The sequence below is a fragment of the Acidimicrobiia bacterium genome (assembly GCA_040902765.1).
Taxonomy (GTDB): domain Bacteria; phylum Actinomycetota; class Acidimicrobiia; order Spongiisociales; family UBA11373; genus DATKBG01.
On the sequence record JBBDWO010000014.1, the window covers coordinates 1 to 57,223 of the forward strand.

Genomic DNA, 57,223 nt, shown 5'->3' on the forward strand with positions numbered 1-57,223 from the left:
GCCTCCCCCTCCGTCATCGGCCTTCGGCCGCTGCCACCTCCCCCTTCGGGGGAGGAGAGTCAGAAGGGCCGCCACCACCCCGCGGGCCACTGACCACTGACCACTGGTAACCGGCAACCGGCGACTAGCTTCTCCCCCATGGACCTCAAGACCCCGCTTCCCGATCTCGGACGCGTCGGGGTGTTCTCGTGGGAGACCGTCACCCGACCGGCGGCCGAGGTCAGAGCGGGTCTCCGTCGGGTCGAAGAACTTGGATACGGGGCGGTGTGGTTCCCCGAGAGCCGGGGTCGAGAGGCGCTCACTGCCGCCTCACTGGCACTTGAGGCAACCGAGACCATCGTCGTCGCCACGGGCATCGCGAGCATCTGGGCGCGTGACCCGATGGCGACCGCCTTCGGCGCGTACGGGCTAGCCGAGGCGCATCCGGGCCGTTTCGTCCTCGGCCTCGGCGTCAGCCATGCCCCCTCGGTTCAGCGACGCGGCGGCGACTACACCTCCCCGCTCCTACGCATGGAGGCGTACCTCGACTCGGTAGAAAAGGTGAGCAACCCGCTCAAGGACGGACCCACCCCGCCGGTGGTGCTCGCCGCCCTCGGCCCGAAGATGCTCGCTCTCGCCGCCGAGCGAACCGCAGGCGCCCACCCGTACTTCGCGCCCGTGGAGCACACCGCGGCGGCTCGCCGGGTCATCGAAGAGGCCTTTCTCGCCCCCGAGCAGGCGGTCGTGCTCGAGACCGATCCGGACGTCGCCAGACGCATCGCCCGAGATCACACCACGGGCTACCTCGGCCTGGACAACTACCGGAACAACCTGTTGCGACTGGGGTGGACCGAAGACCAGCTGGCCGATGGAGGCTCCGACGAGGCCGTGGACGCGATCGTGGCCTGGGGTGATGCTTCTCGCATCGCCGACCGTGTCGAGGAGCACTTCGCCGCCGGAGCCGACCACGTCTCGCTCCTCGTGCTCAACGAGAGAGACGGCTTCCCCCTGGACGATCTGGAGACCCTGGCGAGCGAGATGCTCTAGGCGCGATTCGCAATTCGCAATTCGCCCCGATGAAACCCGGTTCTGGCTGGCCACTGGTAGCCGGTAGCCGGTAGCTGCGCCCGAAGGCGCTACCGCCTCTTACGGCGCATCCCCCGGCGTGACAGGGCCACGTCGTCGCCCATGCGCATGTCGACCGCCTCCGGCTCGAACCCGGCCAGGTCGGCGAGCCGCGGATCGTTGGAGAACATCTTGACGATCTCCTGATGGAGGCCGGAGGCCCGCTGTATGCGCTTGACCTCCTCGACCTGATCCCACTCCACCAGCGTCACCACCAGGCCACTCTCGCCGGCTCGGGCAGTCCTGCCCGAGCGGTGAATGAAGCTCTTGTAGTCCTGGGGCGGGTCGTAGTGGATCACCACATCGATGTCGTCGACGTGCAGCCCGCGAGCCGCCACGTTGGTGGCCACCACCACGGGGCGCTTCCCCGAAGCGAGGTCGTCGAGGGTCCGCTCGCGCAGCGACTGGCGCAGGTCGCCGTGGATCGCCGCCGCCCGGACGCCCTCCTTCTGGAGCGCCTCGGCGACCCGGTCGGCTCCGCGCTTGGTCGACACGAAGACCAGGGAACGCGACACCGAGGCCGTGATGGCGGCGACCAACTTCGGCTTGTCCATGTGGTGCACCAGGATGAACCGGTGATCCTGGGTGTCGATGATGTCCGAGGTCTGCTCCACCTCGTACCGGACCGGATCCTCGAGGTAGCGCTGCACCAGGCTCTGTACTTCCCCGTCGAGGGTGGCCGAGAACAGCATCGTCTGGCCCACGTTCGGAGCCTCCCGCATGACGCGATGCACCTGCGGGAGGAACCCCATGTCGGCCATCTGATCGGCCTCGTCGATGACGACGGTCGCCAGATCCACGAGGTCGACCTTCTTGCGCTCGATGAGGTCGATGAGCCGCCCTGGCGTGGCGACCACGATGTCGACGCCCCTGGCGATGCGGCTGATCTGAGCCTCGATGGGGACGCCGCCGTAGACGGCCATGATGCCCAGCCCGCGGGCCGCCGCCATCGGCTCGATCTCCTCAGCCACCTGGCTGCACAGCTCACGGGTGGGGACGAGGACGAGGGCACGAGGACGCCCGCGATCAGCGGGCGCGGTGCGCTCCACGAGCGGAATGCCGAAGGCGATGGTCTTGCCGGATCCGGTCTGGGCCCGACCGCACACATCACGGCCGGCGAGTCCGTCCGGAATCGTCAGCGTTTGAATCGGAAACGGGTCGGTGATGCCGCGAGCGGTCAGCGAGGCCACGACGGCATCGGAGACTCCCAGGTCGGCGAAGGGCGAGCGGATTTCCGTATCCGCGGTGGAGGATTCCATGGTGAGGTGTGCTCTTTTCGTTCGAAATGGCCGGCCCCGGAGCGCGACTCGAACGAGAGAACGAGCGGTCGAGGCCCGGCGTCCACGCCCTGTGCGTGCAGACACCGAGAACCATGGTAACAGCCGGAGGTCGCTCCACCGCCCTGTTCGCCGCGCTCGAGGGCCAGGGCCGGCCCGAGACGCAGGCGGCGGCACGCGCCGCGCTCGAATGGGTCCGATCGGTCGGGGCTCTTCAGCTGGAGCGGGCGTGGTCACGCGGCCTGCCCATTTCGAATGAGGCGCGCGAGACGGGCTGGGCCACTTTTTACCTCTCATTCGGATCCTGCTATCTTCCGATCCTGCGACGATGACCTTGAGCACACCCATGCGGCGACACCTCGTCACAATCACCACGGTGGCGTTCGCGCTCGGGCTCTGGCCGATGGCCGGGTTCGCCGCCGAGGTCGTCCCGAACCCGTTCCCGCATCTTTCAACCGGTGCCGAGGGTCCCGATGTAGCCCGACTGCAGGAGGACCTGGCCGAGGCCGGCTTCTACAACCACGACATCGACGGGGTGTATGACGAGCGAACCGCGTCGGCCGTGGTGGCGTTTCACAAGTACCTGCGAGTGAAGCGCACCGACGAGTTCTCCACGATCGACTGGCATCTGCTCAACAACCTGCCGACCGCCGGTCTACCTGCCCGCCCTGGGGCCACCGAGTACGTGGAGGTGGACCTCTCGCGCCAGTTGCTCTTCGTGGTCCGTGACGGTGAGGTCGCAGGGATCCTCCCGGTCTCCACGGGAGGCGGACACACCTACTGGAGCGTACGCAACGGACGGCATTCGCGGGCATCCACCCCGATAGGTGACTTTGCGCTCCGCTGGCGTCAGACCGGCTGGGTCTGCGATCGGACGACCGGCTGGTGCGTCTACAAGTACTGGGCGTTCAGCGACTTCTACGGGATCCATGGGTATCGGTCGGTCCCGACGGAACCGGCATCCCACGGCTGCGTGCGGCTCAACCTGTGGGACGCCGACTGGATCGAAGACAAGCTGTCCATCGGCATGGCGGTCCACATCTGGGACCGGCTCCCCGCTCCGAAGGAACCTCCGGATGAGCCTCGGGTGTCCCGTGCGTTCGCGGACATGATCGGCTAGCCACGGGCCTGTCGGTACGCTGACCGGCGCCCATGCGCGCCGTATCGCCCCGAGCCGTTGCCTTCGCCATCGCCCTCACGCTGGGGGTGCAGGCGTGCAGCGACCAGCCGACCGTGACCACACCGGCTCGACCATCCGATACCGGCGACCCGCTCCGACCTTGCACGACGACGATCCTGCAGCCGGCGGCCGACCCCGCCACCGCACCTTCGGTCATGTCGCTCGCCTCCGGCGCGAGCGCACAGGTATCGGCGAGCATCGCCCAGGCAACGTTCCGCTGTGCCCGCGACGTGGTGGTTGCTCCCCAGGCGGACCCTGTCCTCGCCGCGCTCGGTGGGAGGCTGGCGGCTCACCTCGGCGCACCGCTCCTCCTGGTGGGCGACCGGGGCACCGGGGCCACCGAGTACGAGGTCGACCGGCTCGGTCCGGAGCGACTGTGGGAGTTCGGCATACTGGGGGTCACCGTTCCCGAATTCACCGAGACCATCACCGTGGAGGGTGATGTCGGCGCCGTGGCCGATCGGGTCAATAGAGAAATCGGGGCCGGCGGCGACCTCGTTCCGCTCCCCTCCGACCCCGCCGGGGCCGCCAGGGCGCTCGCCGAGGCGATCGGCCAGGACCGTGGCCTGGACCCGAGAGGGGAGGGCGACCCAACGGCCGAAGACGTCCTCAGCGCCGGCCCGGCGGTGTCGGGCTGGGTGTGGTTGGTGGACCACGACGACGCCGCGGTGCACATGGCGGCCATGGCGGCGGCGGCCAACACGGACGGGCTCATGGCCACGGTCGAGGGCTTCGACCTGCGGGCCAACCCCGAGGTGGGGAGGCTGCTGGGGCTCAGCACCGGGGCGATCACGGTTCACACCGTCGGCGTCACCGAGGACGCCCGGTGGCAGCTGCCGATCATCATGTCGGGCCAGGAGCTGCCCGGAGGCGGCTACCTGCTCGAAGACCGCCGTCTGGTTGCCCTGTATGGGAACCCGCTGACCAGCCAGCTCGGGATCCTCGGACGACAGAGCCTCGAAGAAACCATCGGACTGGCCCGGGAGTACGCCGCACCGTATGGGGAGGACGGGGTGATGGTGATCCCCACGTTCGAGATCATCGCCACGGTCGCTGCAGCCAACGCCGGCGCCGATGGCAACTACTCGAACGAGATGCCGATCGACTTGATCCGACCGTGGGTCGAAACGGCACGCCGCGAGGGTTTCTACGTTGTCCTCGACCTGCAGTCCGGGCGTAGCCACTTTCTCGATCAGGCCCGGCTCTACGAAGAGCTGCTTCTCGAGCCACATGTGGGTCTCGCCCTCGACCCGGAGTGGCGACTCGCCCCCGACCAGGTCCATCTCCGCCAGATCGGGCGCGTCGGGGCTGCCGAGGTCAACGAGGTCTCCGAGTGGCTCGCCGCCCTGGTGCTCGAACACGACCTGCCACAGAAGCTGTTCCTCGTGCACCAGTTCCGGTTCACCATGCTCCAGAACCGTGAACTCATCGAGGCACGCCCGGAACTGTGGACGGTGATCCAGATGGACGGTCAGGGCCTCATCTCCGACAAGTACGCCACGTGGAATACGCTCACCGATGGGTGGGAGGATCACCCCTGGGACTGGGGGTGGAAGAACTTCACCATCGAAGACAGTCCGGGACCGATCGCCCCGTCAGAGGTCCTCGAACTGGTGCCGACGCCGGTGTTGGTGAGCTACCAGTAGGCCTCGCGACGCGTCAGCCCTCCCCCTCCGTCATCGGCCTCCGGCCGAGGGGGCCTCGGCCGCCTCCGCGCGGTTCCTCCCCCCGAAGGGGGGAGTACCGCCCTGAGCGAAGCGAACGGCGGGGAGGGGGCCAGGAGTCATTGGGCCTCGCGACGCGTCAGCCCTCCCCCTCCGTCATCGGCCTCCGGCCGATGCCACCTCCCCCTTCAGGGGAGGGGACCGAAAGAGAGGCCGATCGGGGACCGCCTGCCCCTTCCCGCGGTTCCTCCCCCCGAAGGGGGGAGTACCGCCGTGAGCGAAGCGAACGGCGGGGAGGGGGGAGCCCAAGCACTACGTCGCCCCTCGCGACGCGTCAGCCCTCCGCCTCCGTCATCGGCCTCCGGCCGATGCCACCTCCCCCTTCAGGGGAGGAGACCGCAAAGAGGGGCCTATCGCCAGGGGAGCGGCTTACCGTTCCGCAGTGCCTCGATGGCCACTTCAAGCGCGTGGACAGCCACATCGACCTCGAAGATATCCCTGTTGTCGAAACGAGCCACTGCGAAGCCCAAGGCTTCCAGGTAGCGGGTGCGTTCCAACTCGTCCCGGCCATCGTGAGACCCGTCGTCGACCTCGATGACGAGCTTTGGGGCGAAGCAGGCGAAGTCGACGATCCACGGACCCATCGGTACCTGCCGCCGAAACCGGACGCCCAACTGCCCGCGTCGAATCCGGGCCCAGAGGCGAGCCTCGACATTCGTCTGCCTCCGCCGTAGAGCCCTGGCACGCTCGGCGGACATCGGATCACGTGGAGGCCGTGCCATCCGTGCAGGATGGGTGAGCGCAGATGGAGTTACCAGACCCCTCGCGACGCGTCAGCCCTCCCCCTCCGTCATCGGCCTCCGGCCGATGCCACCTCCCCCTTCAGGGGAGGGGACCGCGAGAAAGGGCCATCCCCTTCCGTCATCGGCCTGCTGCCGAGGGGGCCTCGGCCGCCTCCGCGCGGTTCCTCCCCCCGAAGGGGGGAGTACCGCCGTGAGTGAAGCGAACGGCGGGAAGGGGGGAGCCCAAGAACTACGTCACCCCTCGCGACGCGTCAGCCCTCCCCTCCGTTATCGGCCTGCGGCCGAGGGGGCCTCGGCCGCCTCAACGCGGTTCCTCCCCCCGAAGGGGGGGAGTACCGCCGTGAGCGCAGCGAACGGCGGGGAGGGGGAACCCAAGCACTACGTCACCCCTCGCGACGCGGCGGGCCGCAAAAGAGGGGCCTCCGGCGTCGCCTTCAGCCGAGGATCTCCATCGCCCGTCGGTAATGGGCGAACCCCTCGACACGCCGCATGAAGTCGGGCGACCGTCGGAAGCGCTCGGCGATTTCCTGGTGGGTCTCACCGTCGGCTCGAAGCCGGAGCACCCGTCGTTCCATGGCCCGGTTGGCCGTTCGAGGCGGCGGGCCGGTTCTCGGGATCTCCGCCCATTGGAGTACCCGCTCGAGGTGTTCGGGACTCCGCTTGAAACGCCGCGACATCTCGGCGAGGCCGACACCGGCATCGCTCAGGCTCAGCACCCGGCGTGCCAGGGGACTCAGGCGATCGCTCACGGTCGCTCCTCTCGTGGCGTACCGCTCACGATACCCGCCAGCCCCGGAAACCAAACCTCAGCCGGTGGCGCTGGGGGTGCGCAGCCTGCCGGGCCGCCGGTAGGAGCGGTCGGTGATGATCACACCGATCAAGATGAGCGCACCACCGACGACGATGCCCGCCTGGAGCCGCTCGTCGAGCAGCACGATGCCCGAGACGATGGCGAACACCGGAACCACGTATCCAGTGAGGGAGGCATAGGTTGCCGACACCCGCTGGAGCATCCAGTAGTACAGGGCGAAGGCGGCGAAGGTAGACACGAGTCCCAGGTAGGCCATCAAGCTCAGCGCCCGCAGCGTCTGCGCTTTGGGTAGTCCCTCACCGACCAGCCAGATGACGGCGATGACCATGGTGCCGCTGAGGAAGTGAATGCCGCTGGCATCGAGCGTCCGGTACTGGCCGGCGAACCGCTTGGCGTAGACCCCGCCGTAGCTGATGGCGAGCACCGAGATCAGGCCGAGGATGCCGGCGTAGACCGGACGACCGCCCTCGGCGAGGCCGCTGTCCCCCGACAGCATGAGCGCCGCTACCCCGGCGAGCGCCACCACCAGCCCGACCACCCGCACACCAGTGAGTCGCTCGCCTTTGAGGAGGAAGTGGGCCATCACCGCCGTGAGGATCGGGATGAGGGCGGTCATCAGCCCGAGGAACCCCGCCGATGCATACTGGAGGGCGATGTTGGAGAGCACGAACGGCACAGCCATGTTGGTGATGCCCATCGTGAGCCCGACCCGCAGCGCCGCCATAGATCGCGGGATGATCCCGCGGCGCTGAATGACGAGGAACACGACCACCGCCACCGTGGCGATGGCGCCCCGATACACGGCGATGGTGACCGGTGACGCACCCTCGTTGAGCGACGCCCGGGTGGCTACCCCTCCGGTACCCCATCCGAACGAGGCGATGAGGATTGCGAGCCAGATGCGGGCCATCGGCGAGACACTAGGACGGCGACACGGGTCCCCGCCGATCAGACTTCGGTGAGCCTCACCAGCGGAAGCGTCCGGCCAGCCTGTTCCTGATACTTGCCGAATGCCGGGTGGCGTTCGATGATCGGCTCCCAGCGCGACGCTCGCTCCTCACCGTCGAGCACCGTCGCCCGGGCCTCATAGAGTCGCTCCTTACGACGGACCCATACCTTCGGGTCGTCCGCCAGGTTCCGATACCACTCGGGATGATCCGGGGCGCCGCCCTTGGAGCCAATGACCAGGAGGTCGTCCCCATCGAGAAACGACGCCAACGGCACCCGGCGAACGGCGTCCGAGGTTCGTCCGATCGTGTACAGGAGGATGATCGCATCCGCCATCGGATGCTCCACGTCACTGCCGTCGCTAGCGATATACCTCAGGCTCAGCTCCCGATTGCGCTCCTGGGCATCGGTCGCCCTCGATTCGATCTCCTCCAGAAGCACGCTGGTCACCTCCGTGCGGGCCGGCACCCGATCCTAACGCCCAAGGATGGCCGACCCCGACGATGAGCCCCGTCTTCACTCGATCGGATCGAGCCGGAGGATGAGGCCGAATCGCTCGATGACATGGATCTCAGTGCCGCGACAACCGGTCGGGAGCCAGCGTGAAGCGACGCGCTCCGGAGCTGATGGCGGCCCCGATGACCAGGGCGGTACCGGCCATCCCGGCGGCACCCGAGACGAGGGCGAGGCCGTGACGGGTGGCCTGGACCGCAGTGTCGGCATCGTCCGCCCAGAAGAGCCCCACCCACGCCACGGTGGCGATCACATACGCCGTGACCGCGATGGCAGTCACCATCCACAGATAGTTCTCCAGCGAACCGCCGCCGGGTGCCGGCGGCCGACGCGACGTGTCCCTGACCACGACGAACGCGGCCACCAGGGCCGTCCAGAACCCGACGACCAGCCACGACCCGATGACATCACCGGGCCGGTGCCAGCCGGCGGCGATGGTGGCGAAACCGACGGCTAATCCCGCGCTGGCCGCGATCACGGCCAATGCGGGACGCATCCGCCGGGGGACCACCAGCATGAGGGCGATCCCCAGGGACGCGACCGCGGTGGCGTGTCCACTGGGGAACGAGTTCGGGAGCCGATACGCATCGGGGATGAGGTGGGGGCGTTCGAACACGACCAACTTGAGGAACTGGGTGGTCAGATTCGATCCGACGACGAGTACCACGACGGCGACGGCGAGCGTTGTCCGCCCTCTCAAGAAGGCGCCCGCGGCGACGACCACCAGCGCTATCGCCAGTACGGTCACCTCTATCCCACCGAGCAGCGACTCGGCGTCGGTGACCAGGCCGGGGCGAACGCCATCTCGAACCCGAAATCCGGCCTCGTCGAGCCGTTGACCGACCCCGGTTCGCACGTAGAACAGGTAGGCGGCAATGATCGCCACTCCGAAGGCGGCGGCCAGCCACCACAGGGCGCGGGGCTGCGGCGATCGGGGAGACTCGGGCGGCGGCGCTGTCACGAAACCGGACGCTACCAACTCCGCCGGGAACGGCGACGCGGCGTCAGGAGAGCCTCTCCACGAAGGCGAGCACGCGCCTCCAGGCGTCCTCCGACTCGGAAGCGAAAGCCTCCTGCTTGCGATCGAAGAAGGAGTGCGGGGCACCGTCGTACACCACCACCTCGTGGTCGACGCCGGCTCCGGTGAGCGCGACCCGGAAGCGCTCGACCTCGTCCAGGGGAATCCCTGGGTCGTCACCTGCCATGAGGGCGAGCACCGGGCACGCCATCTCGGCCACGCGATCCACCGGCGCCGCCGCTCCGGATGGGCGGATACGGCCGGGATGACCGTAGAAGCCGATCGCTCCGGCGAGACCGTGCCCGTTCGCCGCCTGCTGCCACGCGTTGCCCCCTCCGAGACAGAAGCCGACCACGAAGACCGGCCGCTCCGGGCTCCGTTCCCGCAGGCGGGCGATGGCGGCGGCCGAGTCCTGCCGGAGCCCATCGGCGGTCATCTGCTCGACGTGGGGCATGTACTCGAACCCGTCGTCGCGCGGCCCGGCGCCGGCGGTCCGGCCGAAGTAGTCGACGGCGACGGCATCCATACCGCGCTCGGCGAACCGATCGGCGAGCTCGCGATAGAAGGTGTGCAGCCCGCGCACATCGGGCAACACCAGCATGGCGGGACCGTCGGGCAGCGAGCCGAGGGACTCATGAGCGGTCACCTCGGTACCGTCGTCGGCCACCAGCGTGATGAGGCGGGACTCGATCGACGCCCCGCGAATTGGATCGATGGGGGGCCTGGAGTCGTGTTCGAAGCACATGAAGGGCACCCTACCGGCTCGACATACACAAGGCCCACGCCTCGCATTATCCTCTCCGGCGGCTGGGTCAGGTGATGTCGATGCTCTCGAATCTCGGGAACCCAACCGACAGATGCCCGTCCGAATGGAGGCGGGCCGGGTGCTCGAGAAAGGAACCCGATGAACATCTACGTAGGAAATCTGCCCTACACGACCACGTCTGACGAACTGCGCGAACTCTTTTCCCAGTATGGGCAGGTCGACTCGGCGGGAGTCATCATGGACCGCGACACCGGTCGCTCCAGGGGCTTTGGCTTCGTCGAGATGCCCGATGCCGACGGCACGAAGGCGATCGACGCGTTGAACCAGCCGGGTGCCGAGTTCGGTGGACGCAGCCTCAATGTCAACGAGGCTCGTCCCCGCGCTCGATAGTCCCGGAAACGATTGAAGGCGTGAGAGCGGCGGGCAACCGCCGCTCACTCGCGCTCAGAACACCTATGTAGCGGCCACCCTCCCGCTCTCCTCTGTTTGCGGTCCCCTCCCCTGAAGGGGGAGGGGACCGAAGAGAGGAGCCTTGGCCGTCTCCGCGCGGTTCCTCCCCCCGAAGGGGGGAGTACCGCCGTGAGCGAAGCGAACGGCGGGGAGGGGGGAGCCCGAACACTACGTGACGCCTCGCGACGCGTCGGCCCTCCCCCTCCGTCATCGGCCTCCGGCCGATGCCACCTCCCCCTTCAGGGGAGGGGACCAAAGAGAGGGGCCTCGGTCTCCGCGCGGTCCGCTCAAGAACGGGGGAGGAACCTCCCTCAACCGAGCTTGGTCGGCAGCGACTCCACGATGCGGATCTCTTTGGGGATCTCCGCGGGGTGGAGAAAGCCGGCGGCCCATGCGCGCAGGTCCTCCGGCTCGACACCGTCGGCGAGCACTTCGGCGATCACCCTGCTTCCCCACTCGTCGTCGTGCTCGCCGAACACCCTGGCGGCGGCAACGGCCGGGTGCCCTTCCAGGACGGCCTGCACGCGCTCGGGGTGCACGTTCTCGCCGCCGGTGAGGATCACCGCGTCGGCCCTGCCCCGTACGACGAGCCGGCCGCCAGGGTCCATCTCGCCCAGGTCGTTGGTGACGAACCAACCCCTCGCATCGCCGAGACCTGCGGCGACCATCTCACCGCGAACCGCGATACGGCCGTCGGACTCGATGCGGATCTCGGCGCCGCGGATCGCGGTGCCGGCGGTGCCGAGTTCGTCCTCGAGTCGATCCGGGTGGACGGTGCACACCTGCGAGGCGGTCTCAGTCATCCCGTAGGTCTGGAGGGCGACGATCCCCGAACCGATCGCCTCCCGGAGCAGGCCGGTCGACACCGGACCGCCTCCCACGAGCGCTCGTACCCCCCGGAGCGTGCCCGCACTCATGGCCCGCCGGAGCATCGTCGGTACGACCGAGGCGAACGTCACCGACGACGCCTCGGTGACGCTGGCCGCGAGCACCACCGGTGCACCCCGCTCGGCCTGGCGCCACAGGACCGACAGGCCGCCGACATGGGTGAACGGGAGCACGCCGAGCCATCGATCGTCGGCTTCGTTGCCGAGGCGATCCTTCGAACCGGCCACGGAGGCAGCGACGTTGTTGCCGGTCAAGGTCACCGGGGTCGGTGTGCCTCGCGTGCCGGACGTGAACACGACGACCGTCGCCTCGCCCCCCGGGAGGGCGTCGCGCCCCTCCCGGGGAGGGCGTCGCGAAGCCAGCTGCTCGAGCCCACCATCCGGCGGCGTCCAAAGGCCGCGCACCCCCGCCGAGCGAGCGGCGCGCCGCTGCTGCTCCACCGGCCAACGGGGCTCGATGAGTGCCGGAACTGCACCGGCACGCTGAATACCCCAGAGCGCGGCGATCGTCTCAGGGGACCTGTCGCCGGCCAGCCCCACCGGGGCATTGGCGAGGCCGCTGGCCGCGACCATGCCCGCGACGCCGTCGGCAGCTGCATCGAGCTCACCGTACGTCACGACTGTGGCGCCGACCACGATCGCGGCCGAACCCGGCCGCTTCGCGGCAGCGCTCCGGAGCCAATCCATCGCCGGGACCGTAGCGCCGCCTCGACCGGTGCCCATACGCCTCGCGTTAGCCTGCTCGCCATGGCATTCGACTGGCAGCAAGACGGTGACTACACCGACATCCGATACGAGACCCTCCCGGGGATCGCCAAGGTGACCATCGACCGGCCCGAGGTGCGCAACGCCTTCCGGCCCACCACGCTCTTCGAGATCAGCGACGCTTTCGAACGGGCGCGCGACGACCAGACTGTCGGCGTCATCATCCTCACCGGCGAGGGCACCGAGGCCTTCTGCTCGGGGGGCGACCAGAAGATCCGGGGCGATGCCGGGTACCTCGATCCCGCGGGCACCCCGCGACTCAACGTGCTCGACCTCCAGATCCAAATGCGCCGCTTGCCCAAGCCGATCATCGCCATGGTCGCTGGCTATGCCATCGGCGGCGGCCACATCCTGCACCTCGTGTGTGACCTCACCATCGCCGCCGACAACGCCCGCTTCGGTCAGACCGGGCCCAAGGTCGGCTCGTTCGACGGCGGCTACGGTGCCGGGCTGCTCGCTCGCATGGTGGGCGACAAGCGGGCACGGGAGATCTGGTACCTGTGCCGGCAGTACACCGCCGAGCAGGCGTACGAGATGGGAATGGTGAACGCGGTCGTCCCCCTCGCCGACCTCGAGCCCGAGACGGTGGCCTGGGCGAACGAGATCCTGGAGAAGTCGCCGCTGGCGATCCGCATGATGAAGGCGGCGATCAATGCGGCCGCAGACGGCCTCGCCGGCCAGCAACAGCTGGCGGGTGACGCCACCCTCCTCTTCTACATGACCGAGGAAGCGCAGGAGGGCCGGGACGCATTCAACGAAAAGCGACGACCCGACTTCGGGAAGTTCCCACGGCTCCCGTGAGCGCCTGGTTGGTTGCCGCCAGACCGGCGACGCTGCTCGCATCGGTGGCACCCGTCCTCGTCGGCACCGGCATCGCCATCGGGGACGACGCCTTCCGGCCCGTGGTGTTCGCCGTCACCCTGGCGACCGCCGTGGCCCTCAACCTTGCTGCCAATTTCGCCAACGATGCCTCTGACGCCGCTCGCGGCGCCGACTCCCCGGCCCGGATCGGGCCACCGCGTGCCGTCGCCGGCGGCCTGCTCACCGCCCCACAGGTGTGGAGAGCGACGGCGATCATGCTCGTCGCCGCCGTGGGCGGGGGCGTCTACCTCACCCTCGAGGCCGGATGGGTGGTCATCGCCATCGGCGTCGCCTCGATCGCCGCCCTCCTCACCTACACCGGTGGACCGCGGCCGTACGGCTACCGGGGGTTCGGCGAGCTCTTGGTGTTCGCCTTCTTCGGTCCCGTCGCGTTGGTGGGGAGCCGGTTCGTCCACGACGGCCAGGCGCCCGCCGCCGCCTGGATCCTGGCCGTCCCGGTCGGCCTGCTGGCGGCCGCCATCCTGACGGCGAACAACGTGCGCGACATCGACAGCGACCGGGCGGCCGACAAGCGGACGCTGGCGGTCCTCCTCGGACTCGACGCTGCCCGCCGGCTGTACGCCGCGCTGCTCATCGGAGCCTTCACGGTGATTGCCATCGGTGGCGCCGCCGGATGGACGCCGCGGCCGACCCTGATGGCCCTGACCGCGCTCCCGATGGTGCCCGCCCCGATCCGGCTCGTCTTCGGTGAGACCGCGGGTCCCCCGCTCATCGCTGCCCTCAAGGCAACCGCCCGCCTCTTGCTGATCGTCGGTGTCCTGCTCGCCGTGGGGGCGGCGATCTAGGCCGGCAGCACGAACCGCCCGAGAAGCGCCGCGGCGTAGAGGAGGGCGGCGAGCCACAGGGTCCGGTAGTGGTGGGCGAAGGCGCGGCCCGAGGCGGTGCGATTGCCGCGGTCGTTGCGGACTACGCCGATCACCCACATCACCGCATAGGCGACGAGAAGAGCGGCGAGGATGCCGCCGACCAGGTACCCGAAGTCGTAGGCGGTGTCACCGGGCATCGCCATCACCGTAGCGACCACGGGTGGCACCGATCCCACCGCTACCGTTGCGGCGGTGTCGGCCATCAACGCCACCTTCGCCACGGCACTCGTCGACGCCCTGGCCGGGCTCGGCGTCCGGCATGCCTGCATCACCCCGGGGAGTCGCAGCACGCCCCTGGCCTTCGCTCTCGCCGATCATCCCGGCATCACCGACTGGTCTCACCACGACGAGCGCTCGTCGGCCTTCTTCGGACTGGGGATCGCCCGGGCCACACGGCAGCCCGTGGTACTCGTCACCACCTCGGGCACAGCCGCCGCCGAGCTCCTCCCGGCGGTCGTCGAGGCGCGGTACGGGCGGGTACCCCTCATCGCCATCACCGCCGACCGGCCCGGCCACCTGCGCGACGCGGGTGCCCCCCAGACGATCGACCAGCGCAACCTGTTCGGCGGCATGGTCGCCGGCTCGTGGGCGGTGGACCTCTCCCCCACCGAACCGGTGCCTGACGCGGCATCGCTGGCAACGGCACTGTTCGTCGCGGCCACCGGACCTCCACCCGGCGCTGCTCACCTCAACGTCGGATTCGACGAGCCACTCCTGGGCGACCCGGATCCATCAGCCCCGGCGACCGTCGCCTACGAGACGCCCGCCGTACCCGAGCCCGATACTGACGGCATCCGTGAGGCCCTCGGCGACCGGAGGGGCATCCTCGTGATCGGACCCCAGGACTCGCCGGACGTCGTCGACGCCGCGACCGCGTTCGCCGCCGCCGCCCGCTGGCCGATCATCGCCGACCCCCTGTCCGGACTCCGAGCCGGAAGGCACGATCGGTCGTCGGTGGTCGGCCACGCCGACGTCCTCGCCGCGGCGGGCTGGGTGGGCCGGGTGGCGCCCGGAGCGATCATCCGCATCGGAGCGCTCCCCACCTCCAAACCGCTGTGGAGATGGATGGAGGACGCATCGCTCCCGCACGTGTTCATCGAACCCCATGGGTGGCGGGATCCGATCTCCGCCGCCACCGTGGCGGTCCCGTCCGACCCGGCGGCGACGCTGCTGGCCCTGACCAAGCAGATCCCACCGGCGCCGTCCGAATGGCGCGAAGCGTGGAACGCAGCCGATGCCACGGCGGGCGCCGCCATCGACACGACCCTCGGCGAGACGCCGTTCCCCAACGAGCCAGCGGTGGCGCGTGCACTCGCCACCGCTCTCCCCGACGCGGCGACCGTGTGGCTGGCATCGTCGATGCCGGTGCGTGACGCCGACTCGTTCTTCGGGAGCAGCCCCAAAGACATACGCTTCCTGGCGAACCGGGGGGTCAACGGCATCGACGGGTTCGTGTCGAGCGCTCTCGGCTCGGCCGCGGTCACCGATGGGCTCACCGTCGCCGTCAGCGGCGATTTGTCGCTCATCCACGATCTCAATGCTCTGGTGACCGCCAAACGCCTGGGGGTCCCGATCACCATCGTCGTGGTGAACAACGACGGCGGCGGCATCTTTCACTTCCTCCCACAGCGGGAGCATGCGCACTTCGAGCGCCACTTTGCCACCCCGCACGGCGTGCGCTTCGTCCCCGTGGCCGAAGCCCTTGGCATCGAAGCCCGTGAGGTCACCGAGGTCGAGGAGTTCGCCGACCTCCTCGGGGCGAACCCGGAGGGTCCCCGACTGCTCGAAGTCCGCACCGACCGTGAGGACAACGTCGCGGTGCACCAGCGGCTCCAGGAGGCTGTTCGCCACGCGGTCGCAGACGGCTGAGCGACGGTCAGACGCCGGTGAGCAGGTCCAGCATCGGTCGCAGCTTGAGGCGGGTCTCGGCGAGTTCGGCCTCGGGATCGCTGGCGGCGACGATCCCGTTGCCCGCGTAGAGGATGGCGCGGTCGCCGTCGATGAGGGCGGATCGGAGCCCGAGCGCCAGCTCTCCGTCGCCCCCGGCGTCGGCCCACCCGATGCCACCGGCATACCAGCCACGGTCGATCCCCTCGACCTTGGCGATGAACTCGGTCGCCGCCCGACGGGGTACTCCCCCCACCGCCGGCGTGGGGTGAAGGGCCGCCGCCAGCTCCAAGAGGCGCGCATCGCTCGAGGCGCTGATCGGTGTGGCCAGGTGCTGCACCGTGGCGAACCGACGGATCACGGGGCCATCCGGGGCGTCGACCTCGGAGACCAGCGGACTGAGTCGTTCGACCACGTCGTCCACCACGAGCGCGTGTTCCATCCGATCCTTGACGCTGGCCAGCAGCTCGGCGCCGATGCGGACGTCGTCCACCGGGCCGGCACCCCGGGGCGCCGAACCGGCGAGCGGCTCGACGCGCACCCGGCGACCACGACGCTCCACCAGGAGCTCGGGGCTCGCCCCGACGAAGGCGGTTGCTCCCTCCTGCCAGCCGAAGACCCGGCACGACGGGTACCGGGCCTGCAGCGATGCCACCACGTCGAACACCGGGATGGTCCGGGCCGACCGGACGACGACGGTCCGGGCGAGCACCACCTTGACGAACGCCCCCGAGGCGATCGCCGCCCGGGCGTCCCCGACCAGGCCACGCCAGTCGGTCGGCGATGGCCTCGCCTCGACGCCGAGCAACGTGTCGACAATCGTCCCCGCGCCGGGCGGCGGCTCGAGCCCGGCGAGCAGGTCGACGAGATGGCCGCCATCGGATCCGTGCCGGGGCGTGAGGGTCAGGTGGGTCTTGCCTCCCATCGCGCGAACGGCCACCTCGGGAAGCACCACGGTGGCCGGAGCGAAAGCCCCCCACTCGACCGACGCCGGCCCATCGTCGGCAAAGGAAAACCCAACCGCACACGGTGCGCCTGCGGGCATGTCCTGAAGAGCCCGGTCGAGAGTACCCAGGCGATCGGGTCCACTCCCCGAGAAGCGCCGTGACACGCCCAGGCCACCGAATACGCCCCCCTCGGGAGACGAGAAGTACACGGCCGTCCCCACCGAACCGGCGCCAGCGCGGAGCAGGTCGAGCGGGTCACAGTCGACCTTGACGGTGATCGGGGTCTCCGATTCCACCCGCTCGGCGAGGGCGCGCCGTATCGACTCGATCGTCGGGATGGTGAACAGCATGCCCGCCGATCCTAAACCCGGCAGGTCCCGACCATTCCCCCGGCGCCGGTAGCCTGCCGTGATGGTCCCGACCGTCGCCTCCGGCGGCATCGAACTCGCGGTGAGCGACCAGCGCAGCGACCTTCCCGGCGTCCTCGTCTTCGTCCATGCCACCGGCTTCTGCAAGGAGACCTGGGGCCCCGTCACGACCCACCTGAGCGAGCTCCCGTCGATCGCCATCGACCAGCGCGGGCACGGCGGTTCGACGGTCGACGAGCCTCCCTTCGACTGGTGGGACCTCGGGCGCGACGTCCTGGCGGTGCTCGATGCCTTTGCCATCACCCGACCCACCATCGGTGTCGGCCACTCGTCGGGAGCGGCCGCTCTCGCCATGGCTGAGTTGCTGCGACCAGGGACGTTCGATCACCTGGTCCTCATCGAGCCGATCACGTTTCCCGGGCCTTACGGTCCCGGCGACGACCATCCTTTGGCCAGGGGAGCCCGAAGGCGCCAGGCCACCTTCGCTTCGCTCGACGATGCGGAACAGCGCTTCCGAGGGCGGGGGCCGTTCAGCCGATGGACGGACGACGCCCTGAGCGCCTACCTGCGGTTTGGCACCGTCCCGACCGCCGACGGCGGCCGCCGACTGGCATGCCCGCCCGACACCGAGGCCGAGTTCTACCGGGCGGCCACCACCCACGCCGCGTGGGAACGGCTCCCCGAGATCGCGTGCCCGATCACCCTCGTCGTCGGCGAGGACTCCGACAGCCACCCTCTCGATTTCGTGGAACGGCTCGCCGCCCGCTTCCAGGACTGCCGGACCACCGTGGTGCCTGGTGCCACCCATTTCGTCCCGATGGAGAAGCCAGAAGAAGTCGCGAAACTCGTCGCGAGCGTGTTCAAGGGGACGGGCGGATAGGCGGACGCTCAACGCTTAACGCTCAACGCAGGAGAAACCGGAAGAAGTGGCGGAGATCATCGCGAGAGTGTTCAAGGAGACGAGCGGATAGGCGGACGCTCAACGCTTAACGCTCAACGCAAGAGAGACAGGCTTTGCGTTAAGCGTTGAGCGTTAAGCGTTCTACGAAACCAGTGGCGGATACCGCTTGCCGATCCGCTCGTCGTCGACTTCGAACTCGAGCTTGCTCTCCACCCTGACCACGCCGGCAACCCTCTTCGTCAGCTCCTCGAACAGGTGAGCCTCGATTCGGTTCTCGAGGCGACCGCTCAGGGTGACGATGCCGTCGTTCACATCGACCCCGATCGCGTCGCGGTCGAGGAAGAGCAGCCGTACGGCCACGTCCTCACGGATCTCGTCCTCGATCACCTCGTCGGGCTTGGTGAAGGCGTTGACGATGTCCGCCCGGCTGATCACACCCATGAGCGCACCGTCTCCGTCGACCACAGGGAGTCGCTTGATGTTGCGCTTGGCCATCACCCGAGCCGCTTCACTGATCGTGGCCTCGGCGGCGATGCTGTGGACCTTGGTCGTCATGACGTCGGACACTTTCTCTACCTCGTGCTCACCGTCGCCCCCGCCGAAGAGTGCCTGGAGGAGCGACAGCCGGTAGGGCTGCTCCCGGTCTGCTTCCCGGCGGAGGTAGTCGCCCTCGGTCACGATCCCGACGAGCTTGCCGCCGTCGAGCACGGGGAGCCCACTCACCTGGTTGTCAATCATGAGACGCGCCGCCTCCTTGAGGCTGGCGTCGGGCGTGGTGGTGACCGGATCGGTTGTCATCAGGTCGAGGACGTTCATGGTCAGTGCTCCTCCTGGGAACGAACGACGAGGACGTCACAGGGAGCATTGTTCACGATCCGGTGGCTGGTGCTCCCGAGCACCATCGAAGCTATCGGACCGCGACCCCGGGTGCCGACCACGATGAGGTCGGCTCCTGAAGTGCTGGCATAGTCGCTGAGTGCGTCGGGCGGATAGCCGTCGAGGTCGACGCGGCTAACGGGCACCTTCGCCTCCCCGAGCACGGAATCGAGGCCGGCCCACACGGACCGCCGCTGCCCGGCGACGATGTCCTCCATGTTCAGGGGGACCCCGCCCATGGCGGCGAGCACCGTGGCGGGTATGTAGGCGGCGTGCGCCACCTCCAGTTCCGCGTCGAGTTGCTCGGCGAGCCGCAGCGCGCGCCGAATCGTGTGCTTGCTCATGTCGCTTTCGTCTACGCCTACGAGGATCTTCATGTCGGCCACTCCTCTGGTGGGTATCGGTGGACTCGTTCCGCGTCGAGACGCGCCGCGTAGGCGGCTGCCTCGCTGCGACGGCCCATGTCCATTTTGGCGAGCAGGTTCGAAACGTAGTTCTTCACGGTCTTCTCGGCGAGGAACATCGCATCGGCGATCTGGCGGTTGGTCATACCCTCGGCGATGTGGTCGAGGATCTTGCGTTCCTGCGGTGACAGCCTCGCAAGCAGCGGATCCTCGCCGCTCTCACCCCGCAGCCTGATGAACGCCCGCTCGGTGGTCTCGGCATCGAGGAGGGACTCACCGCGGCCGACGCGACGGATGCTGTCGAGCAGGTCGACACCCTTGATCTGCTTGAGCACGTACCCGGAGGCTCCGGCCATGATCGAGGAGAACAGAGCCTCGTCGTCGGCGAAGGACGTGAGCATGAGCACCCGGGTCTCGGGCCAGCGGGCCCGAATCTCACGACACGCCTCGATCCCGGTCCCATCGGGAAGTCGTACATCGAGTACGACAACGTCGGGCGTATCGAATCCGACGCGCCGGATCGCCTCGTCGACCGTTCCGGCCTCGCCGACCACCTCGAGATCCGCCTCCGCCTCGATGAGCGTCTTGAGGCCCTGTCGGACCACCTCGTGGTCATCGACCAATTGAATCCGGAGTGCTGAGACCATGGATCGCACGCTACAGGAGGAGGTGCCGCGCCACCCCTGCCGAAGGTCCCTTTTCTCCGACCCGTTGCGACCGGGCCGTAAACTCGCTGTCGTGAAACGCCTCGGGCCGCAGCGCATGCGAGATCTCGTCGAGGCCGCCGCCACGGTCGCCGGGCAGGCGGACCTCGCCGCTCTCCTTCGCGCCAGCGTGGCGACGGCGATGGACCTGACCGGAGCCCGCTACGGGGCCCTCGGTGTCATCGGTGACCAGGGCGGTCTCAGCGAGTTCGTCCATCGCGGCATCGCGCCAAAGGTCGTCGTCGAGATCGGCGACCCACCCAAGGGCCACGGTGTGCTCGGCACCATCACCCGGTTGGGGCAGACGGTCCGCCTCGACGACATCGCCGACCACCCGGACTCGGTCGGCTTCCCGGAGAACCACCCGCCGATGAAGGCGTTCCTCGGCGTGCCGGTTCGCGCCGGCGAGACCGTGTTCGGCAATCTGTATCTGACCGAGAAGGACGGCGGCTTCAGCGAGTCCGATGAGGCCCTCGTCGAGTTCCTCGCGGTCACCGCCGGGGCGGCCGTCTCCACCCTCCGCCTCCAGGAGCGCCTCCGCAGGGTCGCCCTGCAAGAAGACCGGGAGCGAATCGCCCGCGACCTCCACGACTCACTGATCCAGGACCTGTTCGCCGTCGGGCTGAGCCTCCAGTCGTCCCTCGCCCAGCTCGAGAGCGACCCGGAAGCGGTGCGAGATCGGATCGACTCCGCGATGGACCAACTCGACGCGGCGATCGGATCCCTCCGGCGATTCATCTTTGACCTGCGGCCCCCACGCTGGGCCAGACGCGATCTCGAGGCCGACATACGCCTTCTGGTGGCCGATCTGTCACGCCCGCACCGGGTGGCCGTCGAGGTCGACATCGACCCGGCGGCGGCGGCCGTCGACGCGGAGACCACGGGACACCTCGTCGCCATCGTGCGCGAGGCGCTCAGCAACGCGCTCCGCCATGCCCGCGCCCGCCGGATCACGATCCGCGTGTCGGCCGAGCCCGATCGCGTCGTCGCCGCGATCGCGGACGACGGTGAGGGCTTCGACGCGTCGGCGGCCCGAGGTGGGCTCGGCCTGGGCAACATCGCCCGTCGCGCCGCCGAGGCAGGGGGCCGACACACCGTCGAGTCGAGTCCCGGCTCCGGGACCACCGTCCGGGTCGAGATGCCCCGAAGCCGCCCTTAGAGCGCGCGCAAATAGGCTCGCCCTGGGATAAGGTTTCTGCTTGCGACAAGCAGGAACCTCATCGGACCCGCGACCTATTTGCGCGCGCTCTTAGGGGGTGAGCGAATAGGCTCGCCCCGGGGATCAGGTTTCGGCTTGCCACAAGCCGAAACCTGATGAAGCCAGCGACCTATTCGCTCACCCCCTTAGGACTTTCGACCCTCGCCTCCGCGGCGCCGGGTACGCGAGACTGACACCATGTACGCCTACGACTTCGACTCCGCAGCGGCGGTCGGCAAGGACCTGCTCGGCGGCAAGGGCCACGGTCTGGCCACGATGACGGCCCTCGGCCTCCCGGTCCCGCCCGGGTTCACCCTGACCACCCAGGCGTGTCTGGAGTACCTGGCGCAGGGAGCGCTGCCCGACGGCGTATGGGATGACACCCGCTCGGCGCTGGCGCTTCTCGAGACGCGGTCGGAAAGGACCTTCGGGGGTTTCGACGGGACGCCGCTGCTTCTCTCGGTGCGGTCCGGTTCCAAGTTCTCGATGCCCGGCATGATGGACACGGTCCTCGACCTCGGCATGAACGACGCCGTTCATGCCGCGCTGGTGTCGTGGACCGGCAGCGAGCACTTTGCCTGGGATGCTTACCGGAGGTTCGTCCAGACCTACGGCAAAGTCGTCCTGCACATCGACGAAGCGAGGTTTCAGGAGGCGCTGACCGGTCTGCGTGATCGCCGTGGGGTCGCCACCGATGCCGACCTGACTGCCGCCGACCTCGAGGAGGCGACCGGGCTCTTCCAACGGGTCGTCGCCGACAGCGGAGGGTCGATACCCGCCGACCCCCTCGAACAGCTCAGGACCGCGGTCGTCGCCGTCTTCGAGTCTTGGAACAACAAGCGGGCACGCGAGTACCGCCGCCTCCACGATATCGCCCAGGACCTCGGGACCGCCTGCAACGTGCAGATGATGGTGTTCGGGAACCTCGGCGACGACTCCGGGACCGGCGTCTGTTTCACCCGCGACCCGGCTACCGGCGAAGCGGCCCCATACGGCGACTACCTGGCCAACGCTCAGGGCGAGGACGTGGTCGCTGGCATCCGCCGCACCGTGGATCTCGCCGCACTCGCCGGTCGACATCCCGAGCGGCATGCAGACCTCCTCGTCATCATGAAGGGACTCGAACAGCACTACCGGGACATGTGCGATATCGAGTTCACCATCGAGAAGGACCGCCTGTGGATCCTGCAGACCCGGGTGGGAAAGCGCACCGCAGCCGCCGCAGTACGGATGGCTGTCGAGATGGTGGATGAAGAGCTCATCGACCGGGACGCCGCGCTACGACGCGTCGACGCCGCGTCTCTCGAGCAGATGCTTCACCCCAGCCTGAAGACGCCGATCGAGGCCACCCCGATCGCCTCGGGACTCAACGCGTCCCCGGGTGCGGCGTGCGGCCGAGTGGTGTTCAGTGCCGACAAGGCGGTGGAGGTTGCAGCCGGTGGCACGCCGGTAGTCCTCGTCCGCTGGGAGACCACCCCGGACGACATCCACGGGATGGCTGTAGCCGAAGGGATCCTCACCAGCCATGGGGGTCGTACCAGCCATGCCGCCGTCGTGGCTCGCGGTATGGGCACTCCCGCGGTGACCGGTGTGGGCGGCCTCGTCGTGGACGAGGAGGAGCGCCGCTTCACCGCCGGGGGTATCGTCGTCACCGAAGGCGAGACGATCACCCTCGACGGCACGACCGGCAACGTCTACCTGGGCGAACTCCCCCTGGCCCGCCCCGAATTCAGCCCGGAACTGGAGCGGTTGCTGGGCTGGGCCGATGAGGTGAGGACCCTCGGGGTGAGAGCCAACGCCGACGACGGGCGCGCCGCGAGCGAAGCGGTCAAGTGGGGCGCCGAAGGGATCGGCCTCGCCCGCACCGAGCACATGTTCATGGGTGAGCGTCTGCCGATCGTCCGCAACGTGATCCTCGGCAAGGACGTACAACAGTCGCTCGACGACCTCTATCGGGCGCAGGTCGCCGACTTCGAGGACCTGCTCACGGCGATGGACGACCGACCGGTCGTGGTCAGACTCCTCGACCCCCCGCTCCACGAGTTCCTGCCGTCCCTCCTCGATCTGATGGCCGATCGGACCGCCCTCGAGACAGCCGGCCAGGGCACCGCCGCCGTGGACGAGCTCATCGCCGCGGTTCACCGCCTCGAAGAGACGAATCCGATGATGGGCCTGCGCGGTGTTCGCCTCGGCATCGTCCACCCGGAGCTCTATCGCATCCAGGTTCGTGCGGCGATCGAGGCCGTTGGACGGCGCCGTGCGGCGGGAGGCCACCCACATCTCGAGCTGATGATCCCGCTGGTGTCCACCGTCCGCGAGCTGGCGCCGATGCGAGTGATGATCGACGAGGAGACCGAACGCGCCGGGGTCGAACGCCTACCCGTTGGGACGATGATCGAGATCCCGCGTGCCGCTCTGACCGCGGCCGCTCTTGCCGAGCACGTCGACTTCTTCTCGTTCGGCACCAACGATCTCACCCAGATGACCTATGGCATCAGCCGCGACGACGCCCAGGACGCCTTCCTCAACACCTACCTGCGCGAAGGCCTACTCCCCTCGGATCCTTTCGTAACCCTCGACCTCGAAGGCGTCGGCCGTCTTGTCGAGTCGGCGACCGAGGAGGGCAGGAAGGTCCGTCCCGAACTCGAGGTCGGCATCTGCGGCGAGCATGGCGGTGACCCGGCGACAATCGCCTTCTGTCATCGCATCGGCATGAACTACGTGTCCTGCAGCCCGCTGCGCGTGCCGATCGCCCGCCTCGCCGCCGCTCAGGCCGCGCTCGGGGCCGGGGAGGACACCGGCTCCGTCTAGCGGGACACTCGCTCTGATGCCGGCAGGTCGCGGCGAGCCGGAAGCCACGACGAAGCCACCGCACGGACCCGCACGCGGGCGTCCACCACACGCAGCCCGCTTCCCGGCCCGAGCACCTTGACCGGGTTGAGGTCCATCTCGGCGATCTCGGGTACGTCCTCGATCAGCTGACTGAGGCGCAGCAGCATCTCGCCAAGGGCGACGACGTCTCCGGCCTCGCCACCGCGATAGCCCTCGAGGATCCGGGCTGACTTGACCTCGGCGATCATCTCAGTGGCATCCACATCGGTGATCGGATGGATGCGGAAGGCGACGTCGCCGATCAACTCGACGAAGACACCACCGAGCCCGAAGGCGAGGAGCGGGCCAAACGATGGATCCTCGGTCATGCCGACGATGACCTCGTGACCTCCGGGAACGAACTCCTGGATGAGGGCACCGTCGGCGGCGGCGACCACACCGGTCACCTGTCGATATGCCGCCGCCACCTCGTCGGCTCCCTCCACACCGAGCACGATCCCTCCGACATCGCTCTTGTGGAGCGCACTCGGCGCCAACACCTTCACCGCCACCGGTCCGCCGATCTCCTCAGCGCGGGCGACCGCATCGGTTTCCGACGCCGCCACCGCGGCTCGCGCCCGGTGGATGCCGTAGGCGTCCAGCAGCGCATCGGCTTCGGGCGGGTCGAGCCACACGCCGTCGTCGCCGTCGCGCTGGAGAGCCCCCGCCACCACCGCCCGAGCAGCGTCCGGGTCCACGTCGTCGAAGCGCACGAGTTCTCCCTCGGGCCTGGCTCGCCAGGCCGCGTACCGATGGGCCTTGGCCAGGGCACGCGCTGCCGGCTCAGGGAACGGGTAAACCGGCACACGGGTCGAGGCCTCCCCGGGGCGCGGCATCGAGTCGACATCGGCTTCCATGTACACCGCCAGGACGGTCTTGCCCCCGGCCCCGGCGGCGACCGCCTCGTCCACGGCCTTCTGCACCGGACCCAACCCACCGGGCGTGGTGGGGATGAAGACCACGATGACCGAGTCGACCTCGTCGGACTCGAGCAGTACCCGCACCGTCTGTCGGTACTCCTCCGGCCCGGCCGAGGCGATCATGTCGACCGGGTTGCGAACCGCGGCGTCGTCGGAAAGCGGTTCGCGCAGTCTCGCCTGGAGTTCCTCGGAGAACTCGGGTACCTCGAGACCCTCGCTCGACAGCATGTCGACGCCCAGAATCGCGGGACCTCCGGCATTGGTGATCAGACCCACCCGGGCTCCGGCCGGCAACGGCTGGTTGGCCAGAAGGGCTGTGACATCGAAGAGTTCGGCCATCGTCTCGGTACGGATGACACCCGCCTGCCTGAACAGCGCTGCCACCGCCACCTCGACGCTGGCGAGGGCACCCGTGTGACTGCTCGCCGCCCGGGCGCCGGCGAGCGTCCGCCCTGACTTCACGGCGACGATCGGCTTGGTCCTGGCGATCCGACGGGCGATACGAGCGAACCGGCGCGGGTTCCCGAACGATTCGAGGTAGAGCACGATCACATCGGTGGCCGGGTCTCCCTCCCAGTACAGGAGCAGATCGTTGGCGCTGACGTCCGCCTTGTTGCCGACCGACACGAACGTCGAGATCCCGATGTCCAACCGCCTCGCCTGGTCCAGGATGGCGATGCCCAGGGCCCCCGACTGACTCGACATGCCGACGTTGCCCTGCGGCGGGAACGTTGGAGCGAAGGTCACATCGAGGCGCACCGCCGGATCGGTGTTCAGCAGCCCCATGCAGTTCGGGCCGACCATTCGCATACCGGCGTCGCGAACGATCCGCAGCAGTTCCCGTTCGCGTTCTCCGCCCTTCTGGCCGGTCTCGCTGAACCCCGCCGAGATGACCACGAGCCCCCGCACGCCCTTGGTGGCACACTCACGGACCACGTCGAGGACATGGGCAGCCGGGACGACGATGACGGCGAGATCGACGGGATCGGGGATGTCGAGCACCGAGGCATACGCCTTGATAGATCCCACCGAGGTCGCATTGGGGTTGACCGGATAGACGGTGCCCGAGAAGCCCCCGCGCACCAGGTTGCGCAGCAACCGACCCCCGATCGATCGCTCCGAACGGCTGGCACCGACGATGGCGACGCCGTTCGGATAGAAGATCGGCATCAGCGAGGCGGCCACGGCCAGCTGCTCACGCTCACCCGACCGCCGCACCACCTCGCCGGTGAGCTCGACGGGGAACTCGACCCGGTACACCCCTTCGTCGAGGTCCCGGGTCATGTGGAAACCCGAGTTGCGGAACACCCGCATCATGGCGTAGTTGTCCCGGCGCACGAAGGCGCGAAAGGCGGTGATGCCCATACCGGCGGCGTAGGCGGAGAGGTGCATGAGCAGTTGGGTTCCGATGCCGCGACCCTGATGGTCATCCTCGATCGCCACAGCAACCTCAGCGGCTCCCGGTGCATCGGAGGCGACGTCGTACCGTCCCACGCCGACCACAGCACCGCCCACGTCGACCACGAAGGTCATCGACTGCTCGTAATCGACCTCAGTGAGCGCGACGGCGGGGCGGTCGCCGAGCAGTTGCCGCATCCGGTCGTCGGCGCCATCGGTACCCAGCCGTGTCAGCAGGGCAGCGAGCGATCCGGTATCGTCCGGCCGGACCGGGCGTATGTGCGCCAGACCGCCGTCGCGCAATACGACATGGAACTCGTGGCCTGCCGGAGTGGGGACCATGAGGCTGATTGTCGCAGACGGTGGCTGGGCGTGATCACGCGCGACCCGGTCGCGGGAAACCGACGCCGAGGGGCTTGAGCGTGGGGAGTGATCTGCCGATGGATGACAAGGAGCGACGTCAGCCGACGTCGTCCGGCACGATGACAACCACCAACGCCGACCAGACTGCCTTCCAGCGGGTGGCGCACGAGTTGCGCACGCCGCTCACCTCCGTGCTCGGCCTGCTCAGCCTGCTCGAAGACGGTTCGCTCCGGATCGACGACGACGAGGCCCGAGAACTGGCTTCGCTCGGTAGACAAGAAGCCGAGCAGATGCTCGACCTCGTCGACGGCCTGGTGGTGGGCGCCAAGATCGCCCGCGGCGCCCTCGACCCGACGATCGAGGCGATCGACCTCCAGGCACTCACGCACGAGGTGCTACGACGATTCCCCGACGTGGCATCCCGGACCTTCATCCCCATCGACCGCACGGCGGTGGCTCACTCCGACGGTCGATTGGTCAGGCAGATCCTCACCAATCTGTTCCAGAACGTCCAACGCTACGCCCCCGACGGCGCGGTCGAAGTTCGGTTCGAGCACGACGGCGACGCCGTCACCGTGCACGTGTCCGACAGCGGTCCCGGCATCGCCGCTGCCGACGCCGAGCGCGTGTTCTCCGACCCGGGCCCGTCGCCGGGCCTCGGTGTCGGACTCGGCCTGAGCCGCGACCTGGCCCGCCTGCTCCAGGGTGACCTGGTGGTCGCCGCCGAGCCGCTCGGGACGGGAGCCACGCTCAGCCTGACCCTCCCACGGTCGCGCTCGGAGGCAACCCCCATCCGAAACGAGGAACGGCAGAGTGGAGCCGTCACACTGCCCGCTGGCCCCCAGATGCTCGTCGCGGTCACCCACCTGCTCACCGAGCGCGACCTCGATCGGATGGTGGCCGGGATCCACCGGATCCTGTCCGAGCATCTGGACGCCGAGTCGGGTCGCCTGTTGGTCAGGGACCGCAACGGCGAGATCCAATTCGCCGGCGGCCGGGGACATGGTGCAGAAGCGCCCGCCCCGACCACCGCGCTCACCCGACGCGTGCTCGACCGCGGTGAGCCCGAACTGATCAGCGACCTGGAGAACGCCGACCTCGACTGGTACCTCCAGTTGGGGAGTCCCGTCGGCCTCTTCCTGCCGATCCACGGGCCGGACGACGAGGACACCGTCATCGGCCTGCTCGCCGTCGGACTCGCCGAGGACACGCTGTCACCCCGAGCCCTCGAGATCGCCACCGCCATGGCTCGCCTCGCCGGACTCGCCCTGGAGCGGGCGCGCCTCAGCGCCGATGCCGACTACGAGCGTCGGCTCCGATCGAGTGTGCTGGAGGCACTACCGATCGCGGTGTCGGTGTTCACCGGCGACCCGCCCCGGGTCGTAGACATGAACAGACGGGAACGACAGCTGCTCGGCATCGAACACAATGATCAGCGGCCGTCCAACCTTGCGGTCAGCCAGAGAACCTTCGACGTACGGTTCGCCGACGGCACGCCACTCGACCTGACGAACTCGCCGGTGGCGAAGACGATCGCCTCGGGAGAGTCGACCGGACCGTTCTTCGTCAGAGTGACGCGGGCCGACGGATCTCAGGTGCTGACCCGCACCTACTGCGCCCCGTTCTTCGACAAGCACGGCTGCGTCATCGGCGCCGCGGTGACCGCCGAGGAGGTCGACGAGAGCGAAGCTGGCCCCGCCACGTCGATCTAGCCGTCAGGCCAGGGCGACCAGGTCGAGCAGCGAGTCGTCGAAGTAATCGAGCGCACCGTCGGGCATGAGGATCGCCCGATCCGGCCCGAGTTCGGCGACGAAGTCGGTGTCGTGGCTCACCAGGACGATCGTGCCCGTGTAGGCGTGGAGCGCGGCGAGCAGGGCCTCCTTGGCCTGCGGATCCAGGTTGTTGGTCGGCTCGTCGAGCAAGAGGACGTTGTGGCGCCCGATCACCAGTTGAGCCAGCGCGAGTTTGGTCTTCTCCCCGCCGGAGAGTGTCCCGGCGGGCTGATCCACCTTGTCGGCGAGCAGGAAAAGCCCGAGCACCGATCGCAGCGTCTGGTCGGTCTCTCCGGTCGCCACCGCACGCACATGATCCATGACCGTGTGGTCGCGGCGGATCTGCTCGTGCTCCTGGGCGTAGTAGCCGAGGGACACGTTGTGGCCCAGGGTCACCTCCCCGATGTCGGCGCTCTCGACCCCGGCCAGGATCCGCAGCAGGGTCGTCTTCCCGGCGCCGTTGAGCCCCATGATCAGCATGACCTCGCCCCGCTCGAGGTGGACATCCACCTCCACGAACACCACGTTGTCGCCGAACGCCTTGGCCAGCTCGGTGGCGTCGATGGGGATGCGGCCCGAAGGGTCCGGTTGGGGGAAGCGCACCGCGACCGACCGAGCCGACTTCCCGACCTCCACCAGCGATCGCTTCATACGTTCCGCCCGGGTCTGCATGCCCTTGGCGACCTTCGACATCTTCTCGGTACGGCCCATGAATCGTCGAGCCGTCTCCTCGAGTTGGGTGATGCGCTTGTCCTGCTGGACCCGCTCGCGGCGTCGCTGCTCTCGGCGCCGGTCCCGCTCCTGCAGGAAGTACGAGTAGTTGCCCCGGTATGCCTCGATGGCGCCGTTCTCGAGGGATAGCACCGAGGTGATGGCAGCGTCGAGAAGCGGCAGGTCGTGGCTGACCACGAGCAGGGCGCCCGAGTAGTCGGTGAGGAACCCGACGAGCCAGGCCTTCGCATCCATGTCGAGGTGGTTGGTGGGCTCGTCGAAAAGCAGCACATCGGTATTGGCGAAGAGGATGCGAGCCAGCTCGACGCGGCGCCGCTGCCCGCCCGACATGGTTCGCACCGGCTGCGCCATCTCTTCGTCGCTGATCCCGAGCGAGGCGCCGAACCTGCGTGCCTCCGCCTCGGCGTGATAGCCGCCTCGGGCCTGGAACTCGTTTTCGAGGCGCGAGTACTGGCGAATCAGGCGATCCCGGTCGTCGCCATCGGCGACCTCCATTTTGGCTCGCGTCTCCTCCATCCGGAATTGCAGGTCCCCAATCGCCCGCGCCGTCAGGATGCGCTCCAGAGCCGTCGCCTCCGGGTGGTCGAGTTCCGGAAGCGCCGCCTCCTGAGACAGATGCCCGATGATCCCGGAGCGTGCGATCGTTCCCTCCTTGGGTTCCAGGAGGCCGACGAGTGTGCGCAGCAATGTGGTCTTGCCCGCGCCGTTCTGACCGACGAGGCCGACCTTGTCCCCTCGGTGGAGGGCGAAGGAGGCGTCGGTGAGCAGGGTCCGGATGCCGGCCTCGATCGTGAGGCCGCGAGCGATGATCATCAGAGCCAGAGAGGGTAACTACCAGGTGTTCAGTACTTGGTACCTAGACAGCGCACAGCTCACAGCTCACAGCCAGAGGGGGCGACACGTGGTCCCTCCCCCCGAAGGGGGGAGTACCGCCGGGAGCGGAGCGAGCGGCGGGGAGGGGGGAGGGCGAACGCTACGTGGGCATCGCGACACGTCTGGCCTCCCCCTCCGTCATCGGCCTTCGGCCGCTGCCACCTCCCCCGTCGGGGGAGGAGAGTCAGAACGGACCAATCCCGGACCGCGCCCACTCTGCCTGCTGCAGGCTGCCTGCTGCACGCTGCACGCTGCAAGCTGCACGCGGTAGGGGAACGGCGCCGGCGGCGCCGCTCCCCTACCCTCCCGCTGGTGAAGTTCGGGCTCACCTTCGTCAACGCCGCCGCTCCCGGGAGAGAGGCTGCGATCGGGCTGGCCCGAGCGGCCGAAACGGCAGGGTTCGAGTCGCTGTGGACGGTGGAGCACGTCGTCGTACCCAAGGACTACTCATCGGCGTACCCGTACAGCCGCAGCGGCAAGATGGCGGGCGGTGACGACACGTTCGACTCCCCCGACCCGATCGTGTGGCTCGCCGCCATCGCCGGCGTCACCACGACTATCCGGCTCGCCACCGGCATCCTCATTCTCCCCCAGCGCAACCCGCTGATCCTGGCCAAGGAGGTGGCGACACTCGACGTGCTGAGCGCTGGACGAGTCATCCTTGGGGTCGGTGCCGGATGGCTCCGCGAGGAGTTCGAGGCGCTGGCGGTGTCGTTCGACGACCGGGGCGAGCGCCTCGACGAGTACATCGACGTGCTGCGAACGGTTTGGACCTCCGATGTCGCTCGATACCGGGGACGCTTCATCGATTTCGCCGAGCTGTACTCACGCCCGCATCCCATCCAGCGCCCGATACCCATCGTGGTCGGGGGGCACAGCCGCCGCGCCGCTCGCCGCGCCGGCGAGTTGGGCGATGGCTTCTTCCCGGCGAGTGCCTCGAGCGACGAACTCCCCGGTCTGGTGGTCGCCGCCCGGCGCGCCGCCGAGGATGCGGGACGGGACCCGGCGAGCCTGGAGATCACGATGGCGGCCCGGCCCGGGCACGAACACGTGGAAGTCCTCGCCGAGGCCGGGGTGGATCGGGTGGTGGTCCCGGCATACCTCGGGGTGGACGGACTCACCCAATTCGCCGCCGAGGTGATGCCGGCGTTCGCCGAATAGAGCAGGCCCGTGCCTGCGGCACGGGCCGAACTCGTCGACACCGGATGCGGGTCGCTCTTCCGCCAGCGATGCTATCAGCCGACCCCCGCCAGCGTCCACGGGACCGGGCCTCATATAGTCGCCCCATGACGTCGGTCCTCTGGCAACCCCAGCCCCAGCGAGCCGATGCGTCGCTCCTCGCCCGATTCGCCACGGCGGTCGGGTTCGGCGCCGACGACTACGAGGCGCTGTGGCAGTGGTCGGTCGAGGAGTACGGCGAGTTCTGGCAGGCAGTGTGGGATCGGTGCGGAGTCCTCGCCACAGAGCCTCCCTCGACCCCGGTGGGCAGAGAGTCGATGCCCGGAGCCGAGTGGTTCCCCGGGGCACGACTCAACTACGCCCAGAACCTCCTCCGGGGACCGAGCGACGAAGCGGCGCTACTGGTCGCAGGCGAGGATGGGAGCCTCGAGACGATCACCCGAGCCGACTTGTGGGGCCGGGTGGCTCGTGTCCAGGCCGCCCTGCGCGACCTCGGAGTCGGTGTCGGCGACCGGGTAGCCGGCCTGGTCACCAACGGGGCCGAGGCGGTCGTAGCCATGCTCGCCACCGCGGCGTCAGGCGCGATCTGGTCGTCCACCTCACCCGACTTCGGGGCCATGGGTGTGATCGACCGATTCGGACAGATCGAACCCACCGTGCTCATCTGCGTGGACGGGTATCAGTACAACGGGACCGCCTACGACGTGACCGACACCGTCGCCACCGCCGTATCCGCCATCCCGTCGATCCGTCACACCGTCGTCATCGACCGTATCGGCCGCGGCGCTGGCGCCGGTCAGATCGCCTGGGACACTCTCACCTCCACCCCGGCCAGCGACCCGGAGTTCGCCCAGCTGCCCTTCGACCATCCGCTGTTCATCGTGTATTCGTCCGGCACCACCGGACCCCCCAAGAGCATCGTGCACGGCGCTGGCGGCACCCTGCTCAAACACCTGTGCGAGCACCAGTTGCACTCCGACCTCAGACCGGCGGACCGGCTCTTCTGGTTCACCACCTGCGGATGGATGATGTGGAACTGGCTAGTGGGCGGGCTGGGGTCGGGGGCGGCGATCGTCCTGTATGACGGAAGCCCCTCCCACCCTGACCTGGGCGTGCTGTGGCGTCTCGCTGCCTACACCGGGATCACCCATTTCGGCACCAGTCCTCGGTTCCTCGCCGCCAACGCCAAGGGCGGCGTGCGGCCCCGCGACATCGCCGATCTCGGATCGATCCGCTGGATCGGGTCGACCGGCTCCCCCCTCAACCCCAACCAATTCGACTGGGTCTACGACAACGTCTCGCAAGACGTCCACCTCGCATCGATCAGCGGAGGCACCGACATCATCGGCTGCTTCGCCATCGGCGTGCCCACCCTCCCGGTCCGTCGCGGGGAGCTCCAGGCTCGCGCCCTCGGCATGGCCGTCGAGGCCTGGGACGACGAGGGGAGGGCCGTGATCGGTGAAAAGGGTGAACTGGTGTGCACGAAGCCGTTCCCATCGATGCCGGTGGCCTTCTGGAACGACCCGGACGGGAGTGCCTATCACGACGCCTACTTCGCCGAGCACCCGGGGGTGTGGACCCACGGCGATTTCATCGAGATTCGCCCCGAGGGGGGCGTCGTGATCCATGGCCGCAGCGACACGACCCTCAACCCAGGCGGCGTGCGCATCGGTACCGCCGAGATCTACCGGGCGATCGAGACCATGCCGGAGGTAGTGGATTCGATCGTCATCGGCCACGACACCGACGGCGACACGGAGGTGGTCCTGTTCGTGGTGCTCGCCGACGGTGAAGATCTCGACGACGACCTCACCGCTCGGATCAAGAGCACCATCCGTGACCAAACGTCGCCGCGCCATGTGCCGCGCCGAGTGATGTCCATCTCAGAGGTGCCGTACACCATCAGCGGGAAGAAGGTCGAGAAGGCGGTGAGGCTCGCCGTCGCCGGCAAGGCCATCACCAACCGCGATGCCCTGGCCAACCCGTCATCGCTGGATCAGTTCGTCGGCATCCTCGACTGAACGGGACCCCTGGTCCAACCCGTAGGATCGGGCGAACACGGGGAGGTACCACCATGAACGAAGCACTCGACCGTCTCGCCCGGGACTACTGGGAGTACATCCTGGAGGAACACCCGACTCAGGCGCTCATGCTCGGCGACCATCGCTACGACGGCCGCTTCGAGGACGCGTCCCGTGCCGCCGAGGATCGTGCCATCGGCCGGTCGCGTGAGTTCGCTGCGGCGGCAGAGGCGATCGACCCGGGGGACCTCACCGATGACGAGCGCATCACGCGCGAGGTCCTCATCTTCGAGGCGTCGAGCCGGGCCGATGTGGCCGCCACCCGCCTCGCCGAAGCGTATGTCAGCCATACGATCGGGGTTCAGGCGATGCTGCCGGTGGAACTCCCGCAGTACCCGCTCACCGCGCCAGAACATGCCGCGGCGATGCCGGAGCGCTTCCACGGCATCGCCGCCTACTTCGATGCTGCCGCCGACCGACTCAAGGATGGTGTCGCTGCTGGCCGGGTGCCGATCGCATCGACAGCCCTCAAGACGATCGCCATGACCGACGAACTGCTCGCCGCAGATGGCGATGGGGACCCGTTGGTGAAGCTGAAGGCCCCCGAGGGATGGGACGGAGAAGCGGCCTGGCGTGCGGAGATGGCGCAGGTGGCCGCCGACGTGGTGCGCCCCGCCCTGCGCAGGTGGCGAGATGTCATCGCCGACACCGTGGTACCGGCGGGTCGCTCGGACGACCAACCGGGACTCTGCCACCTTCCCGGCGGGGAGGTGGCGTATGCCGCGACCCTCTACCGATACACGACCACCGACAAGCAGCCGCAGGAGATCCACGACGTCGGCCTCGCCCAGATCGAGTCGCTCGCCGACGAGTACCGGACCCTCGGAGCCGAGGTCCTCGGGACCTCCGATCTCGACGAGATCTTCGAACGGTTACGCGACGACCCGGACCTGCATTTCGAGGACGGTCCGACGATCGTGGCGGCGGCCGAAGCAGCGATGGCCAAAGCCAAGGCCGCCATGGGCGATTGGTTCGGCCGACTTCCGGTCGCCGACTGTCGGGTGATGGAGACGGCATCCGGGCCGACTGCCTTCTACTTCAGGCCGGCGGCCGACGGGTCGCGTCCGGGGATCTTCTTCGTGAACACCGCCGAACCCACCCGGTGGCACACCTTCGAGATCGAGTCGATGGCATATCACGAGGGCATTCCGGGACATCACCTGCAGCTAGCGATCGCCGGCGAGCTCGAGGGGGTGCCCGAGTTCCGCAAGCAAGCCTTCATCGCCGCCTACGGCGAGGGTTGGGGGCTGTACACCGAACGACTCGCCGACGAGATGGGCTTGTACTCGGGCCCGCTGGAGCGGATCGGCATGCTCTCCGCCGACTCGATGCGAGCGGGCCGACTGGTGGTCGATACCGGCATCCACGCCATGGGGTGGACCCGCCAGCAGGCGATCGACTACTTCCGGAAGAATTCGCCGATGACCCTGACCACCACCGAGAACGAGGTGGATCGGTACATCTCGTACCCCGGCCAGGCGACCTCCTACATGATCGGGCGGCTCGAGATCCAGCGCATGCGCCGCCAGGCCGAGGAGGCGCTCGGGGACCGCTTCACCATCAAGGGATTCCATGACACCGTGCTCAGCAGCGGCCTCGTCCCCCTGGGCACCCTGGATCGGATGGTGAGCGACTGGGCGGCATCGGCCTCATGACGCTCGAGAGAAGCCTGACGGTGCTTCGATCCAGGATAACGACGCCGTCTGTGCAAAGATGGACTCGCCAACGGCAAACCGAGGCGGCAATGGAGGTGCGTGTTGGCTGAGACGAAGTGGATGGTCTGGATCGACCAGGACCTCTGCACCGGCGATGGCATTTGCGAGGAGATCGCACCCGATGTCTTCCGCGGTCGCGACGACGGTCTTTGGGTCGTCAAAGAAGAAGCGAAGCATTTCGACAAGGCCATCCTGTTCGACGGCGGCGATGGCGACGGGCACGGGCCTGACGGCGCTCGCGGTGTGGCTCGCGTCCCCGACTCCCAGGTCGACATCGTGATCGAGGCGGCCGAAGAGTGCCCGGGCGAGTGCATCATGATCGAGCCCTACAACGCCGATTCGATCGCCAAGCGAGGAGCCTAAGGCCGGTTGCCAGTCGCCAGTCAAACCGTCCTGGCTGTTGACTGTTGACTGTTAGCTGCTCTGTACCAAGGAGACGCGCTGCGAGGTTTGCGTAGCGATCGCCCTCCCCCCTCCCCTCCGGTCGCTGCGCTCCCTGCGGGACTCCCCCCTTCGGGGGGAGGGACCACCTATCTCCGCCTCTGGCTGTGAGCTGTGAGCTGTGAGCTCTGTCTGCTCTGTACCAAGTACTAAGTCCAAATACCTTCTTGGCTGTGCCCGGGGAGGGATTCGAACCCCCACGCCCCTTTCGGGACCTCGGATTTTAAGTCCGACGCGTCTGCCGTTTCGCCACCCGGGCTGCGTCCGGCAGCGTACCGATGCCCCGAGCAACCCCGGAACCTATGCTCCCCCGAACTGCCACTGACCACTGGCATTGGCCACCGGAGGCTGAATCGGTGTCTGAACACGGCGAACACCCCGCCCTCCTCCGGGATGGGACCACCGTCACGGTGCGCCCGATCCGACCCGAAGACAAGGAGGCCCTCGCCGCCGGACTGAGCCGGGTCTCCCCCGAGTCCCGATATCGACGCTTCCTGCGTCCGGTGACCAGTCTGTCACCGAAGGAGCTCGCCTACCTCACCGAGATCGACTACAGCAACCACTTCGCCTGGGTGGCGGTCGACCCCGACGATGACCAGCACGGCCTCGGCGTCGCCCGCTACGTACGCGATGCCAAGGATCCGACGATCGCCGAGGCCGCCGTGATCGTCGTCGACGACTACCAGAGCAAGGGCCTGGGCACGATCCTGCTGAGACTCCTCGTCGCCACCGCCCTCGACAACGGGATCACGACGTTTCGCGGATGGGTGCTCGGGGACAACGTCGAGATCCTCCGCCCGCTGGAACGGCTCGGCGCCCTTCGCAGGGCAGACAAAGGAGTCCTCCGCATCGAGGTCGACCTCAACGCGGCGTTCGATGGATCGAGCATCCAAGACGCCCTGCGGGCCGTGGCGGCCGGAGAGTTCACCCCCGAACCGGGAGCCTGACCGTGGAGATCGACCACGTCATCCTCCTGGTCGACGATCTCGCAACCGGTCACGACTGGATGTACGGGATCCACGGGCTGGAGTCGGTGCCGGGTGGGAGACACGACGGTCACGGGACCGCCAACCGGATCGTCCCCCTCGGGTCCACCTACCTGGAGCTGATGGCGGTCGTCGATCCGACCGAGGCCGGTGCCAGCGAGATGGGCCGCTGGGCGATGCGCCAGGCGGAGCCGACCCCACGACCTGCCGCCCTGTGCCTTCGCACCGACGACGCCGGCTCGGTCGCCGCCCGCTTCGACGCCAAACCGATCGCCATGTCGCGCACCCGACCCGATGGCTCGACCCTCGCGTGGCGTCTGGTGGGAGCCTCCGACGTGTTCTCCGGCACGACCAGCGTGTTCTTCATCCAATGGGATGATCCCGGGGTGCACCCTGGGGCAGTGGCGGCAGAGCACCGGGTGACACCAACGGGAGGGCTGTCCCTCGTGCTGGCCGGAGAGCACCACGATCTGGATCTTCGCCTCGGGCTACACGGTCTGCCGATCACCGTCGAAGACGGTCCGCCGGGCGTGGTCTCGGTGACAGTCGACACCACCGACGGTCCGATCACGCTGATCTGAGAGTCCGGGCGGGCACGCAGCCGGTTCCACGCCGTCCTACCCGTGGCTCGCCAGCTCCATCGCCACCCCATCGAGGAGGTCCCGCACCGACACCGTCACCGCGTCTACCGCCACGTGGCGGGCTGCCTCGGCGGCGACGATGGCACCCCCAAGGATGGCCGGTGCGCGAGCCGGGTCGAGTGATGGGATCGCCGCCGTTTGCTCTATGGACAGTCCGGCAAGCGCACCGACGAGACCGTCGAGCGCCCTCTGCGTCATGCCCCTGCCCTCGACCACCGTGGGGGCATCGCTCTCGGAGGCGGCGATGCCGGCCAGGGAGGTGAAGGTCCCCCCGACGCCGACCGCGCGCGATGGCCGCCCCGGCAAGGTGACAGAGGCGAACAGATCGCGAACATGGGCGGCGGCCGCGGCGATCTGCTCGGACGTTGCCGGTCGATCGGGCAGGAGGCGGTCGGTGAGCCGCACCGACCCGATGTCGATACTCACCATGTAGTCGGGTCGGGTACCGCCGAACACGAACTCGGTGCTGCCACCACCGGGGTCGATGACCACTACCGGCATGGACCCGGGCAACCATCGGGTCGCTCCCCGGAACGACAGTCGCCCCTCCTCGTCACCCGAGATCACCCGTGGCCGCACCCCGATCACTGTGGCGACCCGGTCGAGGAAGGCATCGGCATCGGCCGCGTCCCGGCTGGCCGACGTGGCGACAGCGGATCGACGGGCCACCCCCGCGTCGTCCATCCTCTCGGCGAAGCCGCCGAGAGCGGCGAGGGCGCGTTCCACCGCATCGGGGTCGAAGCGACGAGCTCGATCGACGCCGCGGCCGAGTCCCACGACGACGCTGTGGCGCTCCACCTCCGACGGCGGATCCGTTGAGGCGTCGGCGATCAGCAGGCGCACCGTGTTGGTCCCGATGTCGACCGCCCCGACCATCATGTCGGCTCGGTCCACTCCGAGTTGCGCACCACACCGTCCGGGGTGGCGACGATGCACCGGGTCGTGCAGTCGAGCGGTTCGACCTGATCGGCCACCCACTCCCCGACCGGGTTGTCGTTGCCTGCGGCATGATCGGCGTAGTGGGCGTGCAGACACTTGACGCCGCCCTTGCTGCCGGCGACTCCCCCCGACGGGCGCGGCGCGGCGTCGACCGGCACGGCCGCATCTCGCTCGCGTCGGTACCGCTCGTGCGCCGCGGCGAGCCGCTCACCGAATACCGGGTCGGACACACGCCGACGATCCATGCTGGCGACGCCACCCGCCGCCTCGATCCGATCGATCCGCACCACCGCCAGCGGACAGCTCAGCCAGTACCGGGTCGGGAACGGGGTCCCATCGTCCAGGCGCGGCGGGACGCGGGTCACCACCGGGAGCTCGAGGTGACACCGGACAACGACGTCGGCTTCGGAACGCAATGGCCGGCCCAACTGCGCGGCGACGACCTCGCGATCACCCATCGGTGATCAGGTCACGCCCGGTGAGGACGTCCCAGACGGCCCGCCACCACGGCTTGTCCTCCGCCGGGGTCGAGGGGAGGGCCCCGACGTCGTCGGCCGAGGCGTCGACCGGCACCGACACGTACCCGATCTCACCGGGCATCACGAGCCCGAAGTTCTCGCGGGCGAGCCGTTCCACCTCCTCGAGGCTCTGGAGGGCGGCCACCTCCCGCTCCAGACGCCGGTTCTCCTCGACGAGGGCACCGAGCTTGCGCTCCGAGAGCTCCACCGCTCGATCGCTGGCAATGATCTGGCGAAACGGAAGGATCCCGGACAAGCCCATGGCCACGACCACCACGAGGAACAGCGCCGACACGCCGATCAGTCCTATCCCGCGGCGGTTGCGTCTCACGGGAGCCTCCCCAGGGCATCCCAGCCGCCGTAACGAGCGTTGGGCCCCAGCGCCTCCTCGATTCTCAGCAGCTGGTTGTACTTGGCCGTGCGCTCCCCTCGAGCCGGTGCCCCGGTCTTGATCTGACCTGAGTTGGTGGCGACGGCGAGGTGAGCGATGAAGGTGTCCTCGGTCTCGCCCGAACGGTGGGACACGACCCGGCGGTAGCCGGCGCTCTCCGCCGCCTCCATGGTGTGGAGGGTCTCCGACAGGCTGCCGATCTGGTTGAGCTTGATCAGGATGGCGTTCGCCACCCCCGCATCGATGCCACGACGCAACAGGTCCCGGTTGGTGACGAACAGGTCGTCGCCGACGAGCTGCACACGCTGTCCGAGACGCTCGGTCAGGATTCGCCAGCCGTCCCAGTCAGCCTCGTCGAGCCCGTCTTCGATCGACACGATCGGATAGTCGGAGACCAAGCCCGCCAGGTAATCGACCATCTCCGCAGCGGTGAGGGAGCCCCCCTCCAGGTCGTAGGTGCCCTCGCGATGAAACTCGGTTGCGGCCACGTCGAGGGCGAAGGCGATCTGCGTACCAGGCTCGTAGCCGGCCAACTCGACCGCCTCGACCAGCAAGTCGAGCGCCTGGCGGCTGCCCGCCAGATCCGGAGCAAAACCGCCCTCATCGCCGACGTTGGTCGAGAGGCCACGCCCGGCCAGGACCCGACGCAGCGCGTGATAGGTCTCGACGCCGGCGCGCAACGCATCGCGGTACGTCCCGAATCCGGCAGGGACCAGCATGAATTCCTGCACGTCGATCGAGTTGGCGGCATGGGCTCCCCCGTTGACGACGTTGAGGAGCGGAATCGGCAGCACTCGTGCTGATGGACCCCCCAGGTACCGAAACAGCGGCATGTCGGAACCGGTGGCGGCAGCCCGGGCCACGGCCAATGACACGCCGAGGATGGCATTGGCACCGAGGTTGCCCTTGTTGGGCGTGCCGTCGAGGTCACGCATCGCCTGGTCGATGCCCTCCTGGTCGAGCGCGTCGCGTCCGACCAGTGACGGTGCGATGGTGTCTACGACGTTGCGGACGGCCCGCGTCACGCCCTTCCCGCCGAAGCGGTCGCCGCCGTCTCGAAGCTCGATCGCCTCGAGAGCCCCCGTCGAAGCCCCCGAGGGAACCACCGCACGGCCGAAGTGACCGCCAGCGAGCGTCACCTCGACCTCGACGGTTGGGTTACCCCGGGAGTCGAGGACTTCGCGAGCCTGGATCGATCGGATCGTCACAGGCCCTCCTTTGGAAGGTGGAAGGTAGTCGGAAGATCGCGGTACATGGAGGATTGAGCTGGGGGGCGGGCAGCTCATGGCTCATGGCTCATGGCCAGAGGGCGGTACTTGGTCGTCCGCAAAGGAACTCATCGCGCGGTCCCCTCCCCCGAAGGGGGAGGTGGATCGGCCTTAAGGGCCGAGACGGAGGGGGGAACCAGACGCGTCGCGAGGCCCACGTAATGATCGCCCTCCCCCCTCCCCTGACGGCTCCGCCGCCAGGTACTCCCCCCTTCAGGGGGAGGAACCGCAAGAGAACCTCATCACGAGGTCCCTTTGGCTCTTTCCCACCGCTCATCCATCTCCGCGAGGGTGAGTCCCCGGATGTCACCTTCCGCTTCGATGGCCCGGAAGCGGCGCTCGAATCGCGCCACCGTGCGGCGCAGGGCCTGCTCGGGGTCGATGCCGAGGTGCCGCGCCACGTTGACCAAGGAGAACAGCAGGTCCCCGAACTCGTCGGAGCGGCCGGACCCCTCCGCCTCGGCGAGTTCTGCCACCTCCTCGGCCACCTTGTCGAGCGGTCCCTCCACCGACGGCCAGTCGAACCCGACGGAGGCGGCCCGGGCCTGTGTCTCGAACGCCCTGGCGAGCGCCGGAAGGCCGACCGGGATGCCGTCGAGGCGTGAGTGGCGGCCCTTCTCGTCCTGCTTGATCGCCTCCCAGTTCGCCATGACCTGTTCGGGCGTGGTGGCGTCGACGGTGCCGAAAACGTGTGGGTGCCTCGTGACGAGCTTGCGTCTGACACCCTCGGCGACCTCCTCGATGCCGAACATGCCGGCCTCGGATGCGAGCGTGGCGTGCAGGACCACCTGGATGAGCAGGTCACCGAGCTCCTCCTCGAGTTCGACGTACCCGGCGACGTCGGGGGCGCCGAGGGGAGCCTCCGCAGGGAGCCGCTCGATCGACTCGAGTACCTCGTGGGCCTCCTCGAGGAGGTGTTTGGCGAGCGAGTGGTGGGTCTGCTCACGATCCCAGGGGCAGTCCAGTCGGAGGCGGGCGCTGGTCCGAACCAATCCCGGCCAGCCCGGGGCGGGAACGTCGACGAACAGACTGACCCGCAGTCCGGCATGGCTCGAACGGAGCTCGCCGAGCGGGAGCCGCAGCAGCCCCGGGCTCTCCCCGCCAGCGTCGGTCACCAGGGTCACTTCCGCGTCGGCATCCAACACGGTGAGCAGCCCGTCACGCACCGCGTCGATGGCCATCGCCGAGTCGAGCTGGCCGATGAGCGTGGGAAGCCCCAAGAGGAGCGGATACGGCAGATCGTGAGCGTCGAGCACCGCAAGTCCCCGCTCGAGCGGATCGATCCCCAGCGCCCCCAGGGCAGCCTCGATGAACGACGGCGCGACGACCACATCGACCGCCACCCCGGCCTGGCGCAGCAACCCGACGACCCGCTCACCCACGATCGGAGACCCCGGAACGGCGTAGACGACGGGTCCGGAGAGCGCCAGATCGACCAGGCGAGCCACGATCGCGGCGTACACGCCATCGAACGTCTCAGCCGACTCGTAGAGGTCGTCGCAGGTCACCACCTGGCGTTGCGCTGCCAGCTCCCGCGCTGCCGGATGATCGAGCGTGCGCACCACCACCGTGGCTCCCGCGTCGAGAAGGATGCCCGCAGCCCGTGCCGAGATCCAATCCAGGCCAGCCGGACCGAGTCCGACCGCCTGGATGCCACTCATTCGGCGTCGGGGGCCTGAATGCCCGTGGGGGACCAGGTCCCGTACTGCGGCTCGACATGGACCTCGGCGGCTCGCAGGGTGTCGTTGACCCAGTTGTTCCACGCGAAGCCGGCGTCGACACCGGACAGATACGCCAACGGATCGGATTCGACCAGGGCGCGATCGAGCACCTCCCGGTCGGACACGATGAGGATGTGGAACCCGAACTGAGTCTGCACCGGGCCGGTCGGCACCGCGATGTCGGCCTGCACCGAGGCGTATGCGAAGTCGGTCACGTACTCACTGGCGGGTCGGCAGCCCAGGTCACCGCGCTCGGAAGTGTCGAGGGACACGTCGGCGGCCACATCACCGATGTCCTCACCGTCATCGAGCCGCTCGAGGACGTCCAATGCCTCGTCTTCGGTGGCGACCAGCACGTGCTGGACGCATACGGTGGTCACCCCGATGCCATCGCGGTAGAGCGTGTCGAGAAACTCTGCCGAGCGCAGCACTTGGGCCGACACGAGTGCCCGAATCACGGCGAGCTCGGCGTTGAATCGGACCATGCCCATCCCAGCATTGGGGACGCCGAGGGCGTCGGACGGAGTGACGCCACGGGCCGTCAGGTCGGCCTGCATCTCCTCGAACGTGCGATCGACCTCGGCCGGGTCCAGCTCGAGATCGAAATCAGCCTCCATGGCGTCGAGCAACACCTCGAGGGCAGACAGCCGGAACAGAGCAGAGCGAAGATCGTCGCCGATCGGCATCGACCGCGCCTCGAACAGCGCGGCGACATCGCCTTCGGTGATGGTGGCATCGCCGACACGCGCCATCACCGCTCCACTGCCGCCGCAGGAGACGGCGAACAGGCAGGCGAGAGCCAGGGGGACGATCTTGTGCAAAGGGGTTACTTCCCGTCGAGGGGCCACATTGTACGGAGGAATTCGGTCAACTCGGCGACCGAGGCACGGGCCTTGGGGAGGAACAGCGAGCCGTCACGCACCAACGCGCCCGGCCGCAGCCGCTCGAGTCGGACCTCCTCGGAGGCTTTCAGGGCGACCGGGGTGAGCCGCACGTCACGGCGGCTGGCGACGACCTCGGTGATCCCAACCCGCAGGGCCTCCACACGGAGGCGGGCGACCTCGACCAGGGCATCGGCGCGGCGCGGCAGAGGGCCGTAGCGGTCCTCCCACTCGGCGACCACGTCATCGACGTCGCCGTGGGTGGTGGCAGCCGCCAGCCGGCGATACGCCTCGAGACGGCTTTCCTGATCGGGCACGTAGTCGTCGGGCAGATGAGCCTCGACCGGCATCTCGATCCGCACTCCGGGCGATTGCCGCTCCGAGGTATTACCGGTGGTGAGTTGTTCGACTGCATCGGCGACCAACTCCACGTAGAGGTCGAGTCCGACCGCGCTGATGTGGCCCGACTGCATGTTGCCCAGGAGGCTGCCGGCTCCCCTGATCTCGAGATCTCGCATCGCCAGCTGGAATCCGGAGCCGAGGTCGGCGAACTCACCGATCGCCTCGAGGCGGCGGTGCGCCTCCTCGGTCAGATGCTCCGATTCGGCGTGGAACAGGTAGGCGTAGGCGCGCTGCGACGATCGCCCCACGCGCCCGCGCAATTGGTACAGCTGGGCGAGGCCGAGCACGTCGGCGCGTTCGACGATGAGTGTGTTGACCTGCGGAAGGTCGAGACCGGACTCGATGATCGTGGTGGCGACGAGGACGTCGTAATCGCGGTTCCAGAAGTCGAGCATCACCTGCTCCAGCCGACTCTCGCTCATCTGACCGTGGGCGACGGCCAGCCGGGCATCGGGCACCAGGGATCTGAGACGCGCCATCGCCGAGTCGATCGATGCCACCCGGTTGTGCACGTAGAAGACCTGCCCATCGCGCAGCATCTCCCGGCGAATCGCCGCCGCCACCGCCCGCTCGTCGTACGGTCCGACGAAGGTCAGGATCGGGTGACGATCTTCCGGCGGCGTCGCGATGCGGCTCACGCTCCGGATGCCGGTCAGGGCCATCTCCAGCGTCCTCGGGATCGGCGTCGCGGTGAGGGTCAGTACGTCCACCGACGACCGCAGGCTTCGGATCCGATCCTTGGCGGCGACACCGAACCGCTGCTCTTCGTCCACGACGAGCAAGCCGAGGTCCCGAAAGGAGACATCCTCGGACAGCAGGCGATGGGTCCCCACGACGACATCGACGGTGCCGTCGGCGAGTCCGGCGACCACGGACCGCTGCTGTGCGCCGGTCAGGAACCGGCTCAGCACCTCGACGCGGATCGGATACGGGGCGAACCGCTCACCGATCGTCTGGAGGTGCTGCTGGGCGAGCAGCGTCGTCGGCACCAGCATGGCCGCCTGTTTGCCCGCCTGCACCGCCTTGAACATCGCCCGCACCGCCACCTCGGTCTTGCCGAAGCCGACGTCCCCGAACACCAGGCGATCCATCGGGTTGTCGCTCTCCATGTCCGCCTTGACCTCACCGATCGCCAGCAACTGATCGCGGGTCTCCTCGAACGGGAAGGCATCCTCCAGCTCCCGCTGCCACGGGGTGTCGGGTCCGAAGGCGTGGCCCCTCGCCAGTGCCCGAGTCCGGTGCAGCGCAACGACCTCCTCGGCGACGGCGGCGACCTCGGCGCGGACCCGGCTCCGGGTGCGTTCCCAGTCCGCTCCGCCCATCCTGCTGAGTCTGGGCGCCTCGCCGCCGGTGTAGCGGGTGATCGCTCCGAGCTGATCGGTCGGCACGTAGAGCCGGTCGCCGCCGGCATAGGCGACCAGGAGGTAGTCGCGTTCCACGTCGCCCAGCCTCTGGGTCACCAGCCCCTCGAAGCGACCGATTCCGTGCTGACGATGGACTACGTAGTCCCCGGATCGCAGATCGTCGTATCCCTCGGTCGGCTGGGCGCGGGTGCGACCCGGACGACGGTGGGCACGCCGCCGACCGGCGATCTCCTGCTCGCCGAACACCGCGGCACCGACGTCGGGGAGCGCGAATCCACGGTGGATGCCGGCTCCGATGACCAGGGACTCGCCGGCGAACCCGTCCTCACGCGCCAGCCCGAGGCCCGCCTCGCCCAGGATCCGCGCCACGCGATCGGCGGCGGCCTCCCCATCCATCGCGATCACCACCTTCGTTCCATCGGCGATGAGGCGCCCGAGGGCAGCGGCCACCGACTCGGCATCGCCGGGAACCGCGTCCAGCCCACGGACCCGCAGAGTCGGGTCTTCGGGCCGTGCGGGAGCCGGCGGCGCCTCGACGAACCCCTCTCCCGGGCCGGGAAGATCGAGGAACAGGGGTGGATGTTCTGCTGCCGCCACCGGATCGATCCCCCAGGTCGCGGCGAGGGCGGCGGCGAGCTCCGACTCCTCGGTCGCCAGCGCCGCTGCTCGTTCCCGGCAGGAAACAGGATCGAAGAGGACGACACCGCCCCTCCCGGAGAGTTCGTCGACGACCGATCGCGGTGGGGTCAGCCATGGGAGCCACGACTCCATCCCGGGGAAGGTGGCCCCAGCCGCCAGTCGTTCCCACGACGACGATGCCCACGGTGCCGTGGTCAGAAGTGAACGGGCGGTGGCGGCGATCGTCTCGTCAGGCCGGAGCTCGCGCACCGGGAAGACGAGAACCCGGTCGATGCGACCCTCCGACCGCTGGCTGGCGATTGACATCTCGGTGATCTCGCTAACGGTGTCCCCCCAGACATCGATGCGGACCGCACTCCGTGCCTGGCCCGGATACACGTCGACGATCCCTCCCCTCACCGAGAACTGTCCCCGGCCTTCGACCCGGTGGGTCCGTTCGTATCCCAGTCTCGACAGGTGGTCGACGAGTCGATCGAAGTCGATGCGCTCCCCTTCGGCCACCGCCAGTGGCTCGACCGGCGCGGAGGCAACCCGTTGGATCGCAGCGCGCACCGACGCCACCACCACCGTCCCACCTCCGGCGGTGCGCAGTGCGTGACGCGCCTCGGCGCGTGCCGCCATCGTGCCGAGGTTGGGCGAGACGTGCTCGAACGGGAGCGTCTCCCATGCCGGCAGCAGGGCCGTCGACTCCGTGAACAGCGCCAGGTCGTCCGTCAATTCCTCGGCATCGACCTCACCCGGGACGATCGCCAGCAGTGGACCCCGGGCTTCCAGGGCCAGTCCGGCGAGGAAGTAGGCGCGCACCGGCGGAGGCACGGCGATCCGATCGACGCCACCCATCGGATGTGCCCGCCAGAGGTCGACGAGGGCGGCGAGCGGGGCGGGCATGGGACAGGAGGGTAAACGGGGTGCGAGTGGCCAGTGGCCAGTGGCCAGCTACCAGCTACCAGCTACCAGTTGGGATCCAAGGGCGACGGGCAACCGGCAACCGGCAACCGGCAACAGCCCCCGAGCGATACCATGCCCAGCCCGGCCCGGAGGCCCACGCTGTCGATTCCAGACCGAATCGCATACTTCCGCATGGCGCTGGTGCCGGTGATCCTCACGCTGATCCTGCTCTCAGAGCACATCGACCATTCGCTCGGAATCGCGGCGGCACTGATGGTGCTCGCCATCTTCAGCGATTTTTTGGACGGCTACCTGGCGCGCCGATGGGAGATCACCACCGTGTTCGGCGCCTTCCTCGACCAGATCACCGACAAGGTGCTCGTGGCCGGTGCGCTCTTCGGGCTGGTCGCCATCGGGCGGGTCTGGGCATGGGCGGCGTTCGTGATCGTCGCCCGCGAGATCCTGGTATCCGGTCTGCGCGGGTTGGCGGCAATGGACGGCGAGGTGGTTCATCCGTCCATCTGGGGAAAGATCAAGGCGAGTGTTCAGTACCTGGCGATCATGATGGCCCTGATTCGCACGGAGACCGCGTACGGGGGCCTGAGACCCGACCAATGGGTGATGGTCGGTGCCGTCGTGGTGACCGCACTCTCCGGGTACGAGTACTTCACGCGCTTCGCGCGCGTCCTGCGGGCGAGTCGAACCGCCGGCTAGTCGCCCTCAATACGACGGGAGGCGAGTGCCGCCGCCGCCTTGGCCCCCTCGTCCCCTTCAACCGCGAACGCCACCACCACGTCGACCGCCTCGCGCACCATCAGGTCGGCGTCGGGGCGTTCGCTCTTGCCGAACGGTCTGAGTACGAAGTCCGCAGGGTCCATGCGCCCCGGAGGACGACCGACACCGAGCCGCACCCTCCGGAAGTCGTTGGTGCGCAGCGACCTGATGATCGACTCGACCCCGTTGTTCCCGCCGGACCCACGGCCTGCGTGGAAACGGATCCGCCCGAAGGGGAGGTCGATGTCGTCGTGGACCACCACCAGCGCATCGGAGGTGAGCCTGTAGTACCCGAGGATCGAGACGACGGCCTCCCCGGAGAGGTTCATGAACGTCGTCGGGACCGCCAGCAGCACCTTGCGGCCCCCGAGCTCGACGGTGGCTACCCGGGCATGGACTCGCCGTGGAGCCCGACCGAGCCCGACGGGGGCGGCCATCAGAGCGGCAGTCTCGGCACCGATGTTGTGGCGGGTCCCCTCGTATTCGCTCCCCGGGTTCCCGAGGCCGACGACGACCAGCGCCGAGGGCCCATCCCGCTCAGAGCGTCTCATGATCCCGAACCCCCAAGGTCAGGAGCGGGGCGTCGACGGTCAGGAGGAGTCTTGGTCCCCATCGGCTCCGCCGCCGGCATCGCCGTCGCCGGATGCGCCTTCGGATTCCTCGCCCTCCTCGCCCTCGGGCAGCTCACCCTCTTCCAGCTCGCCCTCGTCGACCGGCTCCTCGACCTCGACGATCCGCGGGATGACGACGGTGACCAGGCTGGCGTCGGGGTCCTCGGTGTACTCGACACCTTCGATCGCCGGGAGGTCGGCGACCTTGAGCGTGTCACCGACGATCATCTCCGAGATGTCGAGCGGGATGCTGGACGGGATGTCCATTGGCAGGGCACTCACATGGACCACGGTTCGGATCGTCTCCAGCACCCCGCCCTCCTTGGTGCCCTCGGGGGTGCCCAGGTACTCGACGTGGACCTCGGCGGCGATGGCCTCGTCGAGGGAGATACTGATGAAGTCGAGATGGACGATCTCTCCCCGGACGGGATCCCGCTGGACCTCGCGAGCGACCGTGAGGAGCTTCTTCTGCCCCTCCACCGACAGGTCGATGAGCGCGTTGGCTCCCGACTCCGTGTGCAACACGGCGTAGAGCTCCCTGCGATCGACGCTGATCGTCACGGCGTCGCGTCCCCGGCCATACACCATGGCGGGGACGCGACCATCGCGTCGCATGCGGCGCGCGCTGCGCGAGCCGAACTCGGAACGCGGCTCGCCGCGCAGTTTGACCTGATTCATCGCGAAATCTCCTCGGAGGGCAGAGGGGGGTGGTCATTATCGCCCACAGACGACGCATTCGGCAAGGCGAGAACGCCTCCACCGTGCCGAGGTGCCCGAGTACCATCCCAACTATGACCGAAGTACCGCACATGGACGAGGACGAGGTGGCGTCACACCACGACACACCCGCAACCGACCACGCAGCCATCGAGAAGGCGGAGGCGACTCGGCGGCAGAACGCAGGCGAGCGCAAGGTCTTCGTCGGCACCGGGTTCTTCTGGGGCCTGGTGTTTGGCGTCCTGATCACCGCGGTGGTGATCGTCTTTGCCGCGCAGAACACGGCGAGCATCGAGGTCAGGTTCCTCGGGTGGCGGTTTACCACTCCGCTCATCGTGCTCATCCTGGGATCGGTCCTGGCCGGCGTCATCATCGACGAGGTCGCCGGCTTGGTCTACCGCCGGCGCAAGCGGCGGATCCTCAATGAACGCGAAGAACTCAAGCGACTCCGCCAGCAGACGAACAACCAGCCCTCCTGACCGGGTCTCCGGCTACCGCGAGTCCGAGAGGGTCAGCCGCTCTTCTTGCGGAACAAGCCGGTGATCGCCTCGAGGAGACCGCCGCCGGACGAAGCGGAGGTGCCGCCCCCGCCGCCGCCACTCCCGCCCAGCCGCCCCATCACCAGATCGATGATCGGCGGCGACATCCGGAAAATCCTCTTCGGGGCATTCAGCCCGGGCTGCGGCTCCCTGTAACTCGGGGAGTCCGAAACTAGTCTAAGGGATGTCCGCTACAACAGGAGGCGTGGGGTGAGGTTCTCGAAGTTGTGGAACATCGTCCTGGCCGTATGGCTGGTGTTCTGGGGGGTAGTCACCATGGGATGGGTGACGATGAGCTCCGCAGGCGACATCCTGGGCATCGGCGCGATCATCGCCGGCGTCCTGCTGGCCCTGGACAAGTAACACCGACCGAGAGTCGGCGGCCGTCCGCCGACTCTCCACACCGACCGGACCGCGAGGTCCGGTCGGTCTCGTCCGGATCAGGCCGTCTGCAGACCTTCCATGTAGTCGCGCAGCTCGGGTAGGGCGGTCATCTTCTCGTAGAAGAAGTTGTTGACCAGGTTGAGCAGGCGTTCCCGGGCAGCTTCCGCCTCACCCGAGTCGATACCTTCGGGTCGCGACACCCCGTCGCGCAGGCTCAACAGGGCGGCGACGATCTCCTCCTCCTCGACGCCCTCGAGCGCACGGATGACCCCGATGATCGCCCGATCCACCTGCCCGATCACGGTCTGGCGATCCATCGTCGACTCCCCCTCGATCGCCTCATCGATGGTGCGCACCACGGCGTACACCTGATACAGCACGGTCGCCGGCTCGTCGAAGATCTCCCGGAGGAAGGCGGCCTCGACGTAACGGCCGTTCAATCGAAAGATGTTGTACATGCGCTTCGCCGCCTTGCCTACGTTACGCCCCTCGCCGGAGATGTACTTGCGTACTTCCTTCTCGAGCGCCTTCACATAGTCGTCGAGTGCATCCGCCGACACGTGCTGGGCCAGCTTGTTGAACAGGGGTATCTCCTCGGCGTTGAGGTAGACCTCCTGGAAGTAGGGGTCCAGGTAGCCGTCGAGCGGCGTGATCGAACCGTCGGGCGCCTCCCAGGTGACGTCGAGCATGTTCGAGGCATTGGCGACCTGGCGACGGACCGGGTCGGCGACCACCCAGTCCAGCTTGCACCAGCCAGGCTCGTGGGCCACGTCCTTCCAACGGATCGTGACTTCCCCGCCCGATCCGTCGACGCCGGTGAACTGCCCGGTTACGACGTCGTCAGCGCTCCACGCGATCGGCGTCCCCGCTCGCATGGTCTGGGTGCCACGGGCGACGTCGAAGGGATAGTCGCCGAACTTGACCTCGATCAGCCGGTAGGTCTCCCCTTCCAGCGTGTCGAGTGCCTTCTTCCGCAGCACCTCGCCGATGCGCCGGCAGGCATCCTCCCGGGTCGGCGCCTTGATGTTGACTCGCTCGAAGAAGTCGGCATCGCCGGGATACGTCTGGATCTTGGATTGGGCGGCGGAACCGCTCAGGGCCAGCGCGGTCTCGACGTCGTCCTCGTCCGGGATCTCCACCAGGGCTCCGATGGCACGGAAGAAGGCGATGTCGACGGGGGAGAAGTCGAGCATGGCGACGCTATGGCCGAACACGCCGGTTCGGTGGTCCAACGTGACCTCGTCTCCCTCAGCGGCGAGGTCGATGCGCCGCAGCCAGTCGGCGGCATCCTCCTCCTTGAACTCCAGACCGGCGTGTCGGGCGGATTCGACTATGCGTTCGAGATCGGGGTGTGCCATGGTCAGAGCCTCCAGTCGCCAGTCACCAGAGTCGCCAGTCACCAGCCGCCAGCACGGCAGCCGACCGACACATGACACTACCCGCGCCACCGTATCGCCGTCCGCCTCTGGCTGGAGGCTGGTGGCTGGTGGCTGCGGCGCCGGTAGCGCCCCTAGACGTTCTCGCCCATGAAGATCGACGAAACCGATTCGTCCTCGAAGATGGCCTTGAGGGTGTCGGCGAGGAGCGGTCCGATCGACAGGATGGTCAGGTTGGGCAGCTCCTGCGCGTCGAGCGGCACCGGAACGGTGTTGGTGACCACCACCGCTTCGATCGGCGAGTTCTTGATGCGGTCGACCGCCGGCGGCGACAGCACGCCGTGGGTGGCGAGAGCCCTGACCGAGAGAGCGCCTCGCTCCATCAGGAGATCGGCGGCGGCGGTGATGGTCCCGGCGGTGTCGATGATGTCGTCGATGATGACGCAGTGCCGGGCAGCGACGTCTCCGACGATTTGGAGAGCGGTCACGTCGTTGGCGATGTCGGTACGCCGCCGCTTGTTGACGAAGGCAACCTCGGCATCGAGCCGTCGGGCGTACTTCGAGGCCTGCTTCACCCGCCCGCTGTCCGGTGACACCACGGTCAGCGGCGCCGGGACGGTGGCGGCCACGAACTCACTGAAGATCGGCAACGCGGTGAGCGAGTCGAACGGCTTCTCGCTGAAGCCCTGGATCTGCGGGGAATGGAGATCGACCGACACCAGGCGATCGGCGCCGGCGGCGAGGAACAGATCGGCCATGAGCCGTGCCGAGATCGGCTCCCGGGGCATACCTTTCTTGTCCTGCCGGGCATACCCGTAGAACGGGACAACGGCCGTGATCCGCTTCGCCGACGCCCGCTGCAGAGCGTCGATCATGATCAACTGCTCCATGATGTGGTAGTTGATCGGGTGGCTGTGACTCTGGAGCACGAAGCAGTCGGCCCCGCGCACGCTTTCGTTGAATCGGACCCGGATCTCGCCGTTGGCGAACTGGGATCGGTGGACGTCGCCGAGCGAGACACCCAGCAGGTCGGCGACTTCCCGAGCGAGCGGCTCGTTGGCCGACCCGGTGAAGAGCATGAGGCGCTTTCGGTTCGGTGTCTCCATCGATGCCTACTCGTCCTCCGCCTGGTGCAACCGCTCTCGGCGCTCAGCGTACCCGGGGATCTCCTTCTGCGCGGACCGCTCCACGGCGAGTGCGCCCGGTGAGACGTCGCGCGTGATCACAGAGCCCGCCCCGGTGATGGCGTCGTCGCCGACAGACACGGGCGCCACCAGCATCGTGTCCGAGCCGATGAACACCCGGTCGCCGATGTGGGTCTCGTGCTTGTCGTACCCGTCGTAGTTGCAGGTGATGGTGCCGGCGCCGATGTTGCTGTGCTCGCCGATCGTGGCGTCACCGACATAAGCGAGGTGCGGCACCTTCGATCCCTCGCCGACCGTCGATGCCTTGATCTCGACGAACGAGCCCGCCTTGGCGTCGCGGTGCAGAACCGTCCCGGGACGGAGGCTGGCGAAGGGACCAACATCCACTCCGGGACCCACCGAGGCGCCGCGGACCACCGAATACCAGATCCGCGCCCCGTCGGCGACCTCCGAGTCGGCGACGAACACCTCGGGGCCGAGGCGTACCCCTCGTCCGACACTCGATCTCCCCTCGATGTGGGTTCCCGGGTAGATGGTGGTACCCGGACCGACCGACACCGCGGCGTCGATGTACACCCGGCTGGGATCCGGCATGTCGACGCCTTCGCGCATCAGAGCGCCGTTGATCCGCCCCCGGAGTACGGCGGCCACGCCGGCGAGCTGCTCGTGGGTGTTGACGCCCAGTACCTCGTCGGGATCGGTGACCGCCACCGCAGCGACGCCGTCGGGTACCAGGGCGGCGACGACGTCAGTCAGGTAGCGCTCGCCCTTGGCGTTCGCCTCGCCGATGTCACCGAGCACCCGGGCAAGGGCTCCAAGCCTGAAGACGTAGGTCGACACCGCCACCTCGTCGATGGCGAGCGTCGCCTCATCGGCATCGACGTGCTCGACGATCCGGGAGACCCGCTCGCCGTCCCGAACGACGCGGCCGTATCCGCTCGGATCAGCGAGGCGAGCGGTGAGCATGGTGCACGCGCTGCCACCGGCGGCGTGCGCCTCGAGCAGGGACCTGAGGGTGCCTGCGGTGAGCAGCGGCGAGTCGCCGGGCACCACCAGCACGGTGTCGTCGGCTGCTCCCGCCGTCGCTCCAAGCGCGACCTCGGCGGCGTGACCGGTGCCCCCGGGGAGATCCTGGACCACACTGATCACCCCGTCGGGCAGAACGGCTACGAGGTCGTCGGCGCCCTTCGGGATGACGACCACCACGTCGTCGGCGCCGGCTTCGCGGACGGCGGCGACGACCCAGGAGACGAGGGAGCGGCCAGCGACCTGGTGCAGCACCTTCGGAAGGTCGCAGCCCATTCGGGTGCCCTTGCCGGCGGCGAGGATCACCGCCCGAACGGTCATCTTTGATCAACCTCCCATCGAGTGGCTGGGGGGATAGGACTCGAACCCATACTTTGGGGACCAAAACCCCACGTGCTGCCGATTACACCACCCCCCACGGGGGCGGGGGCAGTGTACCCCCGGGGGTGCCGTCCCAACCCCGGTCGACCGGCGACGCGGCAGCGCCGAAGCGGCCATCGACGGCGAGCGCAGCGTCGTCGGCTTCGTCGCGGGTGACGAAGAACCCGAAGACGGTCGGACCGCTCCCGGTCACCATCGCCTCCTGACCCCAGACCCGTGAGCACTCGGCGATCCAGTCGCCCAACTCGGGGCGCACCACGAGGGCGGCCGGGACCAGGTCGTTGACGAGCGGGCCGTACTCCCGGAGTCCCGGCGGAAGGGCACTCGCCTCCAGCGCCGGGCCATGCGGACCATCGAGCCGATCCCAGGCATCGAAGACGTCCTTCGTGCTGAGGGGGAACGGCGGGGTGACCACGGCGAGGTGGTAGTCGCCGGGGAGCTGCACCCTGGTCAGCACCTCTCCCCGTCCTTCGACCAATACCGACCCGCCGGTCAGACACACCGGCACGTCGGAGCCGAGCCCTGGCGCCAGCGCCCGCACCTGGCGTTCGCCCACCCCAACGAGGCCGGCCGTGGCGACCAGGGTCGCCGCCGCGTCGGCGCTGCCGCCCCCGAGGCCCGCCGCCACCGGGATGTGCTTCTCGAGATGCACGGCGAACCGGGCAACGGACGAGGACGCCCGCCTCACGGCCTCGACCGCCCGCCACGCCAGATTGTCCTCGTCGGCGACGAGTTCGGTGTCGCCACCCACGCTCACCTCGTCATCCTCGGCGAGGTCGACCGACACCGAGTCGGCGAGGTCGATCGACTGGATCAAAGAACGCACCTCGTGGAAACCGTCGGGCCGCCTGGCCCCGACCCTGAGGTCGAGATTGACCTTGGCGTGGGCGCGCAGGATGGTCACGCCGCAGCCGCCAGCCGGAGGAAGTCGTCGGAGGCGAGTTCCTCAGCACGCCGCGTCGGATCGATGCCGGCGGCCTCCAGGAGCGCGCCGGGGTCGTCGACCACTGTTCGCAGGGACGATCTGAGCATCTTGCGTCGCTGGCCGAATGCCGCAGCCGCCAGGGCGATCGCCGCGGGAGCCAGCGGATGGGGTTCGATCCGATCCATCACCACAACCGACGATGCCACGGGCGTCGGTGGCGTGAAGACATGGCCCGGGGCGCGGAGCACCACCGAGGCGTTGGCATGCAGGGCGACGATCACCGACGGCACGCCGTAGGTGCGGCTCCCGGGCACCGCGACGAATCGATCGATCGCCTCGCGCTGCAGCATGACCACCATTCGGCGTACCCGCGGTGCATGCCGGAGCACATCGAGGACCAGCGGAGTGCCCACGTTGTACGGCAAGTTGGCCACCATCGCCCACTCCCCCGCCGGCAGGTCGGCCTCGAAGTCGACCTTCATGGCATCGACAAACCGTATCTCGACGCCGCCGATGCCGGCGAGTGTCTCGTCCAGCACCGGCCGCAGCGACTCGTCGATCTCGTAGGCGATCACGGAGGCTCCGGTGGCGGCGAGGGCTCGGGTGAGCGTGCCCGCACCGGCACCGACCTCGACCACGAGATCTCCGGGACCGGACCCGGCGATCTCCACGATCCGCCGCACCGTGTTCGGTTCCGTCAGGAAGTGCTGACCGAGCCGCTTCGACAACCGAATCCCATGGCGAGCCAGCAGGTCGGTGGTGGCCGAACGGCCCAGGGGCTCAGACATGCCCGAACACCCGGGCCGCGGTCTCTGTCGTGGCGGCCGCCACCTCCGACTCGGCGACTCCCCATACGGTGGCGAGGGCACGCCCCACCGACACCACATTCGCCGGCTCGTTGGGCAGGTGACGGTAGGGGGGTGGGGTCAGGTACGGCGTGTCGGTCTCGACCATCACGCGATCCATCGGCGCGACCGCGGCACCTCGCCGCACGGTGTCTCCGGTGGTAAAGGCCACCGGACCGGCGAACGAGAAGGTCACGCCGAGCTCCAGGAACCGCTTGGTCCACCTGGGTCCACCCGTCCAGCAGTGAAGGATGGCACGGTCACTCCACCCGGAGGCGGCGAGGATGGCATGCACGTCCTCGAAGGCGTCCCGACAGTGCACGATCACCGGTAGGCCGAGGGAGGCGGCGAGCCGCACCTGGTCGGCAAAGGCCCCCACCTGGGCATCCCGAGGGGCGAGGTTGCGATAGAAGTCGAGCCCGCACTCCCCGACGGCCACCGACGCCGCGGCGAGGCGCTCGAGAGCATCGCGCTCCGCTGGCCACGACTCCGCCTGGTGCGGATGGAGCCCGGCAGTCGCCAGCACGGTCCCGGGATGATCCGCGGCCAGCCGCTGCGACGCCTCGGAGGTGGCGAGGTCGGTCCCGGGAGCGACCACCCAGGCGACGCCAGCCGCAGCCGCCCGCTCGAGGAGCAGCGCCGGTGCCTCCGCCGCCAGCTGGAGGTGACAGTGGGTGTCGACCCAGGTCCCCGGCTCCCCGTTTCCCGTTCCCCGAGTCGTCACGACGAGCGCCAGGTACGGGCGACGGGCGACGGGCGACGGGCGACGGGCGACGGGCGACGGACGACCCGCCTCACTCTTCCTCGATGCGCGGGAAGAGCACGTCCCCCTTGGTAACGGTCGATGCCGGGAAAACCCCGAACACCGCGGTCGAGGCGAGGGGTCCGTCGATCGGAGAGCCGGGCAGGCCGAGCGCCGACCAGAGTGCCGCCGCCGTACCCGGCATCGCCGGCGAGATGAGGATCGCCCCGACCCGCAGCGTCTCCAACGCGGCGTTGAGCACCTCGTCGAGACGACCCGCCTGCTCTGGGTCCTTGGCCAGGTGCCACGGCTCGGTCGCCTCGATGAAGGCGTTTGCCGCACCGAACAGCCGCCACACGCCCTCGAGCGCCTGTCGGGTTCGGAACTCGCCAAAGAGATCCATCGCCCGCAGTGCCTCGGCGGCAGCGACGACGAGTGGCCGTTCCTCGACGGCCTCGTGGTCGGCGACGGCCGGCACCCGTCCGTCGCGGAAGCGCTCGGCAAGATTGAGGGTGCGGTTCACCAGGTTGCCGAAGTCGTTGGCCAGATCGCTGTTATAGGTCTCGACCATCCCCTCCCACGAAAAGTTGCCATCGGGCCCGAACGACACATCACGCAGAAAGTGATACCGGTAGCCGTCGACGCCGAAGGTCTCCACCAGCTCGTCGGGGAAGATCTGAGTCGCATTCGACTTCGACATCTTGGCCCCGCCGACCAGCAGCCAGCCGTGGGCGGCGATCTGCTCCGGCAGCTCGAGGCCTGCCGACATGAGCATCGCCGGCCACAGCGCCGCATGGAACCGCAGGATGTCCTTGCCGACGACGTGCACGGAGGCAGGCCACTGTCGGGCGAAGCGGTCCGGGTCGTCGCTGAAACCGGCCGCCGATACGTAGTTGATCAGGGCGTCGAACCAGACGTAGGCGACCTGCGAGTCGTCCCACGGCAGGGGGATCCCCCAGTCGAGGCTCGCCCGGGACATCGAAATGTCGGCGACGCCCTGCGACAGGAACCCGACCACTTCGTTGCGCCTCTCGACGGGCACGATGAAGTCGGGGTGTGCCTCGATGTGGGCGAGGAGCGGCTCGGTGTACCGGGACCACCGGAAGAACCAGTTGTCCTCGGAGTGGATCTCCACCGGCCGGCCGTGGACCGGGCACGAGCCATCGACCAACTCGTCGTCGGCGTAATACGCCTCACAGGCGACGCAGTACGGCCCCTCGTAGTGCCCGAGGTACACGTCGCCGTTGTCGTACATCCGCTGCAGCAGCGACTGCACCGTCGCCCTGTGGCGATCCTCGGTGGTGCGGATGAAGTCGTCGTAGTCCAGGTCGAGCAGGGTCCATGCGTCCCGGAAGGTGCCAACGATGCTGTCCACCCACTCCTGCGGCGTGAGCCCCCGGTCGGCGGCGGCCCGGGCGATCTTGAGCCCGTACTCGTCGACGCCGGTGACGGCGAACACGTCCTCGCCGACCAGCCGCCAGTAGCGAGCGACCGCGTCGGTGACCAGCGTGGTGTAGGCCGTCCCGATGTGCGGGCGGTCGTTTGGGTAGTAGATC

The 57,223-nt window shown here is 68.5% G+C and carries 52 protein-coding genes and 2 tRNA genes (1 of these 54 cut by a window edge); 20 read left to right on the forward strand and 34 right to left on the reverse strand.

Annotated features, from left to right (window positions below):
* Positions 1-138 precede the first annotated feature (138 nt).
* Positions 139-1,026, forward strand: a complete 888-nt coding sequence (locus WEA29_04290; GenBank protein ID MEX2322973.1) for a TIGR03620 family F420-dependent LLM class oxidoreductase — start codon at positions 139-141, stop codon at positions 1,024-1,026.
* Positions 1,027-1,115: 89 nt separating this feature from the next.
* On the opposite strand, the gene WEA29_04295 is transcribed toward WEA29_04290, so the two are convergent.
* Entirely contained in the window at positions 1,116-2,363 is a 1,248-nt protein-coding gene (locus tag WEA29_04295; protein MEX2322974.1) for a DEAD/DEAH box helicase, read from the reverse strand.
* A 346-nt stretch (positions 2,364-2,709) separates the two neighbouring features.
* Here WEA29_04295 and WEA29_04300 point away from each other — a divergent pair, with 346 nt between their 5' ends.
* Positions 2,710-3,501, forward strand: a complete 792-nt coding sequence (locus WEA29_04300) for a L,D-transpeptidase family protein (GenBank protein ID MEX2322975.1) — start codon at positions 2,710-2,712, stop codon at positions 3,499-3,501.
* Positions 3,502-3,533: 32 nt separating this feature from the next.
* A complete protein-coding gene (locus WEA29_04305) occupies positions 3,534-5,207 on the forward strand; it encodes a hypothetical protein (GenBank protein MEX2322976.1) in 1,674 nt (557 codons plus the stop codon).
* Positions 5,208-5,635: 428 nt separating this feature from the next.
* On the opposite strand, the gene WEA29_04310 is transcribed toward WEA29_04305, so the two are convergent.
* The 6 genes from WEA29_04310 to WEA29_04335 all read right to left on the reverse strand — a co-directional run bounded on the left by WEA29_04310 (position 5,636) and on the right by WEA29_04335 (position 10,063).
* The gene (locus tag WEA29_04310; GenBank protein MEX2322977.1) at positions 5,636-6,007 is read right to left on the reverse strand and encodes an endonuclease domain-containing protein; all 372 of its coding nucleotides are present in this window, start codon (positions 6,005-6,007) and stop codon (positions 5,636-5,638) included.
* A gap of 455 nt (positions 6,008-6,462) precedes the next feature.
* On the reverse strand, positions 6,463-6,777 hold the full coding sequence (locus WEA29_04315) for a hypothetical protein (GenBank protein MEX2322978.1): 315 nt from the start codon (positions 6,775-6,777) through the stop codon (positions 6,463-6,465).
* A gap of 57 nt (positions 6,778-6,834) precedes the next feature.
* Entirely contained in the window at positions 6,835-7,749 is a 915-nt protein-coding gene (locus WEA29_04320) for a DMT family transporter (GenBank protein ID MEX2322979.1), read from the reverse strand.
* 38 nt (positions 7,750-7,787) lie between these two features.
* A complete protein-coding gene (locus WEA29_04325; protein MEX2322980.1) occupies positions 7,788-8,255 on the reverse strand; it encodes a nitroreductase/quinone reductase family protein in 468 nt (155 codons plus the stop codon).
* Between the two features lie 103 nt (positions 8,256-8,358).
* Positions 8,359-9,261, reverse strand: coding sequence for a phosphatase PAP2 family protein (locus tag WEA29_04330; GenBank protein ID MEX2322981.1), 903 nt, complete (start codon positions 9,259-9,261; stop codon positions 8,359-8,361).
* 43 nt (positions 9,262-9,304) lie between these two features.
* The gene (locus WEA29_04335) at positions 9,305-10,063 is read right to left on the reverse strand and encodes a dienelactone hydrolase family protein (GenBank protein ID MEX2322982.1); all 759 of its coding nucleotides are present in this window, start codon (positions 10,061-10,063) and stop codon (positions 9,305-9,307) included.
* Positions 10,064-10,222: 159 nt separating this feature from the next.
* Here WEA29_04335 and WEA29_04340 point away from each other — a divergent pair, with 159 nt between their 5' ends.
* Positions 10,223-10,474 (forward strand): RNA-binding protein, encoded by a 252-nt coding sequence (locus WEA29_04340; protein MEX2322983.1) that lies wholly within the window; start codon positions 10,223-10,225, stop codon positions 10,472-10,474.
* Between the two features lie 371 nt (positions 10,475-10,845).
* Here WEA29_04340 and WEA29_04345 read toward each other — a convergent pair whose 3' ends face one another.
* A complete protein-coding gene (locus WEA29_04345; protein ID MEX2322984.1) occupies positions 10,846-12,108 on the reverse strand; it encodes an AMP-binding protein in 1,263 nt (420 codons plus the stop codon).
* A gap of 60 nt (positions 12,109-12,168) precedes the next feature.
* On the opposite strand from WEA29_04345, the gene menB reads away from it, so the two are divergent.
* Positions 12,169-12,987, forward strand: a complete 819-nt coding sequence (menB, locus tag WEA29_04350; protein MEX2322985.1) for a 1,4-dihydroxy-2-naphthoyl-CoA synthase — start codon at positions 12,169-12,171, stop codon at positions 12,985-12,987.
* Complete coding sequence (locus WEA29_04355) at positions 12,984-13,853, forward strand: 1,4-dihydroxy-2-naphthoate polyprenyltransferase (protein MEX2322986.1); 870 nt, start codon at positions 12,984-12,986, stop codon at positions 13,851-13,853. The genes menB and WEA29_04355 overlap by 4 nt, the downstream gene beginning before the upstream one ends.
* Here the strand turns inward: WEA29_04355 and WEA29_04360 are convergent.
* A complete protein-coding gene (locus WEA29_04360; GenBank protein MEX2322987.1) occupies positions 13,850-14,137 on the reverse strand; it encodes a hypothetical protein in 288 nt (95 codons plus the stop codon). The two genes, WEA29_04355 and WEA29_04360, sit on opposite strands and share 4 nt — an antisense overlap.
* Here WEA29_04360 and menD point away from each other — a divergent pair.
* Positions 14,127-15,803 carry a 2-succinyl-5-enolpyruvyl-6-hydroxy-3-cyclohexene-1-carboxylic-acid synthase gene (gene menD / locus WEA29_04365; protein MEX2322988.1) on the forward strand — a complete coding sequence of 559 codons (1,677 nt, stop codon included), beginning with the start codon at positions 14,127-14,129 and terminating at the stop codon, positions 15,801-15,803. The two genes, WEA29_04360 and menD, sit on opposite strands and share 11 nt — an antisense overlap.
* 7 nt (positions 15,804-15,810) lie before the next feature.
* Here the strand turns inward: menD and WEA29_04370 are convergent, their stop codons facing one another.
* Positions 15,811-17,118 (reverse strand): isochorismate synthase, encoded by a 1,308-nt coding sequence (locus WEA29_04370; GenBank protein MEX2322989.1) that lies wholly within the window; start codon positions 17,116-17,118, stop codon positions 15,811-15,813.
* Between the two features lie 61 nt (positions 17,119-17,179).
* Here WEA29_04370 and WEA29_04375 point away from each other — a divergent pair, with 61 nt between their 5' ends.
* Positions 17,180-18,016, forward strand: coding sequence for an alpha/beta hydrolase (locus WEA29_04375; GenBank protein MEX2322990.1), 837 nt, complete (start codon positions 17,180-17,182; stop codon positions 18,014-18,016).
* A gap of 162 nt (positions 18,017-18,178) precedes the next feature.
* Here the strand turns inward: WEA29_04375 and WEA29_04380 are convergent, their stop codons facing one another.
* Genes WEA29_04380 through WEA29_04390 form a run of 3 tightly spaced genes read right to left on the reverse strand, consistent with a single transcriptional unit; the run spans position 18,179 to position 19,964 of the window.
* Complete coding sequence (locus WEA29_04380; protein ID MEX2322991.1) at positions 18,179-18,853, reverse strand: CBS domain-containing protein; 675 nt, start codon at positions 18,851-18,853, stop codon at positions 18,179-18,181.
* Between the two features lie 2 nt (positions 18,854-18,855).
* Positions 18,856-19,290: a universal stress protein gene (locus tag WEA29_04385; GenBank protein MEX2322992.1), complete on the reverse strand. Its 435-nt coding sequence runs from the start codon at positions 19,288-19,290 to the stop codon at positions 18,856-18,858.
* Positions 19,287-19,964 carry a response regulator transcription factor gene (locus tag WEA29_04390; GenBank protein ID MEX2322993.1) on the reverse strand — a complete coding sequence of 226 codons (678 nt, stop codon included), beginning with the start codon at positions 19,962-19,964 and terminating at the stop codon, positions 19,287-19,289. The genes WEA29_04385 and WEA29_04390 overlap by 4 nt, the downstream gene beginning before the upstream one ends.
* Positions 19,965-20,055: 91 nt before the next feature.
* Between WEA29_04390 and WEA29_04395 the strand changes: the two genes are divergently transcribed.
* Positions 20,056-21,180: a GAF domain-containing sensor histidine kinase gene (locus WEA29_04395; GenBank protein MEX2322994.1), complete on the forward strand. Its 1,125-nt coding sequence runs from the start codon at positions 20,056-20,058 to the stop codon at positions 21,178-21,180.
* Between the two features lie 237 nt (positions 21,181-21,417).
* A complete protein-coding gene (gene ppdK / locus WEA29_04400; GenBank protein ID MEX2322995.1) occupies positions 21,418-24,030 on the forward strand; it encodes a pyruvate, phosphate dikinase in 2,613 nt (870 codons plus the stop codon).
* Here ppdK and WEA29_04405 read toward each other — a convergent pair.
* A complete protein-coding gene (locus WEA29_04405) occupies positions 24,027-26,750 on the reverse strand; it encodes a GNAT family N-acetyltransferase (protein ID MEX2322996.1) in 2,724 nt (907 codons plus the stop codon). The genes ppdK and WEA29_04405 overlap by 4 nt on opposite strands.
* 98 nt (positions 26,751-26,848) lie before the next feature.
* Here WEA29_04405 and WEA29_04410 point away from each other — a divergent pair, with 98 nt between their 5' ends.
* The gene (locus tag WEA29_04410; protein ID MEX2322997.1) at positions 26,849-28,483 is read left to right on the forward strand and encodes an ATP-binding protein; all 1,635 of its coding nucleotides are present in this window, start codon (positions 26,849-26,851) and stop codon (positions 28,481-28,483) included.
* Between the two features lie 3 nt (positions 28,484-28,486).
* Here the strand turns inward: WEA29_04410 and WEA29_04415 are convergent, their stop codons facing one another.
* Positions 28,487-30,088 (reverse strand): ABC-F family ATP-binding cassette domain-containing protein, encoded by a 1,602-nt coding sequence (locus tag WEA29_04415; GenBank protein MEX2322998.1) that lies wholly within the window; start codon positions 30,086-30,088, stop codon positions 28,487-28,489.
* 372 nt (positions 30,089-30,460) lie between these two features.
* Here WEA29_04415 and WEA29_04420 point away from each other — a divergent pair, with 372 nt between their 5' ends.
* The 4 genes from WEA29_04420 to WEA29_04435 all read left to right on the forward strand — a co-directional run bounded on the left by WEA29_04420 (position 30,461) and on the right by WEA29_04435 (position 35,486).
* Entirely contained in the window at positions 30,461-31,309 is an 849-nt protein-coding gene (locus tag WEA29_04420; protein ID MEX2322999.1) for an LLM class F420-dependent oxidoreductase, read from the forward strand.
* A gap of 125 nt (positions 31,310-31,434) precedes the next feature.
* Complete coding sequence (locus tag WEA29_04425; protein ID MEX2323000.1) at positions 31,435-33,348, forward strand: acetoacetate--CoA ligase; 1,914 nt, start codon at positions 31,435-31,437, stop codon at positions 33,346-33,348.
* 53 nt (positions 33,349-33,401) lie between these two features.
* Positions 33,402-35,063 (forward strand): DUF885 domain-containing protein, encoded by a 1,662-nt coding sequence (locus WEA29_04430; GenBank protein MEX2323001.1) that lies wholly within the window; start codon positions 33,402-33,404, stop codon positions 35,061-35,063.
* Positions 35,064-35,183: 120 nt separating this feature from the next.
* Positions 35,184-35,486 carry a ferredoxin gene (locus WEA29_04435; GenBank protein MEX2323002.1) on the forward strand — a complete coding sequence of 101 codons (303 nt, stop codon included), beginning with the start codon at positions 35,184-35,186 and terminating at the stop codon, positions 35,484-35,486.
* 252 nt (positions 35,487-35,738) lie between these two features.
* Here WEA29_04435 and WEA29_04440 read toward each other — a convergent pair.
* Positions 35,739-35,823 (reverse strand) — tRNA-Leu (locus tag WEA29_04440).
* 97 nt (positions 35,824-35,920) lie between these two features.
* Here WEA29_04440 and WEA29_04445 point away from each other — a divergent pair.
* Both WEA29_04445 and WEA29_04450 read left to right on the forward strand, forming a co-directional pair.
* Entirely contained in the window at positions 35,921-36,511 is a 591-nt protein-coding gene (locus WEA29_04445) for a GNAT family N-acetyltransferase (protein ID MEX2323003.1), read from the forward strand.
* A gap of 2 nt (positions 36,512-36,513) precedes the next feature.
* Positions 36,514-37,131, forward strand: a complete 618-nt coding sequence (locus WEA29_04450; protein MEX2323004.1) for a VOC family protein — start codon at positions 36,514-36,516, stop codon at positions 37,129-37,131.
* Positions 37,132-37,167: 36 nt separating this feature from the next.
* Here WEA29_04450 and WEA29_04455 read toward each other — a convergent pair whose 3' ends face one another.
* The 7 genes from WEA29_04455 to mfd all read right to left on the reverse strand — a co-directional run bounded on the left by WEA29_04455 (position 37,168) and on the right by mfd (position 46,202).
* Positions 37,168-38,085, reverse strand: a complete 918-nt coding sequence (locus tag WEA29_04455) for an exopolyphosphatase (GenBank protein MEX2323005.1) — start codon at positions 38,083-38,085, stop codon at positions 37,168-37,170.
* A complete protein-coding gene (locus WEA29_04460) occupies positions 38,067-38,588 on the reverse strand; it encodes a DUF501 domain-containing protein (GenBank protein MEX2323006.1) in 522 nt (173 codons plus the stop codon). The genes WEA29_04455 and WEA29_04460 overlap by 19 nt, the downstream gene beginning before the upstream one ends.
* Complete coding sequence (locus tag WEA29_04465; GenBank protein MEX2323007.1) at positions 38,581-38,979, reverse strand: septum formation initiator family protein; 399 nt, start codon at positions 38,977-38,979, stop codon at positions 38,581-38,583. Before WEA29_04465 ends, WEA29_04460 begins: the two co-directional genes overlap by 8 nt.
* Complete coding sequence (gene eno / locus WEA29_04470) at positions 38,976-40,247, reverse strand: phosphopyruvate hydratase (GenBank protein ID MEX2323008.1); 1,272 nt, start codon at positions 40,245-40,247, stop codon at positions 38,976-38,978. The genes WEA29_04465 and eno overlap by 4 nt, the downstream gene beginning before the upstream one ends.
* A 302-nt stretch (positions 40,248-40,549) precedes the next feature.
* Positions 40,550-41,968, reverse strand: coding sequence for a nucleoside triphosphate pyrophosphohydrolase (gene mazG, locus WEA29_04475; GenBank protein ID MEX2323009.1), 1,419 nt, complete (start codon positions 41,966-41,968; stop codon positions 40,550-40,552).
* On the reverse strand, positions 41,965-42,849 hold the full coding sequence (locus WEA29_04480; GenBank protein MEX2323010.1) for a peptidylprolyl isomerase: 885 nt from the start codon (positions 42,847-42,849) through the stop codon (positions 41,965-41,967). Before WEA29_04480 ends, mazG begins: the two co-directional genes overlap by 4 nt.
* Before the next feature lie 5 nt (positions 42,850-42,854).
* A complete protein-coding gene (gene mfd, locus WEA29_04485) occupies positions 42,855-46,202 on the reverse strand; it encodes a transcription-repair coupling factor (protein ID MEX2323011.1) in 3,348 nt (1,115 codons plus the stop codon).
* 132 nt (positions 46,203-46,334) lie between these two features.
* On the opposite strand from mfd, the gene pgsA reads away from it, so the two are divergent.
* Complete coding sequence (pgsA, locus tag WEA29_04490) at positions 46,335-46,916, forward strand: CDP-diacylglycerol--glycerol-3-phosphate 3-phosphatidyltransferase (GenBank protein MEX2323012.1); 582 nt, start codon at positions 46,335-46,337, stop codon at positions 46,914-46,916.
* Here the strand turns inward: pgsA and pth are convergent.
* Together pth and WEA29_04500 are read right to left on the reverse strand one after the other, a co-directional pair.
* Positions 46,913-47,527, reverse strand: coding sequence for an aminoacyl-tRNA hydrolase (pth, locus tag WEA29_04495; GenBank protein ID MEX2323013.1), 615 nt, complete (start codon positions 47,525-47,527; stop codon positions 46,913-46,915). The genes pgsA and pth overlap by 4 nt on opposite strands.
* A 39-nt stretch (positions 47,528-47,566) precedes the next feature.
* The gene (locus WEA29_04500) at positions 47,567-48,265 is read right to left on the reverse strand and encodes a 50S ribosomal protein L25 (GenBank protein MEX2323014.1); all 699 of its coding nucleotides are present in this window, start codon (positions 48,263-48,265) and stop codon (positions 47,567-47,569) included.
* Positions 48,266-48,378: 113 nt separating this feature from the next.
* On the opposite strand from WEA29_04500, the gene WEA29_04505 reads away from it, so the two are divergent.
* The gene (locus WEA29_04505) at positions 48,379-48,783 is read left to right on the forward strand and encodes a lipopolysaccharide assembly protein LapA domain-containing protein (protein ID MEX2323015.1); all 405 of its coding nucleotides are present in this window, start codon (positions 48,379-48,381) and stop codon (positions 48,781-48,783) included.
* Positions 48,784-48,815: 32 nt separating this feature from the next.
* On the opposite strand, the gene WEA29_04510 is transcribed toward WEA29_04505, so the two are convergent.
* The gene (locus WEA29_04510; GenBank protein MEX2323016.1) at positions 48,816-48,950 is read right to left on the reverse strand and encodes a hypothetical protein; all 135 of its coding nucleotides are present in this window, start codon (positions 48,948-48,950) and stop codon (positions 48,816-48,818) included.
* A 103-nt stretch (positions 48,951-49,053) separates the two neighbouring features.
* Between WEA29_04510 and WEA29_04515 the strand changes: the two genes are divergently transcribed.
* Positions 49,054-49,206, forward strand: coding sequence for a hypothetical protein (locus tag WEA29_04515; protein ID MEX2323017.1), 153 nt, complete (start codon positions 49,054-49,056; stop codon positions 49,204-49,206).
* Positions 49,207-49,283: 77 nt separating this feature from the next.
* Here the strand turns inward: WEA29_04515 and WEA29_04520 are convergent, their stop codons facing one another.
* The 8 genes from WEA29_04520 to metG all read right to left on the reverse strand — a co-directional run.
* Positions 49,284-50,585 (reverse strand): hypothetical protein, encoded by a 1,302-nt coding sequence (locus tag WEA29_04520; protein ID MEX2323018.1) that lies wholly within the window; start codon positions 50,583-50,585, stop codon positions 49,284-49,286.
* A 152-nt stretch (positions 50,586-50,737) separates the two neighbouring features.
* Complete coding sequence (locus tag WEA29_04525) at positions 50,738-51,709, reverse strand: ribose-phosphate diphosphokinase (GenBank protein MEX2323019.1); 972 nt, start codon at positions 51,707-51,709, stop codon at positions 50,738-50,740.
* 6 nt (positions 51,710-51,715) lie between these two features.
* Positions 51,716-53,095 (reverse strand): bifunctional UDP-N-acetylglucosamine diphosphorylase/glucosamine-1-phosphate N-acetyltransferase GlmU, encoded by a 1,380-nt coding sequence (glmU, locus tag WEA29_04530; protein ID MEX2323020.1) that lies wholly within the window; start codon positions 53,093-53,095, stop codon positions 51,716-51,718.
* A gap of 22 nt (positions 53,096-53,117) precedes the next feature.
* Positions 53,118-53,192, reverse strand: a tRNA-Gln gene (locus WEA29_04535).
* On the reverse strand, positions 53,178-54,059 hold the full coding sequence (gene ispE / locus WEA29_04540) for a 4-(cytidine 5'-diphospho)-2-C-methyl-D-erythritol kinase (protein ID MEX2323021.1): 882 nt from the start codon (positions 54,057-54,059) through the stop codon (positions 53,178-53,180). Before ispE ends, WEA29_04535 begins: the two co-directional genes overlap by 15 nt.
* Positions 54,056-54,868: a 16S rRNA (adenine(1518)-N(6)/adenine(1519)-N(6))-dimethyltransferase RsmA gene (rsmA, locus tag WEA29_04545; protein ID MEX2323022.1), complete on the reverse strand. Its 813-nt coding sequence runs from the start codon at positions 54,866-54,868 to the stop codon at positions 54,056-54,058. The genes ispE and rsmA overlap by 4 nt, the downstream gene beginning before the upstream one ends.
* On the reverse strand, positions 54,861-55,649 hold the full coding sequence (locus tag WEA29_04550; GenBank protein MEX2323023.1) for a TatD family hydrolase: 789 nt from the start codon (positions 55,647-55,649) through the stop codon (positions 54,861-54,863). The genes rsmA and WEA29_04550 overlap by 8 nt, the downstream gene beginning before the upstream one ends.
* 70 nt (positions 55,650-55,719) lie before the next feature.
* Positions 55,720-57,223, reverse strand: the 3' portion of a protein-coding gene (gene metG, locus WEA29_04555; GenBank protein MEX2323024.1) for a methionine--tRNA ligase. It continues 20 nt past the right edge of the window; 1,504 of the gene's 1,524 nt are visible here — the last part of the coding sequence; the start codon falls outside the window, past its right edge; the stop codon is at positions 55,720-55,722.

What these genes read in the sequence shown, in the direction of transcription:
- WEA29_04290 (MEX2322973.1), top strand. Translation starts at nt 139, where the DNA reads ATGGACCTCAAGACCCCGCTTCCCGATCTCGGACGCGTCGGGGTGTTC.
- WEA29_04295 (MEX2322974.1), bottom strand. Translation starts at nt 2,363, where the DNA reads ATGGAATCCTCCACCGCGGATACGGAAATCCGCTCGCCCTTCGCCGAC.
- WEA29_04300 (MEX2322975.1), top strand. Translation starts at nt 2,710, where the DNA reads ATGACCTTGAGCACACCCATGCGGCGACACCTCGTCACAATCACCACG.
- WEA29_04305 (MEX2322976.1), top strand. Translation starts at nt 3,534, where the DNA reads ATGCGCGCCGTATCGCCCCGAGCCGTTGCCTTCGCCATCGCCCTCACG.
- WEA29_04310 (MEX2322977.1), bottom strand. Translation starts at nt 6,007, where the DNA reads ATGGCACGGCCTCCACGTGATCCGATGTCCGCCGAGCGTGCCAGGGCT.
- WEA29_04320 (MEX2322979.1), bottom strand. Translation starts at nt 7,749, where the DNA reads ATGGCCCGCATCTGGCTCGCAATCCTCATCGCCTCGTTCGGATGGGGT.
- WEA29_04335 (MEX2322982.1), bottom strand. Translation starts at nt 10,063, where the DNA reads ATGTGCTTCGAACACGACTCCAGGCCCCCCATCGATCCAATTCGCGGG.
- WEA29_04340 (MEX2322983.1), top strand. Translation starts at nt 10,223, where the DNA reads ATGAACATCTACGTAGGAAATCTGCCCTACACGACCACGTCTGACGAA.
- WEA29_04345 (MEX2322984.1), bottom strand. Translation starts at nt 12,108, where the DNA reads ATGGATTGGCTCCGGAGCGCTGCCGCGAAGCGGCCGGGTTCGGCCGCG.
- menB (MEX2322985.1), top strand. Translation starts at nt 12,169, where the DNA reads ATGGCATTCGACTGGCAGCAAGACGGTGACTACACCGACATCCGATAC.
- WEA29_04360 (MEX2322987.1), bottom strand. Translation starts at nt 14,137, where the DNA reads ATGGCCGACACCGCCGCAACGGTAGCGGTGGGATCGGTGCCACCCGTG.
- WEA29_04370 (MEX2322989.1), bottom strand. Translation starts at nt 17,118, where the DNA reads ATGCTGTTCACCATCCCGACGATCGAGTCGATACGGCGCGCCCTCGCC.
- WEA29_04375 (MEX2322990.1), top strand. Translation starts at nt 17,180, where the DNA reads ATGGTCCCGACCGTCGCCTCCGGCGGCATCGAACTCGCGGTGAGCGAC.
- WEA29_04380 (MEX2322991.1), bottom strand. Translation starts at nt 18,853, where the DNA reads ATGAACGTCCTCGACCTGATGACAACCGATCCGGTCACCACCACGCCC.
- WEA29_04385 (MEX2322992.1), bottom strand. Translation starts at nt 19,290, where the DNA reads ATGAAGATCCTCGTAGGCGTAGACGAAAGCGACATGAGCAAGCACACG.
- WEA29_04390 (MEX2322993.1), bottom strand. Translation starts at nt 19,964, where the DNA reads ATGGTCTCAGCACTCCGGATTCAATTGGTCGATGACCACGAGGTGGTC.
- ppdK (MEX2322995.1), top strand. Translation starts at nt 21,418, where the DNA reads ATGTACGCCTACGACTTCGACTCCGCAGCGGCGGTCGGCAAGGACCTG.
- WEA29_04405 (MEX2322996.1), bottom strand. Translation starts at nt 26,750, where the DNA reads ATGGTCCCCACTCCGGCAGGCCACGAGTTCCATGTCGTATTGCGCGAC.
- WEA29_04410 (MEX2322997.1), top strand. Translation starts at nt 26,849, where the DNA reads ATGGATGACAAGGAGCGACGTCAGCCGACGTCGTCCGGCACGATGACA.
- WEA29_04415 (MEX2322998.1), bottom strand. Translation starts at nt 30,088, where the DNA reads ATGATCATCGCTCGCGGCCTCACGATCGAGGCCGGCATCCGGACCCTG.
- WEA29_04425 (MEX2323000.1), top strand. Translation starts at nt 31,435, where the DNA reads ATGACGTCGGTCCTCTGGCAACCCCAGCCCCAGCGAGCCGATGCGTCG.
- WEA29_04430 (MEX2323001.1), top strand. Translation starts at nt 33,402, where the DNA reads ATGAACGAAGCACTCGACCGTCTCGCCCGGGACTACTGGGAGTACATC.
- WEA29_04435 (MEX2323002.1), top strand. Translation starts at nt 35,184, where the DNA reads ATGGTCTGGATCGACCAGGACCTCTGCACCGGCGATGGCATTTGCGAG.
- WEA29_04460 (MEX2323006.1), bottom strand. Translation starts at nt 38,588, where the DNA reads ATGGGTGATCGCGAGGTCGTCGCCGCGCAGTTGGGCCGGCCATTGCGT.
- mazG (MEX2323009.1), bottom strand. Translation starts at nt 41,968, where the DNA reads ATGAGTGGCATCCAGGCGGTCGGACTCGGTCCGGCTGGCCTGGATTGG.
- mfd (MEX2323011.1), bottom strand. Translation starts at nt 46,202, where the DNA reads ATGCCCGCCCCGCTCGCCGCCCTCGTCGACCTCTGGCGGGCACATCCG.
- pgsA (MEX2323012.1), top strand. Translation starts at nt 46,335, where the DNA reads ATGCCCAGCCCGGCCCGGAGGCCCACGCTGTCGATTCCAGACCGAATC.
- pth (MEX2323013.1), bottom strand. Translation starts at nt 47,527, where the DNA reads ATGAGACGCTCTGAGCGGGATGGGCCCTCGGCGCTGGTCGTCGTCGGC.
- WEA29_04500 (MEX2323014.1), bottom strand. Translation starts at nt 48,265, where the DNA reads ATGAATCAGGTCAAACTGCGCGGCGAGCCGCGTTCCGAGTTCGGCTCG.
- WEA29_04505 (MEX2323015.1), top strand. Translation starts at nt 48,379, where the DNA reads ATGACCGAAGTACCGCACATGGACGAGGACGAGGTGGCGTCACACCAC.
- WEA29_04510 (MEX2323016.1), bottom strand. Translation starts at nt 48,950, where the DNA reads ATGTCGCCGCCGATCATCGATCTGGTGATGGGGCGGCTGGGCGGGAGT.
- WEA29_04520 (MEX2323018.1), bottom strand. Translation starts at nt 50,585, where the DNA reads ATGGCACACCCCGATCTCGAACGCATAGTCGAATCCGCCCGACACGCC.
- WEA29_04525 (MEX2323019.1), bottom strand. Translation starts at nt 51,709, where the DNA reads ATGGAGACACCGAACCGAAAGCGCCTCATGCTCTTCACCGGGTCGGCC.
- glmU (MEX2323020.1), bottom strand. Translation starts at nt 53,095, where the DNA reads ATGACCGTTCGGGCGGTGATCCTCGCCGCCGGCAAGGGCACCCGAATG.
- rsmA (MEX2323022.1), bottom strand. Translation starts at nt 54,868, where the DNA reads ATGTCTGAGCCCCTGGGCCGTTCGGCCACCACCGACCTGCTGGCTCGC.